The 56,944-nt window shown below is 48.0% G+C and carries 59 protein-coding genes, 2 pseudogenes and 2 other annotated features (2 of these 63 only partly in view); of the genes and pseudogenes, 36 read left to right on the top strand and 25 right to left on the bottom strand.

All coding sequences use genetic code 11. The features are described from left to right. Positions 1-339, bottom strand: partial view of an NAD-dependent succinate-semialdehyde dehydrogenase gene (locus KNO96_RS06570; RefSeq protein ID WP_214703094.1) — the start only. It extends 1,074 nt beyond the left edge of the window; 339 of the gene's 1,413 nt are visible here — the first part of the coding sequence; it begins with the start codon at positions 337-339; its stop codon lies off the left edge, out of view. A gap of 93 nt (positions 340-432) precedes the next feature. On the opposite strand from KNO96_RS06570, the gene KNO96_RS06575 reads away from it, so the two are divergent. After that, the gene (locus KNO96_RS06575) at positions 433-945 is read left to right on the top strand and encodes a glycerol-3-phosphate acyltransferase (RefSeq protein WP_026824966.1); all 513 of its coding nucleotides are present in this window, start codon (positions 433-435) and stop codon (positions 943-945) included. Beyond that, complete coding sequence (locus KNO96_RS06580; RefSeq protein WP_214703095.1) at positions 942-2,525, top strand: GNAT family N-acetyltransferase; 1,584 nt, start codon at positions 942-944, stop codon at positions 2,523-2,525. The genes KNO96_RS06575 and KNO96_RS06580 overlap by 4 nt, the downstream gene beginning before the upstream one ends. Here the strand turns inward: KNO96_RS06580 and KNO96_RS06585 are convergent. Further along, positions 2,464-4,101, bottom strand: a complete 1,638-nt coding sequence (locus KNO96_RS06585; protein ID WP_214703096.1) for an ABC1 kinase family protein — start codon at positions 4,099-4,101, stop codon at positions 2,464-2,466. The two genes, KNO96_RS06580 and KNO96_RS06585, sit on opposite strands and share 62 nt — an antisense overlap. A gap of 94 nt (positions 4,102-4,195) precedes the next feature. Between KNO96_RS06585 and KNO96_RS06590 the strand changes: the two genes are divergently transcribed. The 3 genes from KNO96_RS06590 (at position 4,196) to KNO96_RS06600 (ending at position 7,140) form a co-directional block, all read left to right on the top strand. Beyond that, on the top strand, positions 4,196-4,801 hold the full coding sequence (locus KNO96_RS06590) for a trimeric intracellular cation channel family protein (RefSeq protein ID WP_034770820.1): 606 nt from the start codon (positions 4,196-4,198) through the stop codon (positions 4,799-4,801). A gap of 12 nt (positions 4,802-4,813) precedes the next feature. Beyond that, positions 4,814-5,179, top strand: a complete 366-nt coding sequence (locus tag KNO96_RS06595) for a DUF423 domain-containing protein (RefSeq protein ID WP_026824970.1) — start codon at positions 4,814-4,816, stop codon at positions 5,177-5,179. 419 nt (positions 5,180-5,598) lie between these two features. After that, entirely contained in the window at positions 5,599-7,140 is a 1,542-nt protein-coding gene (locus tag KNO96_RS06600; protein WP_214703097.1) for a murein hydrolase activator EnvC family protein, read from the top strand. A gap of 84 nt (positions 7,141-7,224) precedes the next feature. Here KNO96_RS06600 and KNO96_RS06605 read toward each other — a convergent pair whose 3' ends face one another. Next, the gene (locus tag KNO96_RS06605) at positions 7,225-8,538 is read right to left on the bottom strand and encodes an amino acid permease (RefSeq protein ID WP_251125146.1); all 1,314 of its coding nucleotides are present in this window, start codon (positions 8,536-8,538) and stop codon (positions 7,225-7,227) included. Positions 8,539-8,781: 243 nt separating this feature from the next. Continuing rightward, positions 8,782-9,010 (top strand) — a binding site (T-box leader). A gap of 48 nt (positions 9,011-9,058) precedes the next feature. Continuing rightward, positions 9,059-9,286: a binding site (T-box leader), on the top strand. 55 nt (positions 9,287-9,341) lie between these two features. Here KNO96_RS06605 and trpD point away from each other — a divergent pair. From trpD to trpA, 5 genes are read left to right on the top strand one after another with little or no spacing between them, the layout of a single operon-like run. Further along, positions 9,342-10,331 carry an anthranilate phosphoribosyltransferase gene (gene trpD, locus KNO96_RS06610; protein ID WP_214703099.1) on the top strand — a complete coding sequence of 330 codons (990 nt, stop codon included), beginning with the start codon at positions 9,342-9,344 and terminating at the stop codon, positions 10,329-10,331. After that, positions 10,328-11,089, top strand: a complete 762-nt coding sequence (trpC, locus tag KNO96_RS06615) for an indole-3-glycerol phosphate synthase TrpC (protein ID WP_214703100.1) — start codon at positions 10,328-10,330, stop codon at positions 11,087-11,089. Before trpD ends, trpC begins: the two co-directional genes overlap by 4 nt. Beyond that, the gene (locus KNO96_RS06620; RefSeq protein ID WP_026824975.1) at positions 11,065-11,619 is read left to right on the top strand and encodes a phosphoribosylanthranilate isomerase; all 555 of its coding nucleotides are present in this window, start codon (positions 11,065-11,067) and stop codon (positions 11,617-11,619) included. The genes trpC and KNO96_RS06620 overlap by 25 nt, the downstream gene beginning before the upstream one ends. Further along, positions 11,616-12,803 (top strand): tryptophan synthase subunit beta, encoded by a 1,188-nt coding sequence (gene trpB / locus KNO96_RS06625; RefSeq protein ID WP_026824976.1) that lies wholly within the window; start codon positions 11,616-11,618, stop codon positions 12,801-12,803. The genes KNO96_RS06620 and trpB overlap by 4 nt, the downstream gene beginning before the upstream one ends. Then, the gene (trpA, locus tag KNO96_RS06630) at positions 12,800-13,567 is read left to right on the top strand and encodes a tryptophan synthase subunit alpha (protein ID WP_214703101.1); all 768 of its coding nucleotides are present in this window, start codon (positions 12,800-12,802) and stop codon (positions 13,565-13,567) included. The genes trpB and trpA overlap by 4 nt, the downstream gene beginning before the upstream one ends. Positions 13,568-13,608: 41 nt before the next feature. Here the strand turns inward: trpA and KNO96_RS06635 are convergent, their stop codons facing one another. Continuing rightward, on the bottom strand, positions 13,609-15,099 hold the full coding sequence (locus KNO96_RS06635; protein ID WP_026824978.1) for a potassium/proton antiporter: 1,491 nt from the start codon (positions 15,097-15,099) through the stop codon (positions 13,609-13,611). Positions 15,100-15,253: 154 nt separating this feature from the next. On the opposite strand from KNO96_RS06635, the gene KNO96_RS06640 reads away from it, so the two are divergent. Next, positions 15,254-16,192, top strand: coding sequence for an ATP-grasp domain-containing protein (locus tag KNO96_RS06640; protein WP_214703102.1), 939 nt, complete (start codon positions 15,254-15,256; stop codon positions 16,190-16,192). A 3-nt stretch (positions 16,193-16,195) separates the two neighbouring features. Here the strand turns inward: KNO96_RS06640 and KNO96_RS06645 are convergent, their stop codons facing one another. Beyond that, positions 16,196-16,342: a hypothetical protein gene (locus tag KNO96_RS06645; RefSeq protein ID WP_214703103.1), complete on the bottom strand. Its 147-nt coding sequence runs from the start codon at positions 16,340-16,342 to the stop codon at positions 16,196-16,198. 75 nt (positions 16,343-16,417) lie between these two features. After that, the gene (gene hemQ / locus KNO96_RS06650; RefSeq protein WP_214703104.1) at positions 16,418-17,194 is read right to left on the bottom strand and encodes a hydrogen peroxide-dependent heme synthase; all 777 of its coding nucleotides are present in this window, start codon (positions 17,192-17,194) and stop codon (positions 16,418-16,420) included. Between the two features lie 337 nt (positions 17,195-17,531). On the opposite strand from hemQ, the gene pta reads away from it, so the two are divergent. The 3 genes from pta (at position 17,532) to KNO96_RS06665 (ending at position 19,089) form a co-directional block, all read left to right on the top strand. After that, entirely contained in the window at positions 17,532-18,521 is a 990-nt protein-coding gene (gene pta, locus KNO96_RS06655) for a phosphate acetyltransferase (protein ID WP_026824981.1), read from the top strand. Positions 18,522-18,625: 104 nt separating this feature from the next. Continuing rightward, complete coding sequence (locus tag KNO96_RS06660) at positions 18,626-18,925, top strand: rhodanese-like domain-containing protein (protein WP_214703105.1); 300 nt, start codon at positions 18,626-18,628, stop codon at positions 18,923-18,925. Next, positions 18,901-19,089, top strand: a complete 189-nt coding sequence (locus KNO96_RS06665) for a hypothetical protein (RefSeq protein WP_214703524.1) — start codon at positions 18,901-18,903, stop codon at positions 19,087-19,089. The genes KNO96_RS06660 and KNO96_RS06665 overlap by 25 nt, the downstream gene beginning before the upstream one ends. Before the next feature lie 39 nt (positions 19,090-19,128). Here KNO96_RS06665 and folE2 read toward each other — a convergent pair whose 3' ends face one another. After that, a complete protein-coding gene (gene folE2, locus KNO96_RS06670) occupies positions 19,129-20,040 on the bottom strand; it encodes a GTP cyclohydrolase FolE2 (protein ID WP_214703106.1) in 912 nt (303 codons plus the stop codon). A gap of 253 nt (positions 20,041-20,293) precedes the next feature. Between folE2 and KNO96_RS06675 the strand changes: the two genes are divergently transcribed. Beyond that, a complete protein-coding gene (locus KNO96_RS06675) occupies positions 20,294-21,124 on the top strand; it encodes a TerC family protein (RefSeq protein WP_026824985.1) in 831 nt (276 codons plus the stop codon). A gap of 35 nt (positions 21,125-21,159) precedes the next feature. Here the strand turns inward: KNO96_RS06675 and KNO96_RS06680 are convergent, their stop codons facing one another. Then, positions 21,160-21,642 carry a GNAT family N-acetyltransferase gene (locus KNO96_RS06680; protein ID WP_214703107.1) on the bottom strand — a complete coding sequence of 161 codons (483 nt, stop codon included), beginning with the start codon at positions 21,640-21,642 and terminating at the stop codon, positions 21,160-21,162. A gap of 75 nt (positions 21,643-21,717) precedes the next feature. Between KNO96_RS06680 and KNO96_RS06685 the strand changes: the two genes are divergently transcribed. Then, the gene (locus KNO96_RS06685; RefSeq protein ID WP_214703108.1) at positions 21,718-22,098 is read left to right on the top strand and encodes a VOC family protein; all 381 of its coding nucleotides are present in this window, start codon (positions 21,718-21,720) and stop codon (positions 22,096-22,098) included. 29 nt (positions 22,099-22,127) lie between these two features. Here the strand turns inward: KNO96_RS06685 and KNO96_RS06690 are convergent, their stop codons facing one another. After that, entirely contained in the window at positions 22,128-22,436 is a 309-nt protein-coding gene (locus KNO96_RS06690; RefSeq protein WP_214700310.1) for a winged helix-turn-helix transcriptional regulator, read from the bottom strand. A gap of 118 nt (positions 22,437-22,554) precedes the next feature. Between KNO96_RS06690 and KNO96_RS06695 the strand changes: the two genes are divergently transcribed. Genes KNO96_RS06695 through KNO96_RS06705 form a run of 3 tightly spaced genes read left to right on the top strand, consistent with a single transcriptional unit; the run spans position 22,555 to position 25,149 of the window. After that, positions 22,555-23,046, top strand: a complete 492-nt coding sequence (locus KNO96_RS06695; protein ID WP_026824989.1) for a lactoylglutathione lyase family protein — start codon at positions 22,555-22,557, stop codon at positions 23,044-23,046. A 2-nt stretch (positions 23,047-23,048) separates the two neighbouring features. Beyond that, the gene (locus tag KNO96_RS06700) at positions 23,049-24,029 is read left to right on the top strand and encodes a zinc-binding dehydrogenase (protein WP_214703109.1); all 981 of its coding nucleotides are present in this window, start codon (positions 23,049-23,051) and stop codon (positions 24,027-24,029) included. Positions 24,030-24,084: 55 nt separating this feature from the next. After that, the gene (locus KNO96_RS06705) at positions 24,085-25,149 is read left to right on the top strand and encodes a threonine aldolase family protein (RefSeq protein ID WP_214703110.1); all 1,065 of its coding nucleotides are present in this window, start codon (positions 24,085-24,087) and stop codon (positions 25,147-25,149) included. 42 nt (positions 25,150-25,191) lie between these two features. On the opposite strand, the gene KNO96_RS06710 is transcribed toward KNO96_RS06705, so the two are convergent. Continuing rightward, positions 25,192-26,373: a TsoY family (seleno)protein gene (locus KNO96_RS06710; RefSeq protein ID WP_214703111.1), complete on the bottom strand. Its 1,182-nt coding sequence runs from the start codon at positions 26,371-26,373 to the stop codon at positions 25,192-25,194. Positions 26,374-26,698: 325 nt separating this feature from the next. Between KNO96_RS06710 and KNO96_RS06715 the strand changes: the two genes are divergently transcribed. The 5 genes from KNO96_RS06715 (at position 26,699) to KNO96_RS06735 (ending at position 30,665) form a co-directional block, all read left to right on the top strand. Beyond that, positions 26,699-27,892 carry an FAD/NAD(P)-binding oxidoreductase gene (locus KNO96_RS06715; RefSeq protein ID WP_026824993.1) on the top strand — a complete coding sequence of 398 codons (1,194 nt, stop codon included), beginning with the start codon at positions 26,699-26,701 and terminating at the stop codon, positions 27,890-27,892. 16 nt (positions 27,893-27,908) lie between these two features. Further along, positions 27,909-28,469, top strand: coding sequence for a hypothetical protein (locus tag KNO96_RS06720; RefSeq protein ID WP_214703112.1), 561 nt, complete (start codon positions 27,909-27,911; stop codon positions 28,467-28,469). Between the two features lie 159 nt (positions 28,470-28,628). Further along, a complete protein-coding gene (locus tag KNO96_RS06725) occupies positions 28,629-29,654 on the top strand; it encodes a sensor histidine kinase (RefSeq protein ID WP_251125112.1) in 1,026 nt (341 codons plus the stop codon). Next, a complete protein-coding gene (locus KNO96_RS06730; protein ID WP_034770826.1) occupies positions 29,641-30,285 on the top strand; it encodes a response regulator in 645 nt (214 codons plus the stop codon). Before KNO96_RS06725 ends, KNO96_RS06730 begins: the two co-directional genes overlap by 14 nt. 8 nt (positions 30,286-30,293) lie before the next feature. After that, positions 30,294-30,665 carry a YidH family protein gene (locus tag KNO96_RS06735; RefSeq protein WP_034770829.1) on the top strand — a complete coding sequence of 124 codons (372 nt, stop codon included), beginning with the start codon at positions 30,294-30,296 and terminating at the stop codon, positions 30,663-30,665. 45 nt (positions 30,666-30,710) lie between these two features. On the opposite strand, the pseudogene KNO96_RS06740 reads toward KNO96_RS06735, so the two are convergent. The 5 genes and pseudogenes from KNO96_RS06740 to KNO96_RS06760 all read right to left on the bottom strand — a co-directional run bounded on the left by KNO96_RS06740 (position 30,711) and on the right by KNO96_RS06760 (position 35,746). Then, positions 30,711-31,211: pseudogene (locus KNO96_RS06740) on the bottom strand (SRPBCC family protein). Between the two features lie 119 nt (positions 31,212-31,330). Further along, positions 31,331-33,622: a bifunctional glutamate--cysteine ligase GshA/glutathione synthetase GshB gene (gene gshAB, locus KNO96_RS06745; RefSeq protein ID WP_214703113.1), complete on the bottom strand. Its 2,292-nt coding sequence runs from the start codon at positions 33,620-33,622 to the stop codon at positions 31,331-31,333. Beyond that, a complete protein-coding gene (locus KNO96_RS06750; RefSeq protein WP_214703114.1) occupies positions 33,606-34,934 on the bottom strand; it encodes an MATE family efflux transporter in 1,329 nt (442 codons plus the stop codon). Before KNO96_RS06750 ends, gshAB begins: the two co-directional genes overlap by 17 nt. A 129-nt stretch (positions 34,935-35,063) precedes the next feature. Continuing rightward, positions 35,064-35,540, bottom strand: a complete 477-nt coding sequence (locus KNO96_RS06755) for a hypothetical protein (protein WP_214703115.1) — start codon at positions 35,538-35,540, stop codon at positions 35,064-35,066. Next, positions 35,537-35,746 (bottom strand): helix-turn-helix transcriptional regulator, encoded by a 210-nt coding sequence (locus tag KNO96_RS06760; protein WP_214703116.1) that lies wholly within the window; start codon positions 35,744-35,746, stop codon positions 35,537-35,539. Before KNO96_RS06760 ends, KNO96_RS06755 begins: the two co-directional genes overlap by 4 nt. Positions 35,747-35,865: 119 nt before the next feature. Here KNO96_RS06760 and KNO96_RS06765 point away from each other — a divergent pair, with 119 nt between their 5' ends. Then, on the top strand, positions 35,866-36,798 hold the full coding sequence (locus KNO96_RS06765) for a ring-cleaving dioxygenase (protein WP_214703117.1): 933 nt from the start codon (positions 35,866-35,868) through the stop codon (positions 36,796-36,798). 37 nt (positions 36,799-36,835) lie between these two features. Next, positions 36,836-37,324 carry a hypothetical protein gene (locus KNO96_RS06770; protein WP_214703118.1) on the top strand — a complete coding sequence of 163 codons (489 nt, stop codon included), beginning with the start codon at positions 36,836-36,838 and terminating at the stop codon, positions 37,322-37,324. Positions 37,325-37,364: 40 nt separating this feature from the next. Here KNO96_RS06770 and KNO96_RS06775 read toward each other — a convergent pair whose 3' ends face one another. Next, positions 37,365-37,805: an RrF2 family transcriptional regulator gene (locus KNO96_RS06775; RefSeq protein ID WP_214703119.1), complete on the bottom strand. Its 441-nt coding sequence runs from the start codon at positions 37,803-37,805 to the stop codon at positions 37,365-37,367. A 186-nt stretch (positions 37,806-37,991) separates the two neighbouring features. On the opposite strand from KNO96_RS06775, the gene KNO96_RS06780 reads away from it, so the two are divergent. Further along, positions 37,992-39,092, top strand: a complete 1,101-nt coding sequence (locus tag KNO96_RS06780; protein ID WP_214703120.1) for a globin domain-containing protein — start codon at positions 37,992-37,994, stop codon at positions 39,090-39,092. A gap of 48 nt (positions 39,093-39,140) precedes the next feature. On the opposite strand, the gene KNO96_RS06785 is transcribed toward KNO96_RS06780, so the two are convergent. From KNO96_RS06785 to KNO96_RS06805, 5 genes are all read right to left on the bottom strand, one after another. Further along, positions 39,141-39,698, bottom strand: a complete 558-nt coding sequence (locus KNO96_RS06785) for a hypothetical protein (RefSeq protein WP_214700282.1) — start codon at positions 39,696-39,698, stop codon at positions 39,141-39,143. Between the two features lie 70 nt (positions 39,699-39,768). Next, positions 39,769-40,182, bottom strand: a complete 414-nt coding sequence (locus tag KNO96_RS06790) for a DUF350 domain-containing protein (RefSeq protein WP_214703121.1) — start codon at positions 40,180-40,182, stop codon at positions 39,769-39,771. After that, a complete protein-coding gene (locus KNO96_RS06795) occupies positions 40,179-41,408 on the bottom strand; it encodes a glutathionylspermidine synthase family protein (protein WP_214703122.1) in 1,230 nt (409 codons plus the stop codon). The genes KNO96_RS06790 and KNO96_RS06795 overlap by 4 nt, the downstream gene beginning before the upstream one ends. Then, on the bottom strand, positions 41,405-41,773 hold the full coding sequence (locus tag KNO96_RS06800; RefSeq protein WP_214703123.1) for a hypothetical protein: 369 nt from the start codon (positions 41,771-41,773) through the stop codon (positions 41,405-41,407). The genes KNO96_RS06795 and KNO96_RS06800 overlap by 4 nt, the downstream gene beginning before the upstream one ends. After that, positions 41,770-42,228, bottom strand: a complete 459-nt coding sequence (locus KNO96_RS06805) for a hypothetical protein (protein WP_214703124.1) — start codon at positions 42,226-42,228, stop codon at positions 41,770-41,772. The genes KNO96_RS06800 and KNO96_RS06805 overlap by 4 nt, the downstream gene beginning before the upstream one ends. A gap of 106 nt (positions 42,229-42,334) precedes the next feature. Between KNO96_RS06805 and KNO96_RS06810 the strand changes: the two genes are divergently transcribed. The 6 genes and pseudogenes from KNO96_RS06810 (at position 42,335) to desA (ending at position 48,413) form a co-directional block, all read left to right on the top strand. Next, the gene (locus KNO96_RS06810) at positions 42,335-43,354 is read left to right on the top strand and encodes an ion channel (protein ID WP_214700276.1); all 1,020 of its coding nucleotides are present in this window, start codon (positions 42,335-42,337) and stop codon (positions 43,352-43,354) included. Positions 43,355-43,365: 11 nt separating this feature from the next. Further along, positions 43,366-44,493 (top strand): YfbR-like 5'-deoxynucleotidase, encoded by a 1,128-nt coding sequence (locus KNO96_RS06815; protein ID WP_078147724.1) that lies wholly within the window; start codon positions 43,366-43,368, stop codon positions 44,491-44,493. 128 nt (positions 44,494-44,621) lie between these two features. Continuing rightward, positions 44,622-44,954, top strand: a complete 333-nt coding sequence (locus tag KNO96_RS06820; protein ID WP_214703125.1) for a PadR family transcriptional regulator — start codon at positions 44,622-44,624, stop codon at positions 44,952-44,954. Continuing rightward, positions 44,951-45,478, top strand: a complete 528-nt coding sequence (locus KNO96_RS06825) for a DUF2812 domain-containing protein (protein ID WP_214703126.1) — start codon at positions 44,951-44,953, stop codon at positions 45,476-45,478. Before KNO96_RS06820 ends, KNO96_RS06825 begins: the two co-directional genes overlap by 4 nt. Positions 45,479-45,650: 172 nt before the next feature. Next, positions 45,651-47,195 (top strand): annotated as a pseudogene (gene amyS / locus KNO96_RS06830) (alpha-amylase). A gap of 204 nt (positions 47,196-47,399) precedes the next feature. Continuing rightward, positions 47,400-48,413: a Delta(5) desaturase DesA gene (gene desA / locus KNO96_RS06835; RefSeq protein WP_214703127.1), complete on the top strand. Its 1,014-nt coding sequence runs from the start codon at positions 47,400-47,402 to the stop codon at positions 48,411-48,413. 35 nt (positions 48,414-48,448) lie between these two features. On the opposite strand, the gene KNO96_RS06840 is transcribed toward desA, so the two are convergent. Both KNO96_RS06840 and lipA read right to left on the bottom strand, forming a co-directional pair. Further along, the gene (locus KNO96_RS06840) at positions 48,449-49,279 is read right to left on the bottom strand and encodes a lipoate--protein ligase family protein (protein ID WP_214703128.1); all 831 of its coding nucleotides are present in this window, start codon (positions 49,277-49,279) and stop codon (positions 48,449-48,451) included. 17 nt (positions 49,280-49,296) lie between these two features. After that, positions 49,297-50,193: a lipoyl synthase gene (lipA, locus tag KNO96_RS06845; protein WP_214703129.1), complete on the bottom strand. Its 897-nt coding sequence runs from the start codon at positions 50,191-50,193 to the stop codon at positions 49,297-49,299. A 325-nt stretch (positions 50,194-50,518) separates the two neighbouring features. Between lipA and KNO96_RS06850 the strand changes: the two genes are divergently transcribed. After that, entirely contained in the window at positions 50,519-52,468 is a 1,950-nt protein-coding gene (locus KNO96_RS06850; RefSeq protein WP_214703130.1) for a glycoside hydrolase family 3 protein, read from the top strand. 41 nt (positions 52,469-52,509) lie between these two features. On the opposite strand, the gene KNO96_RS06855 is transcribed toward KNO96_RS06850, so the two are convergent. Both KNO96_RS06855 and KNO96_RS06860 read right to left on the bottom strand, forming a co-directional pair. Beyond that, a complete protein-coding gene (locus KNO96_RS06855; RefSeq protein WP_214703131.1) occupies positions 52,510-53,355 on the bottom strand; it encodes a DegV family protein in 846 nt (281 codons plus the stop codon). A gap of 8 nt (positions 53,356-53,363) precedes the next feature. Then, positions 53,364-54,206 carry a lipoate--protein ligase family protein gene (locus KNO96_RS06860; protein WP_026825021.1) on the bottom strand — a complete coding sequence of 281 codons (843 nt, stop codon included), beginning with the start codon at positions 54,204-54,206 and terminating at the stop codon, positions 53,364-53,366. A gap of 106 nt (positions 54,207-54,312) precedes the next feature. Between KNO96_RS06860 and KNO96_RS06865 the strand changes: the two genes are divergently transcribed. Both KNO96_RS06865 and KNO96_RS06870 read left to right on the top strand, forming a co-directional pair. Continuing rightward, positions 54,313-55,608, top strand: a complete 1,296-nt coding sequence (locus KNO96_RS06865) for an HD domain-containing protein (RefSeq protein ID WP_214703132.1) — start codon at positions 54,313-54,315, stop codon at positions 55,606-55,608. Positions 55,609-55,630: 22 nt separating this feature from the next. After that, positions 55,631-56,944 carry the 5' portion of a Na/Pi cotransporter family protein gene (locus KNO96_RS06870; RefSeq protein WP_214703133.1) on the top strand. Its footprint extends 273 nt past the window's final position, so only the first 1,314 of its 1,587 coding nucleotides appear in the window; it begins with the start codon at positions 55,631-55,633; its stop codon lies off the right edge, out of view.

Genomic DNA, 56,944 nt, shown 5'->3' on the forward strand with positions numbered 1-56,944 from the left:
TTCCGCTGCGTACCAGTCGATGAATCCGTTCGCGTAGTTAATTTCACCAATTGCTTCTTTGAGCGGTTTCCCTTGTTCCTCGACCATTATTCGGGCAAGCTCTTCCGTATGTTCTGCAATTAAACGATGCCACTCATTAAGTAATTCGCCTCGTTCTTCTGCGGTCTTTTGTTGCCATTCCTTGAGTGACTCGTGCGCCGCGTCGACGGCTTGTGTCGCTTCTTTTGTATCGCTTTTCGTCACGACGGCCATGACATTTCCCGTGGCCGGATTGCGTACTTCGATTGTTTGATCGGTTTCAGTCCATTCCCCGTTAATGTAGTTTTTCTCTTCTCGCATCTTGATTTCCCCTTTCCAAAAAGTGCACAGTTAATTAGAGGATACCCGTTTTTCTGAAACGCACACAAACTTCCAAAAAAATGAGGGGATATTATGTGGATTATCATTGTCGGCTATCTAGTGGGAAGTCTGCTCGGAGGCAGGCTATATGGGTTATTAAGTGGACATGATTTAGCAACATCCGGTTCGAAAAATACCGGTGCACGCAACGCGCATCGCATCGGAGGGGTGAAGGCGTTTCTCATCGTGTATGGATTCGACGTGCTCAAGACGATTCTTGTCTTACAGGTGAGCGGACCGTATTTTTGGCAGACGGCGTTCGCGCTCACGCTCGGTCATATTTATCCGTTTTGGCGAATCCGTGCGGGCGGGAAGGGATATGCCGTTTTTTCTGGAATCATATGGGCGTATGACCCGTGGTGGTTTATTGGGGGGCTCCTTTTTCTGTTGTTGTTGATTAAAGGAACAGGTAATTCCCGTGAGACGGGACTGGTGATGCTCGTCTTACTTCCACTCGCTGCGCTTGGAAGTGTTGGAGACATCATATGGGCAGTGCTCATCGCAGCTGTGATTATCTATCATCATGTGAAGGAGGGGAAACCATGATTGTTTACCGAAAAGCTGTAATATCCGATTTTGACGCAATTCATCGGTTGAATTACGAAACGTTCGTTGAAGAGATTCCGCAACATCCACCGAACTCAGAGCGGCGACTCATTGACCGATTTCACGAAGAAAATACATATTGGATTGGGGAAGTGAACGGGGAAGTCGTGGCCATGTGTGCATTACGTGGCAAAAGACCATTTTCATTGGAACAAAAAGGAGTGCGTATTCCTGAAGGGGAGTGGCTCGAGATTCGCCTCCTCGCTGTGACCAAACCTTATCGTCGCAATCGCACGTTCGCAGGTCTGATGCGAGCGGTCATCGAAGATGCAACGGATCGCCACATCGATGGCATCGTCATCAGTGGTACGACACGTGAACAATTGCTCTATCATCGATTCGGGTTTGTGCCGTTTGCTGATCCGATTGGTTCAGAAGAAGCGAGATATGTCCCGATGATGTTAACGAGGGATGCTTTTTACGAATCCAAATCAGCGACGACGCTTCGACCGAAAAGTTTGCTCGCGGGTCCCGTCGAATGTTCAGAACGTGTGAGAGCACGACTCTCGAAGCAACCACGCCCGCATCGTTCGAAAGAGACAGGACGACTACTTGAAGCGGTGCAACAAAAACTGTCGGAACGAGTCAAACTTCCTAACATCTATACACTTCTCGGAAGTGGGACGGTCGCAAATGATGCGGTCGCGCCTCGTTTGGAAGGACACGGCGTGATTTTAAACGCTGGCGAATTTGGAGAACGACTGATCGAGCATGCCCGGCGTGTAGACCGCTCGTTTGATGTCATTCGAGTGGACCAAGATGGAAAGTGGGATGTTTCTCAACTTGATCGAATTGCTCCGGACTGGGTGTGGACCGTTCATTGTGAGACATCCCTAGGAATTCTAATTGACTTGGGACCGCTTCATTCGTGGAACGGTGTCATCGCCATCGATGCGATCAGTACGGTTGGGACATTCGATTATGACTATTCCTTTGCGGACTACGTGACCTTCTCCTCAGGAAAGGCGTTACGGAACGCCCCTGGTCTCGCATTCGTTGCGATGAAAGAGCGAGCGGAAGCGCTACGAGATGTACCACGCTACCTGGACTTGTCACTCTACAAACCGATTGCCTTCACACAATCAGAGCCACTTCTTGCGGCGATGGCGGTCTCGTTAGACGAACTGACGGACGAAGAGGTCGCATCGCATGAAGAGAAGATGGTGGCTCTGATCAACTCGCTCCACGAGAACGGCCTATGTATCGAGGTGAGTCCCGCCCAATCATCTGGTATCATCACGATTCCGGTTCCGTGTGGTCAGTCCTCGATGGAGCTCGGACGACAACTGTCGTATCAGGGCTACCTCGTACAATATGAGAGTGACTACTTAAAACGGGCGAACGTCATTCAAGTGTCGACGATGGGCTGGACGACGCCTCGTATGATGCGTGACGTCGGTTCTTATATCGCGCAGTGGATTCAACAAAAAACCGCCACTTCTAAAAGTGACGGTTCGCTTATACACGAAAATCTTGACGTGCCACGTGACGAACCTTTCGTCCGAGGCGCCTCCAATTGAAATAAGCCAAAACAGAGACGACGCCACCTGACCAAAACAGCCACTCATCTGGTCGGATATAGCCCAGCAGTCCGACTAATAAACCGAGTAACATAACGATGGCATTGAACGTCTGGCGGTGCAAGAGTTCTTTTGATTCCAAGTTTCGTTGGAACATCGCTTGCTCCGACAGGCGTTTTCGCGTTGGTTCTTTTAAGTAGTTGTCGAGAAGCGGGGGAACGTTCAACAATTTCTTCGCATAGTTGATCCCGGTCTTCACATAACGATTTTGTAGCGTCGTCCCGTCTTCCTCGAGCCATTCGATGACAATCGGTTTACCGAGTGTGAACAGGTCGATTTTCGGATCTAAGATTTGCAGAATACCAAGTAAGGTCGAGGCGGCTCGGCCGAAGAAGGCGAATTCTGCCGGGAGTTGAATCGGTTCGTTTTTGACGAGCAGTTGAATGTCTTGTAACACTTTCTCGATCAACCTTGTATCAACGGTGTCGATATCGGTCTCTAAGTAAAAGGTGACGGCTTTCTCTAGCGCTTGGCGAATGTTTTGTTTGTTCGCCGTAGGCAAGAGAAAACGTAAATCTTCTAACCCATCGACGATGCTGTCATAGTCGAGGGAGATGAACGCCTGTAAGATGTTTCGAATCGTCGCCATGTCTTGCGCTGTCGTCTGTCCGACCATACCGAAGTCGAGCAGGATGATTGTCCCGTCTGCCCGAATTTGGACATTTCCGGGGTGGGGGTCGGCATGGAACTGTCCACCGAACAACAATTGTTCGGCCGCGAGCGTGAACAGTCGTTCGGCTAGGGCGGAGCGATCAATCTCGTTCTCTTTTAAGAAGGCGAGATCGGTGATGCGTCTTGCATCGACCCAATCCATCGTCAAGACACGATTCGTACAGAGATGCTCGTGATAATCGGGGATATATACATCCGAATTATCTGCGTATTTGGCTTTGAAATATAAGGCGTTTTTTAATTCGGTTTGAAAATTTAGTTCATCCCCGATGACAAAAATCATTTGGCGATATAAGCTATCTAAGTCGGTCGATTTTGCGAGGGATGTCCGCTTCAACATCGACGTGACAATCCGCATAGCACGGAAGTCGGTACGGATGATTTTTTCGATATTCGGACGTTGAATTTTGATCGCGACCCGTTTACCGTTTTCAAGTAGGGTGGCACCGTATACTTCTCCGATAGAAGCCGAGGCGACGGCGTCGATTCCGACGTCTTTGACGACTTGAGTATAAGGGACGCCCCACTCTGCCTCTAAAATCGCGCGTGACTTGTCCCAACCGGATGTCGGGACCCGATCGACGAGCTCAGACAGCTCGTTTAAAACGGCTGGTGGCAACAAGTCTGCCCGAATGGATAAGAATTGTCCGAGCTTGATTAACAAGCCCTCGAGCCGCAGGGCGTTGCGTTTATACTCGCGAGCAAGCTTGAGCATGAGTGCTTCGTATTCTTCTGTCGTGGCTACACCTTGTTGTTGTTTACGTGAAAAAGCGTATAAGCGAATGATGAATCGGGCGAACATGGTGACGATAATCCATATGCGGAACAAAGCGATACGTTTCATATTAATACCGACATCCTTTACGACAGTCGCTCGACTGACCTGATTTTTTTGTAACTATACTTTACCATACAATGCGTTGAAGAAAGGGCAAGGGATGTTCATGGAGTGGGAATTGCTCAACGTCGTCGGAACGATTGCGTTCGCGGCGAGCGGAGCCATCATTGCGATGGATGAAAAATACGATATTTTCGGGGTGTGGCTGCTCGCTTTCATCACGGCCTTTGGAGGCGGTGCGATTCGAAACGTCCTATTAGGAAACCCCGTCAGTTTGATTTGGCAACAGAATGATTTATTTATTTTATGTTTTCTTGTTGCGCTCCTCATCTTCCTGCTACCGAGTGTCGTCTTGCCACATTGGGAGCGCTGGGGCGTCATTGTCGATGCCATCGGTCTCGTCGCATTCGCCTTTCAGGGAGCACAAGTCGCAATCAAACTCGATTTACCTCTCTCCGCTGCGATTGCGGCGGCTGTCCTCACTGGGGTTGGGGGTGGAGTCGTCCGCGATTTACTGGCCGGGCGTAAGCCGCTCGTTTTACAGTCTGAAGTGTACGCGATTTGGGCAATTCTCATTGCGGTCATTACGTATTACTTTAAACTTGAAGGTGGTCTTGTCGTCTATACGCTTTTAATTGTCGTAGCAACACTTCGAGTGATATCCTACTATCGGAAGTGGAATTTACCAGCACGAAAAGTTAGATAAGGGGGAATAAAAATGAAGATGTTGTTAATGATCGGTGCCGGATTGATGGCACTCGGTGTGGCGCTCGGCGCGTTCGGTGCCCATGCGCTCAAAGAGAGATTGGCGCCGAATATGTTGGCGAACTGGCAGACGGGCGTGCTCTACCACATGGTTCATGCGCTCGGCATCATTGGGATTGCGGCACTACTCATGCGCGTAAGTATCAGCCAGTTTAACATTGCCGGCTGGCTCATGTTTGCAGGGATTGTCTTTTTCTCCGGAAGCTTATATGTCATGGCACTGACTGGCATCACGAAACTAGGAGCCGTGACACCGATTGGCGGAGTCCTATTCATTGCAGCCTGGATTTTTGTCATCATTGGTGCGATGAAGCTTTAAAAGTAACATATGTATTCAAAATCCATGTCTTTGCTCATGTTTTCATGAAGCAAACGCATGGATTTTTTTGAAGGGTCATCCCATCAATTGGAAAACCTATGCATTATCAGTTTAATTATTATTTGAAAATAGGGGAAACCATTTTCTATTTACATAAAACATTACAGAAAGATGTCAAACTGGACGAATAAAAAAGATATTGATAAATAATAAGTTGCATATATTCGTTACCGGCGCTTTTGTTCTTGCGTAATAAAATTGAAATATAACTTTAACAGGAAAATATCTAGCAGTTAGATATAATTAGTCGTGTTGAAACTCAACTGATTGATCGTTTTTGTTACATACTGAAACGGCTTAAAAATATGTAGTTTAACTGGTACCCAGATTTGTCATTTAAGAAAGGATGTACCCCATTCATGAACTGGAAACGCACAGTCTCGACGCTAACGCTTGGTGTGATGCTGATTAGCACACATACAGTCGCGGATGCATCGACCTCGATTAAAGAAAAGCAAGAACAACAACAAAAAGTGCAAGAAAAGCGCGATAGCGTAAAGGAAAATCAGTCGGAAACGTCTTCAAAGATTGAAGTGAACAAAGAAGAGATTTCAAAAGTACAGACAGAAGTCAATAAAATGGACGCGCAATTGCAGGACATCATCAATGATGTTGCGATGAAGCGCCAAGAAATCAAACGTACCGAGATGAAAATCGAGGATCTTGAAGCCGACATTAAAGACTATCAAGAAAAAATGAAGGCGCAAGAAGAAATGATGAAAGAACGTATGGCCACGATGCAAAAGAACGGTGGCGGTTCAATCAATTGGGCTGAGTTCATCTTCGGTTCAAAAAACTTCTCTGACCTCGTCACACGTATGATTACGGCAGGAACGATTCAACGTAGTGACCAAGAGTTGTTCGATGACTATGAAGCGACACAACGGTCGTTGAAAAAAGCACAAGCTGACTTGAAAGCAGAACGTGCTTCACTTCTAGAACAACAAAAAGCACTTGAGGTTCGCCAAGCTGAACTTGAGAAGAAAATGAAACAACGTGAAAAACGTATTAAAGAACTTGAAGAGAAAAACATCAAGTTCGAATCGCAAATCTTCGACCTTCAAGAGATTGAAGCGACGTTAGTGGCACAAGAGCAGGCGATTGCGGCTGAAATCGAGGCACAACGTCGTGAAGAAGAGGAAGCTCGTCGTCGCGCTGAAGAAGCAGCTCGTCAAGAGGCGGCACGTAAAGCAGAAGAAGCACGCCAAGCAGAAGCTGCACGTCAAGCTGAGGCAGCTCGTAAGGCAGAGGCAGAACGAGAAGCAGAAGCGGCACGTCAACAAGCTGCACAACAAAAGCAGGACAATAAATCGAATACCCCGTCTTCGTCGTCTTCAAACAATACGACTTCGTCGACATCGGCATCAAAACCTGCACCGGCGCCGAAACCGGATCCAGCACCAACGCCGGCACCGAAACCGAAACCGGCTCCAGCACCGAAACCAACTCCAAAACCTGCACCGACGACGTCGACACCAGCTCCATCTAGCTCGATGTTCATTCAACCGGCTTCAGGACGCTACTCACAAGGATGGGGTCCAGCGAGCGGTGCGTATGGCTACACGTTCCATAACGGTTTAGATATTGCAGGTCCTACAGGGACACCAATCCGTGCATCGGCAACAGGTACGGTCATTCGTGCAGGTTGGGGTGGCGCATACGGGAACCACGTCATGATCGCGCACGTCATCAACGGTCAAGTTTGGACGACGGTTTATGCGCACATGAACTCGGTATCTGTCAGCTCTGGACAGCGTGTGACGCAAGGGTCGAACATCGGGACGCTTGGAAACACAGGGAACTCGTCAGGTCCGCACTTGCACTTTGAGATTCATAAAGGCGGCTACTCATACTCGGCAACGAGCGCAGGTAGCACGGTCAATCCGCGTCAGTTCTTCTGATGCATCAACCAAAAAGCTCCTTTCGATTGCGGAAGGGGCTTTTGTGCGTAAAAAATCCCTCCGCTATTTGCGAAGGGATGCTCGTTAGTTGGCTTGCTCGATATTGTTTGGACGATCTTGCTTTTTACGCATTTGTTCACGCACGTAATAGATGATCGTCAACCCGATCAACCAAGGTACGCCGAACTTCAACAAAATATTGAAATCGGTGAACCATGTCGTGATCATCAGGCTGAAGAGTAAGACCGCCCCGAGTATTGGGAGGAACGGATATCCCATCATACGGACAGGTAGTTTTCGTCCGGTCCATTTCTTACGAAAGAACAAGTGAGAGACGAAGACCATGAACCAAGTGAAAATGGCTCCGAACATCGAGATCCCCATCAAGAACGGATAAGACGATTCCATGAACACTTGTAATAAAGCGGCGAGAACAATCCCGCCTGTTGAAACGAGTAACGCGAACATCGGGATGCCGTTTTTGCTGATTTTTTTAAACGCTTTCGGTGCATCACCGGCTTCCGCGAGCGAGTACATCATGCGTGTCGATGCATAGAGCTGTGCGTTCATCGCTGACAAGGCAGCAATCAAAATCACAAAGTTAAGGATGCCTGCAGCGAACGGGACGTCAAACTGTTCCATGACGAGCACGAAGGGACTTTGATCGATCCCCGCTTGCTGCCATGGGATGAGCATGAGCATGATCGCGAGTGTGACGACGTAGAAGAATGTCAGACGGAATACGGTCGCACGTAAAGCGCGTGGTACGGCCTGATCCGGGTCTTTCGCTTCACCGGCTGTGACGGCAACGAGTTCGGTTCCGAGGAAGCTGAAGAGGGAGATGAAAATCGTCACCCACATTCCGTAAAATCCGAAAGCGAAGAATCCTTCGTTTCCTGTCGTGATCGATTCAATCGGTGATCCTGGTTCGCCGAACAATGTAGCGGCACCGAGGACGATGAATAGGATAATGGCAGTTACTTTGATGAAGGATAACCAGTATTCAGTCGTCCCGAACGTGTGAACGTGACGGGCATTGACGTAAATGAGTAGTCCACCGAAGAGGGCGACCCAGACGAATCCGTTCACATCTGGGAACCAGTAGCGCATATAGATGGCGATGGCACTGACTTCAACTCCTACAGCCAGTACGTTTGCGACCCAGTAAGAGTAACGGACGAGAAAGCCTGCGAGTGGATGAACATAGCGCTCGGCAATTGTTCCGAATGATCCGGATGTTGGATGGGCGACCGTCATTTCGGCGAGTGCACCCATCAGTAAGAGGACGATGAACGCCCCGATGGCATAGCTGACGAGTACGCTCGGGCCAGCTGTTTGAATCGCAAGCCCGCTTCCGAGGAAGAGCCCGGTTCCGATGGCGCTCCCGAGGGAAATCATCGTAAGTTGCCGGGTGGACAGCTCGCGTTTTAGTTTGTTTGTTTCCAAAATCGATTCTCCTTTAGCTGAGTGAAATGTTGTTGTGGACGACTATAGCAGACAGAAAAAAACAATGTCAATTCGAAAAACCGGTGAAGGTTCCTTGTTTTCGGGGTGCACATATAGAGGCGAAGTTTTATAATTTTTTTTATTTGACACGGAAACATCTGCCCTGTATAGTACGAGTTAACTTAACTGAAACGAATAAAGGCGTCGACGAAGAGAAGTAACGACGAATCCTGTATGACAGAGAGCTGATGGTTGGTGCGAATCAGTATATAGGACGTCGCGAATGGACTTCTGAGCTCTAAACCGAACTTTGAGTAGGCTTTAGCGGGTTACCCACCGTTATCACGGGGAAGCGGATGATTGTCCGTGAAGTGGGTTTTTCGGAACCAACGAAGGTGGCACCACGGGGTTACTCGTCCTTCTTGTAGCGTAGGCTATGAGGAGACGGGTAACCCCTTTTTCGTTTCAATAACACAAATCGAGGATTGAGAAGAGTAGCGCGAGAAGACGTTTCGTCCAGAGAGTCAGGGATGGTGAGATCCTGACCGAGGCGTCCGCGTGAATGGGCTCATGAGAGCACGACTGAAGAAAGTAGGTCGTGACGGCTTCCCCCGTTATCAGGATACGATGTGATTGCATCGGAGAGTGGATTCTTTGGAATCAACGAGAGGTGGCACCGCGGTCTAGAACCGTCCTCCATACGACGATTGTCGTATGGAGTTTTTTTATACACATTTTTAGAGGGGGAAGAGAAGATGATTCAACAATTGGAGACAAACTCGTTATCAACAGCAGATATGAAAGTGGCAGCAAGTGAAATGTTCCAAGCGGATGAAGCGCAAATCGAACGAGTGCTACTGGCGATGAAAGAACGCGGGGAAACAGCTGAAGAGATGGCGGGACTCGCGGCATACATTCGAGAAGCAGCTCAGTTCCCCCAAAGCGATTTATCCGTTCTTGATGTTTGTGGCACCGGCGGCGACGGGGCGCATACGTTCAATATCAGCTCGACCGTTGCGTTCGTCTTGGCCGGCATCGGAGTACCAGTCGCGAAACATGGCAACCGAAGTGTATCGAGCCGGTCGGGAAGTGCGGACGTCCTCGAGGCATTGAACGTTCCGATTGTGAAAACGGCGGCGGAAGTACATGAAGACTTGGAACGGACGAACCTCAGTTTCCTATTCGCCCAGCATGTCCACCCGATTATGAAACATGTCATGCCGGTCCGTAAACGCCTCGCAACTGCGACCATCTTCAACCAAATCGGGCCGTTGACGAATCCACTTCGTCCGAAGCGACAACTTGTCGGTGTCTACCATCCATCACTACTGGAGAAGATGGCGACCGCGATGCGACATCTAGGCGTGGAGCGCGGTATGGTCGTCCACGGTGCAGGCGGACTCGATGAAGCGAGTCTTGCCGGTGTGAACGACGTGTACTTCTTTGATGGGGAACAGACAGCGCGCTATGCGGTCGACCCACGAGATGTCGGCTTGATGCGGGCACCGCTTGAAGCGCTACGCGGGGGGAAGCCGGAAGAGAACGCCGCGACACTGCTCGCTGTGTTGAACGGAAAGTCGGGACCGGCGCGAGACGTCGTCTTATTGAATGCGGCGCTTGCCCTTTGCACGTACGGCACGACCGCAACGCTACGTGCAGGAGTGAAAGAGGCGAAACGCAGTATCGATGAAGGACACGCCTTGCGGGTATTACAACACTTACAACGTACGGAGGTAGAGGCATGAGCTATTTAACGAAAATCATCGGAACAAAAATCGAGGAGGTCAGTCGCATGGAGCCGATTGATGTCACCGTGACAGAGCCGATTACTCTTTTGAATGTGACGAAGGAGGGATTCCATATCATTTCTGAAATCAAACGGTCGTCTCCTTCGAAAGGAATGATTCGGGAGACGGTCGATGTCGCCGAACGGGCCCGCCAATATGAACAAGCCGGTGCGACGATGATTTCGGTATTGACAGACACGACGTATTTCAATGGGTCCTTTGACGATTTGCGACAAGTCGCCGATGTTGTCACCATTCCGGTGCTCTGTAAGGACTTTATCATCGATGAACGGCAACTCGACTATGCGAAGCATTACGGGGCGAGTGTTGCACTTCTTATCGTGGCGGCCCTACATCCGACACGTCTCCATGAACTGACGCGATACGCTCGCTCCATCGGTCTCGACGTATTGGTTGAAGTACATGACGAAGCGGAGTTACACATCGCACTCGAACTCGATGACGTGTTGATCGGCATCAATAACAGAGACTTAAAAACGTTCGAGGTCGCTCTTGAGACATCAATCGACTTGATGAATCGCTATCCCGACGTCACATTCGTCAGTGAGAGCGGGGTCAGCACCGTCGAAGCGGCAGCGCGTCTGAAAGAAGCCGGCGCCAGTGCCATCCTCGTCGGAGAAGCACTCATGCGTGAAGAAGACCCGACCCGGCTACTCGAGGAGTTGAAAACATGTTCGTTAAAATCTGTGGATTAAAGACAGAGGAAGCGGTCCAGGCGGCGGTCGAAGCGGGAGCAGATGCCATCGGGTTCGTATTCGCACCGAGTTCCCGCCAAATCGACGTGAGCAGAGCGAAGGAGCTAGCAGCTTATATTCCCGAATCGGTTCGAATCGTTGGTGTGTTTTTAAATCCTTCAATGGAAGACATCGAGCAAGCGATGGACGTGGGACTGACGGATTTACAAATTCACCATCGGACGCAGTCAATGGAACAACTCCGCACTTTCGGATTACCAATTATCGATGCATCGACCGAGGAGGCGGCGGATGTGCGATTGATGGATCATCCGACTCCGGGAAGTGGACAGGTATTAGACTGGGGCGCGAGCGACCGGCCGAAACATCCATTTTGGCTAGCAGGCGGTCTATCTCCTGACAATGTGAGACAAGCGATTCAAACGATCCAACCAGACGGCGTCGATATCTCGAGCGGTGTCGAGACGGACGGTGTAAAAGATATCAAAAAAATTCGTGCGTTCATTCAACGCGCCAAGGAGGAACTATGATGTATGCACAACCAGTGAACGGAAAGTTTGGACAATACGGTGGAAAGTACATTCCGGAGACACTCATGCAGGCGGTCGAAGAATTGGAGGCTGCTTACGAAGAGGCGAAGCAAGACCCTGAGTTTCAAGAACGCTTCTCTTCCTTATTACGTGAATACGTAGGACGTGAGACGCCACTCTATTATGCGTCGAATCTAAGTCGTCGTCTTGGAACGAACGTCTATTTGAAACGAGAGGATCTGAACCATACCGGTGCCCATAAAATCAACAACACGGTTGGGCAAGCGCTCCTTGCGAAACGGATGGGGAAACAAAAAGTCGTCGCCGAGACGGGGGCCGGTCAGCACGGTGTCGCGACCGCGACGGTATGTGCATTACTCGACCTGGAATGTACCATCTTTATGGGGGAGGTCGACGTCGAGCGCCAAGCGTTGAACGTGTTTCGGATGGAATTGCTCGGAGCGAAGGTCGTTCCCGTCAAATCTGGAAGTCGCACGTTAAAAGATGCTGTCAATGAAGCGCTTCGTTACTGGGTCAAACACGTAGACGATACGCACTATGTGATGGGTTCCGTTCTCGGCCCGCATCCGTTCCCGCAGATGGTTCGTGATTTTCAAAGCGTGATTGGGACAGAGACACGCCGTCAAATCCTCGAACAGACGGGACGGCTACCAGATGCCGTCGTCGCCTGTGTCGGTGGAGGGAGCAATGCGATGGGCATGTTCTATCCGTTTTTGAATGATGAGTCGGTCGCACTCTACGGTGTCGAGGCGGCAGGGAGCGGCATCGATACGGACAAACACGCGGCGACACTCACAAAAGGAGAAGTCGGTGTATTGCATGGGTCACTCATGTATGTGTTGCAAGACGCAGCGGGTCAAATCGAGGAGGCACATTCCATCTCAGCCGGACTCGATTATCCAGGGGTAGGACCAGAGCACAGCTTCTTGAAAGATATTGAACGGGTCCGTTACGCAGCCGTCACGGACGATGAGGCACTCGATGCATGTCTCGCACTCAGTCGACAAGAAGGAATCATACCTGCCTTAGAGTCTTCGCATGCTCTCGCTTACGCAGAAACGCTCGCGAAGACGATGGGAGAAGACGATACACTGGTGATTTGTTTATCTGGACGCGGAGACAAAGACGTCCACACAATCCGAGAGAAGGTGGCAACACGATGAAACTAGAGACAGCGATTCGAGAGCGAGAAGGGGCGGCATTCGTTCCTTATATTATGGCTGGTGACGGAGGGATAGAACGACTCATCCCGACTATTGTTGAGCTAGAACAGATGGGGGCGACGGCGATCGAACTCGGAATCCCATTCTCTGATCCGGTGGCCGATGGACCGATCATTGAGGCGGCAGGAATGCGCGCTCTTGAAGCGGGTGTGACGCTTGAAATGGTGTTGAACCATTTAATAGAAGGAAATAATCGATTTACTGTGCCGATTGTCTTGATGACATACTTGAACCCGGTGTTTCGGTTCGGGGTCCAACCGTTCTTTGACCGGGCGAATGAGTGTGGGGTGAGCGGAGTCATCATTCCAGACCTTCCATTTGAAGAAAGTCTTCAATTGTTTTCGAACGTCGATCGCCAGGAAGTCGCAGTCATCCCACTCGTTACGTTGACGAGCAGCGAGGCACGGACGGCATCCATCTTAGAGAAGGCTGAAGGATTCGTCTATGCGGTCACACTCAAAGGCACAACAGGGAAGACTGATGTGTTCCCGGATGAACTACTCACCCATTTGACTCGATTGACAGAGCAGTCACGTGTTCCCGTCTTAGCAGGATTCGGGGTACATCGTCCGGAACAAGTGCAGACGCTTGGGAATGCATGTGACGGTGTCGTCGTCGGAAGCTTTATCGTCGAGGCACTTCATGAAGGGAGAACAGGCGACGTCGAGACGTTGATTCGTTCGGCAAAACAAATACACGCATAAGAAAACCGGCGCTTCGCATGAAGCACCGGTTATTCGTTTACTCATAATTCCACTCGATCGAGACCGTCTTCCCCAAACTTTTGGTCGAGTTGGTCATGACGGTACATCGAGGCGAGAACGTATAAGAGATCGCCTTCTTCGATAGCTGTCTGTCCGTTCGGCGGAATCAAATATTCGTTTCGGACGATGGCGTTTACGACGGTGTTCGGCGGGAGCGTGATGTCCGCTAGCGTCTTGCCGATCATCGAGGAGCTCTCCGTGACGACATAAGGAACGAGTTTATGTTGGGACTGTTTGCTGGAAACGAGGGCGATTGTATAGGGGGAACGGATTTTATCCGGACCGAGTAGCCCTAACTTCTCGGCAAGTGGAGTCAACGTCGTTCCTTGAATCAAGGCACTGGTCACGACAACGAAGAAGACGGCATTGAATAGAAGTTGACTGTCATCAATTCCTGCTATTAACGGGAAAGTTGCGAGCACGATTGGTACGGCTCCTTTTAGACCGGCCCAAGAAATGAAGAACTTCTCTTTTTTTGTGAACGCCATCCCGAGTGTCGATAAATAAACGGCGATGGGGCGAGCAACGAACATAAGGACAAAGGAAATAAGTATACCTTTCCAAATTAAGTCGGGCTCGATGAGTTGACGAGGGAAGACGAGCAATCCGAGGATGACGAACATGATGATCTGCATGATCCATGCGAGTGCCTCTGAGAACTGGACGATGGTCACTTCGTGCGCCGTATCCGCGTTGCCAACAATCATCGCAGCGATATAGACCGCGAGTAGTCCGCTCCCCAACAAGTAAGCCGTGACACCGTATGTGAGGAATGCCATCGAAATCATCAGAACTGCATGTAGCCCGCTCGATTCTAGTTTCAAATGATTCAACATGAGACGAGACAATTGTCCGAGTAAAAAGCCGATGAATGCTCCGACAACGATTTGAAGGACGAACATCCAAATGCCATCCCATATGGTCGTCTCGGGCTTCAACATAAAGTCGAGGGCGAGAATCGTTAAAAACATCGCCATCGGGTCGTTCGTGCCGGACTCGGCTTCGAGTGTCGCACCGACTTTCGGTGAGATATTCTTTCCTTTGAATGCGGCGAAGACGGCCGCTGCATCGGTCGAACCAATAATCGCGCCGAATAGGAAAGATTCAATCCAATCGAAACCAAATACGAAACGAACGGCCACGGCGACGACAGTCGTCGTAATCAAGACACCAAACGTGGCAAGTGAGGCGGCTGGAACGAGAACGTTCCGCATCGACGTCCATTTCGTCTGGAGACCCCCTTCAAACAAAATGACAATTAATGCGGCGACTCCGATTAACTGTGCCAAATTTGAATCATCGAAGAAGATGAGACCGGTAATGTCACTTCCCATGATCATGCCGATCCCCATAAACAAGATCAAGGCCGGTAAGCCGAATCGAGTCGAGATTCGCGTCGCCATGACACCGGCTACAAGGAGTAGACCGAAAAGTAGAATGAGTACATCAGTACTTATAACAGGTACGGGCAAACACAACACATCCTTTCAAAAAACAATACTATTAAGTTCATTGTACCATGAAATCGTCTGATATTTCAGAATTGAGGATTAGACAAACCATGCACATTGGAATTGTCGGTTATGAATGTGGTAAAGTAAACACATCATATAAGGAGGGATGATGATGTCTAAAATTCACGTCATTCATGAGAACGAAGAATGGACGAATCACCTGGTTCACCGCTTAGAAGAACTACAGTTACCTTATGAACTATGGCACTTGGACCAAGGGACGATTGATCTCGAAGCAACGCCCCCGGAAGGTGTCTTTTATAATCGTATGAGCGCCTCTTCGCACACACGTGGGCATCGGTACGCCCCTGAATTGACGGAAGGCGTCCTCGCTTGGTTAGAGGCGAACGACCGGACCGTGTTCAACGGCACACGTGCCATCCGTCTTGAAGTGAGCAAGGTCAATCAATATACGGCGCTTCGACGCGAAGGAATCCGTGTACCGAAGACGATTGCGGCAGTTGGTAAGAAGCAAATCATCGAGGCGGCTGAGAAGCTGGGCATGACACCGTTCATCACGAAACATAATCGTGCCGGGAAAGGACTTGGGGTCCAATTGTTCCATACGATCGAAGGACTCAAAGAATATGTATATGGTCCCTCGTTCGAGGACTCGGTTGACGGCATCACGCTCATTCAACAGTATATCGAAGCACCAGAACCGTATATTACCCGCTGTGAATTCATCGGCGGGAAGTTCCTATATGCGGTCCGTGTCGATACGTCGGAAGGCTTCGAGCTCTGCCCGGCAGACGCTTGCTCGATTGAAGACCAGTTCTGTCCGGTCGGGGAGACGCCGCCGGCGAAGTTCGAAATCGTCGAAGGATTCGATGACCCGATCATTCCGCAACTTGAGCAGTTCCTTAAAGTGAATGCGATTGACATCGCCGGGATCGAAATCATCCGAGATGAAGACAGCAACGTCTACGCCTATGACGTCAATACGAATACGAACTATAATTCCGAAGCCGAAGCGAAAGCAGGGCGTTACGGTATGCTTGAATTAGCTACTTTCTTAGGCGACGCACTTCACGTCACCACGACAAAATAAGGGTCAGGCGCTCGCCTGACCCTTTTGCTGTGTATGTTTGAGTTGCTCTTCAAATCGATGTTGGACTAATTCTGCTGTCGGTGCCATTCGTTCGATGAACGAATCTAAATGTTCCGCAGTGTCTCGATCGGTTTCTTTGAACACGCGCATCGTTGTTCACCTCGTTGATCAGGATGACTTGCTTACATCATCTTTAATTCCCGAGGTGCTATACGCGTAAACCTTTTACACGCTAAAGAATGTGCTCAAATTTTCTTTCGGTAAGATGTTCCCGACGTAAAAGTCACCGAACTCACCGTATTTCGCACTCACTTCATCAAAGCGCATCTCGTAGACGATTTTCTTAAATTGAAGTGAATCTTCAGCGAAGAGCGTGACGCCCCATTCCCATGCATCGAATCCTGTTGACCCACCGATGAATTGCTGAATCTTACCGGCATAGCTACGACCGATCATGCTGTGACGATACATGAGGTCTTTCCGTTCATCCATCGATAACATGTACCAGTTGTCTCCGTCACGACGAGCCTTGCTCATCGGGTAGAAACAAATGTGTGCGGCCTTTGGAAGTGTCGGATAGAGGCGTGAGCGGATGTGTGGGTTTTGGTACGGGTCCCCATCTCCAGATCCACGATACATACCGAGCTCGATGACAGACACGTATGAATATGAGGGAATCATATAGTCGTATAATGCTGTTTTGCGGAACGCACGCTCAACATCTTCAAGTTCGTTGAATGTCGGGCGAAGCACCATCAAGACGAGGTCTGCCTTTTGACCGAGAATCGAGTAGAAGGCGTGACTTCCTTCACCTTTGGCTTCGATTTCTTCGAGAGAAGCGAGGAATGTTGTGAACTCGTCAATCATGTGTTGACGCTTTTCGGCATCGACGAGCTTCAAACGAGCCCAATCGATCTTGCGGAAATCATGGAGTGAATACCATCCGTCTAATGTGGCGGCGGCATGTTGTGTATCTGTTGTAGGTACTGGACGTTCTGACATAAAAAATCTCCTTTCGGGACTTGGCTTCGCCGTCTATTTTACCATACACGCTTCACTGACTGGCAACTTTGAGGCACTGTGAGGGTTATCACGATTCATGACGGGTAAAGAACAGAGGACAGAAACATGGAAACGGCTACAAAAATGGCTGTATCAGTCACTTTGGAGAAACTGTTCTATTCATATAATGATTGATTCTAAGCGATTTATGACGAAATGGGCAGAATAGTTTATTTTGAAAAGGGTACTGTGTATAATTGAAATCGCGTAAAGACACAAGTCAATGGCAAAACCATTAGCAGTCATGCTGTAAATTGAGAAAAGGGGTTCATTCGTTATGAAATTATTTGAAACGTTGAAGCAAAAAGTCAGCCCGGTTCGTCCCACGATCGTCTTTCCAGAAGGCGTCGATGAGCGTGTTCTTGGAGCTGCGGTTCGATTGAAAACGGACGGTATGGTAGAACCAATCGTCGTTGGTGCGAAAGCAGACGTCGAAGCGGTTGCGGCAAAACATGGTTTCGACATCTCAGGTTTAACACAATACGACCCAGCGACGTACGAAGACATCGATGTTCTCGTCGAATCATTCGTCGAGCGTCGCAAAGGGAAAGCGACGGCTGAACAAGCGCGCGAACTCCTCACATCGGACGTGAACTACTTCGGAACGATGCTCGTTCATACAGGAAAAGCAGAAGGTCTTGTCTCAGGCGCGATGCACGCGACGGCTGATACGGTACGTCCGGCACTTCAAATCATCAAAATGCAAACAGGCATCAAAAAGACGTCAGGTGTGTTCATCATGGTGCGTGACGACGAGCAATACGTCTTCTCGGACTGTGCGATCAACATCGCACCAGACGCAGCGGACTTAGCAGAAAATGCATTCTTATCAGCAGCGACAGCGAAGACGTTCGGGATCGACCCACAAGTCGCCCTTCTTAGCTTCTCGACAAAAGGTTCTGCGAAGTCACCTGAAACAGAGAAAGTTGTGGAAGCGACACGCCTTGCGAAAGAAAAATCACCGAACCTTCCAATCGATGGAGAACTTCAATTCGATGCAGCATTCGTCCCTAGCGTAGCGGCGAAGAAAGCACCAGGTTCTGATGTGGCGGGTAAAGCGAACGTATTCGTCTTCCCAAGTCTTGAAGCAGGAAACATTGGCTACAAGATGGTTCAACGTTTCGGTGGATTCGAAGCGATCGGTCCAATCCTTCAAGGTCTCAATAAACCAGTAAATGACTTATCACGTGGCTGTAACGAAGAAGATGTCTACAAATTGACACTCATCACAGCAGCACAAGCAATCGACGAGCGCAACGAAGCGTAAGTCCGAAGCATCCTTCTAGGTAGAAGGGTGCTTTTTTCATGTTTTTTTGAGTGGTAGCTGAGGTAAACTAAAAGAGGAATCCAATATTGAAAGGGGAAATACGTATGCAAAATATTCATGCAACTGAATTACGAGAAAAGCTAGAAAACGGGGAGTCGCTCCATATCATCGATGTGCGCGAACAAGACGAATATGACGCAGGGCATATCCCGAACGTACCACTCTATCCACTATCTGAATTCCCGCAAGTGACAGAAAAGTTAGCACAGGACAACGTCTACCACGTCATTTGTCGCTCGGGCGGCCGCAGTGTGACGGCGTGTGACCACTTAGAGTCAAAAGGCTACAAAGTCATCAATGTTGAGGGTGGTATGCTCGCTTGGGATGGCGACATCGAGGCGTGATGTTAGAAAATCCATGGGTCGTCGTTCCTCTTCTCATCGCACTGTATCTCACTGTCTATGCAATGGTGAAGCGGTTTGATTGGGAGAAGTGGCGACTCGTTTGGGCGGTGTGGGTGATGTTCATCATCATCTTGCTGACGATTGAACTCGTAGTGAGTCTATAGAAAATGCGGAACCTTCTTTAAAAGAGGTTCCGCATTTTTTTATGTGTCGTTGCGCTTGTCAAATGTGATTGACGCGATGGCATCATGTTGGTGAATCGATTCTTCGTTACGGCATTCAACGAAGAAGTTCACAACTTGTTTCATCTCGTACAAATCAGCCGCAATCAAGCGGACCATGTCCTCGACGAAACGTGGGTTTTCGTATGCGATTTCTGTCGCACGTTTTTCATCCGGACGTTTGAGGACCGGATGGAGTGGTGCTGAGGCGTTCGATTCCGCCGCATCGAGAAGTGCTGCACGCCAGTCGAACCCATCCATCGACGTCTCATCAAGACCTGCTTCGATCGTGATGTACCCACGTTGGTTATGGGCGCTGTACTCACTGATTTCTTTTGAACATGGGCAAAGCGTCGTGACATTGATGACGAGACCGACTGTCACATTTGCGACGCCCGTTTCGAGGTTATATGTCACGCGGTGCATGACATCTGCGTTCATCAAACCACTGAGGCCTGTCGCGGGTGCTTTACGCGTGAAGAACCACGGGTAACGAATTGTCAATTGTCCTTCCGTTTGCTCCATACGCTCCGCGAGCTCTTGTGCAAACTCGATTAACGAACGGTTCGATACCGTCCATCCTTGTTGATGATACGCATCGAGCTGTTCCGTCAAACGGGACATGTTGATTCCTTTACGATCTTGAACGAGCGATGTCGTCAATTCGAAGGTAGCAACTGTTGACTGGACCCCTTCTGACGTCTCGACGTTCACAGGGTGCTTCACGTTTGAAATTCCAACACTATCAAGAGCGAATAAGAAGTTTTTCGGTGTATTTTGTAAATCGACCATCTGTTCTTTCTCGGTCGGTTTTGTTCCTTTAATCGGTGGGACCGACCCGAACAATTTATGTCGTTCTGCTTTAGTAGGTAAAGCGACATGGCTTGTAGACATAATCGGATTCTCCTTTTTTAGAGCGGTTCAAGCGACCACTCGTTCTTGTTAGGATTTTATCACGAAATGATGGCTGAACGGGTATGATTTTGCTCTCAAAACGTGTTTTGAATATGCAATCCTAAAAAAACCTTCAGATATTGAAGAAAGAGGATTGATTTACTTTGTGAACGGGAATAAAATGGTCCTGTGAACTTAAAAAATAGATCACTATTAAATATGAAGGAATTGAAAGAAAAAAGGAGATGTTGTTATGGATTGGCAGTTAGTCCTGCAGTATGCCTGGATTGTCGTCGTTCTCGTCGGTTTAGAAGGCTTGTTATCTGCAGACAACGCGCTCGTCTTGGCTGTCATGGTCAAGCATTTGCCACGTACAGAGCAGAAGAAGGCATTGTTCTACGGACTCCTCGGGGCGTTCGTCTTCCGCTTTATCGCATTGTTCTTAATCTCGTTCTTAATTAACGTATGGCAAGTTCAAGCGCTCGGTGCGCTATACTTGATTGGAATGAGTGCGCGTCATCTGTATATGACGTATAAGGCGAGAAAAATGGAGCCACAGCAAGATTTGGCAGCAGAAGCGAAAGAAGAGACGGCCGTCACAGAACGACCTGTTTCGAAGAAAGAGTTTTGGCTCACTGTCGCGAAAGTTGAGTTTGCGGATATCGCCTTTGCGGTCGACTCAATCTTGGCAGCGGTTGCGCTCGCGGTCAGCTTGCCACCGCTCGGTCTCGGGGAAATCGGTGGGATTGACTCAGGTCAGTTCTTCGTCGTCTTGACGGGTGGACTCATCGGGGTCGTCTTGATGCGATTCGCGGCTCGGATTTTTGTCAAGTTGCTTCATCAACGTCCTACACTTGAAACAGCCGCTTTTATCATCGTCGGTTGGGTCGGGGTCAAGTTGACGGTCCTCGTACTTGAACATCCAGGTTTCAAAGAATTGATTGCCGGGACACCATTCGAATTCATGGGGCTCCCGGATGGATTCGTCCACTCGGCAGCTTGGACGATTTTCTTCTGGTCAGTCATGGTCGGGATTGCGTTATGGGGCTGGTTCTCATCGAAACCGACAGCGGTCAAACACTGAGTTTAGATAGATCGTATATAAATCCCCTCCGAACCTCAGATGTTCGGAGGGGATGTTTGTAGGCGTTTCATCGAGAGAAAGGAATACACGCCGCCGTTCGTCTCCTGCATGATCGTTTCTTCTGGGATGAAATCGAGTGATCCGTATAAACGGATGGCTCGCTTGTTGAACGTGGCGACAGCGAGACGTACTGTACGAGTCCCATATGTCGCCTCGATCCAAGTTAGAATCGAAGTGAGGAATCGATGTCCGTTGCCGCTCCCCGTCAAATCAGGGCGCATGCCAAGACCAATGGAAACGGTGTCCGTTGATTCGAATTGTAACGTGACAAAGCCGATAAGCTCGCCAGATTCAAGGATGGCGAACGTCGTTTCTCCCCGTTCCTTCGCATCTAAAAATGAGGCGAGATCTTCCTCGTCGGCGTCCATATTGTAAAACGCATATTCACCTCCATAGCGCCACTCGAAGGCAATTTGTTCGGCTTGGTCTTGTGTGAGTGGATGAAACGTATGATTCATGATATTTCCTCGTCTCTGGTTGAAATGGACGTGCTACACTCAAATCGTATCATGAAACGAAGAGGAGGGAATGGGATGACAATCAAGTTGGACATGGTCGGAATCGTCGTGACGGATATGAAGCGGTCGCTCGATTTTTATCGGGCACTCGGGTTTGAGATTCCGGAAGCGATGAATGGGGAAGCGCATGTGGAGATTGATGAAGGCGGCGTGCGTCTCGCGTTCGATACGGTGGAAGTGGCCGAATCGGTATATGGGGAATGGAAACAAGCAGAAGGACATCGGATCGAACTTGCCTTCTTATGTGAAAGCCGTGAGTCGCTTAATGCATTGTATGACTCGGTCCTTGAACAAGGCTATGTGTCACACAAAGCCCCATGGGACGCGTTTTGGGGACAGCGTTACGCGATTCTGTACGATGCGGATGGGAATTTGATCAGTCTGTTCGCTTCATAATAAATAATCCCGGGCCAAATGGCCCGGGATTATTTATTATCGTGGCACTCTCCCCATGAACAAAGGGCATTCATGGCGGGTTGCAGTCCGAGGGCGTCTTCGGTCAATGAATATTCGACGTGAAGGTGCTTCTCCGTCGAATAATCGACACGACGAACCATGCCGAGCTGTTCAAGCTCACGCAATTGGTCGGTCAACACTTTTCGGCTGACCTCAGGAATCGCCCGTTGAATATCAGAGAAACGGAGCGGTCCATCTTGAAGCGTGCAATACACTTGAGGGCGCCATTTGCCGCCGATAATCTCGAGTGCGCGGTTGACGGGGAACGATGTGGTCATGTTCAATGAGCCTCACTTTCGGGTAGTTACTTCAATGTGCGTACTTTTTTTCTTGCTTCAATGACAGTATCTTATCGTTATCCGCCAAATTGAGCAAACAAAAAGGAGTAGATGAAACATGACGTATCCAAGAACATTTTCACACATCGGTCTTTCTGTACCGAGCGTAGCCGAGGCCGTTACATTTTATGAGGACGTGATGGGATGGTATACCATCATGACACCTTCAGACGTCGTCGAGGACGATTCACCAATCGGAGTGATGTGTACTGACGTCTTCGGACCAGGCTGGGGCAAATTCCGTATTGCCCACATGTCAACGGGAGATGGGATTGGGATCGAGTTATTTGAGTTCCCGAATAACGAGACACCAGAAGACAACTTCGAATTTTGGAAGACAGGGATCTTCCACTATTGTGTACAAGACCCTGATATCGAAGGACTCGTCGAGAAGATTGTCGCTCATGGCGGCAAACAACGGATGCCGATTCGTGAGTACTACCCAGGAGAAAAACCGTATCGCATGGTGTACTGCGAAGATCCATTCGGTAACCTCGTTGAAATTTATTCACACTCATACGAACTTACGTATTCGGAAGGAGCTTATTAAACATGAAAGCATGGCTACTCGACCAACCTGGTCTGGATCATCTGCATATTGGAGAAATCGACCGACCGACACCTGGAGCCGGAGAATTATTGATTCGTGTCGAGGCGGTCGCCTTGAACCCGGTCGATTATAAAGTCGGATCGAATGGCAATCCGAATTGGTCATATCCACACATTCTCGGTGTCGATCTCGTTGGAGAAGTCGTCGAGGTCGGTTCGAGTATCGCCAACATCATTACCGGTTCGCGTGTGGCCGTTCATACGGATCTTTCGAAATATGGAGGGTTCGCTGAGTATACGGTCGTCGATGCCCGGGCATGTGCGGTCGTTCCGGAAGGTGTGAGCGACGAAGCGGCTGCCTCGATTTTATGTGCTGGAATGACAGCGTATGAAGCGGTCATGCAGAAACTGAATACACGGAATAAAGAAACGATTCTCGTGCACGCTGGTGCAGGTGGTGTTGGTGGCTTTGCCATTCAGCTCGCAAAACGCCTCGGGCTAAAGGTCTTCACGACGGCATCTCCCGAGAACGTTGAATGGGTAGAGTCGCTTGGGGCGGACGTGTCAATCGACTACAACGTCGAGGACGTGACGGCACGAATCATGGAAGAGACGGATGGACGTGGTGTCGACTTGATTTTGAACACGGTCGGTCGCGACGTCGCGACAGCCGACTTAGATCGTCTCGCGTTTAGCGGACACCTCGCCTATATCGCCGGTCCACCAGACATGACGAACATGAAAGGGTTCACATTATCCCCTTCGATTCACGAGGTGGCGCTCGGGGCAGCGCATGCGAGCGAGGACGAACATGCGATTCGCAACTTGGCGTATATGGCCGAAGAGTTGATGCACTTGCTTGATGAGGGTGAACTGAACGACCTCGTCACAGAAGTGTTATCTTTCGACCAATTGAAAGAAGGTCTCGAAAAACTACAAACGCGGAAAGTGCGCGGTAAACTCATCGTCCGGATTCGCGACTGAGTAGATGACTCCCTGTTATACTGACAGGGAGTTTATTTGTTGAGGAGGGGAACAAATGGAGCGATTGATCGACACGTATCGTCAGACGAACGTTCAATTGAGCGGTCACGGGAAGCGAGAAGTCGGGGTATTGAAACGCGCATTTGAACAGGTGCGTGAAGATGAGCCGAGTGACCAGTATGGACAGGGCAAAACGATTCGACAGTTCGAAGAGAAGATGGCGCAGGTTCTCGGGAAAGAATCAGCGGTATTCTTTCCGAGCGGCACGATGGCGCAACAGATTGCGTTACGCATTTGGTGTGATGAGACAGGGAAGAACAAGGTCGCATACCATCCGCTCTGTCACCTTGAAATCCATGAGCAGGACGGCTTGAAAGAGTTGCATCACATCGAACCGATTTTAGTTGGAAACGAAAACCGTCTTATGACACTCGAAGAGATTCAAGCGTTACCGGACATCGCCTGTCTGTTGCTTGAACTGCCACAACGGGAAATCGGAGGGGAATTGCCGACGTTCGAGGAACTCGAAGCGATTAGCGAACATTGTCGTGACAAACGGATTTATCTACATCTAGACGGAGCACGACTGTTCGAATCGCTCCCGTATTATGAGAAAGAAGCGTCTGAGATTTGTGCGCTCTTCGATAGTGTGTACGTCTCGTTCTATAAAGGAATTGGTGGCATTGCCGGGGCCATCCTTGCTGGACCGAAGGCGTTTTGTGAGACGTCGAAAGTATGGAAGCGTCGCTATGGCGGTGACTTGATCAGCCTGTATCCGTATATTCTTTCTTCAGATTATTATTATGAGTTGCGAAAAGACAAAATGACCCGGTATCGGGACGATGCAGTGCGGTTGGCAGCACGCTTTAATGAAATCGATGGAGTGTGGACGACACCACGCATCCCCGTCACGAATATGTTCCACTTACATTTCCAAGGGGATGAAGAGGAAGTGGGCGAGCGGATGGTACGCATCCAACAAGAAACCGGGGTTGGCATTACAGGGCATCTCGTAGAAAAAGATGGATACTGTTCAACGGAAATCAGCATCGGGGATGTCTACAGTCATATAACCTCTAATCAACTCGATGATGTATTTAGGCAATTCAACTCTAAATAAATATAAAGAACGCTGAAGAGATGTTTCTCTTCAGCGTTCTTGTCATGCGACTTTGAGTGTGGATTTGTCGGCGGCAGATGATAGATGCGTAGAAGACAACTTCACGACCCATTGAATTGTTTTAAATTGTATGAATACAAGAGGTGATAAAGCGATATAATGCATCCACGTGTGTACAGTCAAGAAGCCGTTTTGAACGAGTCCCCAATGAACAAAGAACATTCCGAGTACCACATATGCGACACCTGGACAAATGAGACCAAAACTTGCTCCGCCCTCTGGCTGATTTCTGAAGTAATCAAGTCGACGTAATACACTATATCCGATTAGTCCAACCGCGGTGCTCCCCATAAATAATATCCCGAGTACAATCAGCATAAAGGCTGCATTGACCTCAGTCTCTAGCAAGCGATGTGACACCATTGAGTTCAATCGAACGAATGTAATACCAGTAAGGGTGAGAATCGGGATAGGTAACCAAATAGTCGGTGCGCTCGCTTTTGCAAAGCCTTTACTGAAGATGGCTCGTAGACTCATTCCGGCGAAAAATAAAATAATCCCCCATACAAGTGTCATAAAAAATATAGAGGCGATTGTCGCACTGACAGAAACCCATTGGATTTTTGACATAGCGGCAGGACTAGCTAATCCCACTGCGACCATGACGAACGAAAAAGCACCTAAGAATTGTCCGAATTGGTTCATATTTTCAACGTCAACTTGACCACTCACCATAACCGATGCAATGTACTGAACATAACGAGTAAATGCATATCCACCAATGATTAAGAAGGCAATGAGGGCAAAAGGTAGTAAGGATTGAACATTAGACCAAAGTCCTGGAACAAACAAAGCACCTAGAATAAACAGTACATTGACACTCATCGCATAGGTGAGTGGTTCTGCCATGACAGCTACTTCTCCAGGAGTTCCTTTCACTTTGGAATATCGATCGCTTTTCTTGAATTTACGAAATGAACGGATATTCCATGCAAGCAGACGGAAGTGATTTGCCGAAAAGCCAATAATGACCAATGAAACGAGAACGACAAGAATAGCAGGGATTCCTCCGCCCTCAAACGTCTCACGTAAATGATTGAAGTGAGGTAGTGGAGAATCAGGGTGTGGTATGAGGAACATAAAGTACATAAAAAATGACACAGCGAGCCCACCGTTGCCAAGAGCAGATAAAAAATATAATGGGTGATAGGTTTGTTTTGACATGATAAAAAACTCCTCCTTTAAATTACATAATCACTTTATACCCACTAGGGTATAGAGAGGTCAAGAGGGTTGGATATAATTGAGGGCAATCCCTCAATAATAGACATGGCTGTCTGTGTGATTTTCATCACCTCTGATAACGTTTAATATTGATATTTTGTTTGAAGATAATATGTGCTATGTTACGTCAAGTGTTGATTCATAAGGAAATTGAGGGACTTCCCCTATATAAAATGTATACGCTTTCAAATATGCTTAAGTTGTATAGAAGTTCACTGTTTTGTCAAAAAAAGAAAACATAGCAAGAAGGAAGGAGAGGCATACGATGCGTACACATTATCGTGTTGTGATTGTAGGAGCAGGAACTGGGGGAATCAGTGTCGCGGCCAGATTGCTTCGAGAGAAACATCATTTAAGAGATGAGGTTTTATTGATTGATCCCGCAACCACTCACTATTATCAACCATTATGGACACTCGTCGGAGCAGGTATTGTCAAAAAAGAGGAGTCAGCCCGCACGATGGATTCACTCATTCCTGATGGGGCGACGTGGTTACAAGACCATGTGACGACATTTGATCCTGAAAACAATCAAGTCGAAACGTCAAGTCACGGAAAGATTCAATACGATTTTCTTGTCGTGTCACCAGGTATTGAAATTGACTGGGGGCGCGTCAAAGGGTTAAAAGAATCGCTTGGGTCGAAAGGAGTCTGCAGTAACTACTCATACGAACACGTTGATTATACATGGGATACCCTCGAAAAGCTCACAGGTGGAACTGCATTGTTCACGCACCCGGCTTCTCCAGTGAAATGTGGGGGCGCCCCTCAAAAAATCATGTATCTGGCTGAAGAGTATTTAACGAAGACGGGAGTTCGTGATTCGAGTCGAGTGGTCTTCGGTTCGGCTAATCCCGCCATTTTCGATGTTACGAAGTATCGGGATGCGTTGGAGAAAGTACTCGAACGAAAACAGATTGAAACGCATTTCCGGGTTAATTTAACGGAAATAAAAGCAGATGAAAAAATTGCGGTTTTTGAAAACTTAGATTCTGGTGAATCGTTTGAGATGAGTTATGACATGATTCATGTCACACCACCGATGCAAGCTCCGGCGTTTATTCGGAACAGTTCATTGGCGGAATCCGGTGGTTGGGTCGATGTCGACAAACATACACTTCAACATAAACAATTTAAAAATGTGTTCGGGTTAGGTGATTGTACGAACCTACCCACATCGAAGACGGGTGCAGCGATTCGAAAGCAAGCGCCCGTCGTCGTGCGAAACGTACTGGATGTGATGTACGGTCATTTACCGACTGCTTCTTATGATGGTTATTCTTCTTGTCCGATTGTCACGGGCTATGGTTCATTAATTCTCGCAGAGTTTGATTATGATAAAGTTCCACAAGAATCTATGCCGTTCAATCAAGCAAAAGAAAGACGGAGCATGTATATTTTGAAAAAAGACTTTTTACCGATTATGTACTGGAATGGCATGTTGAAAGGGACGATGTAGGAAGGGAGGGATCGTGATGGAACGTTCTGCACTTGAAGAGCAAACAGTTGAAACAGTACTGACAAGACCCGACGTTGAGCAAGCACTGATTGCACTCATTGATCGTCTACCTAAAATCGAACAGTCTCTCCGTCGTTTGGAAGATGCTGTTGATTTTGGTATGGCGACGATGAAAGATGAAACGGTGAAAGAAAAAGTTGACGCGGCCATCGACAATTCCAACATACAAATCGAAACGCTTGAATCGGCTATAGAGCTGATTGAAAAATTACCGATATTGTTACAGGTGACCAATCAACTTGAGTCCATGTTCACGTTTGTTCAAGATGTATACCACGATGAACAAACGAAAGAAATGATTGGCCAACGGATTGAGGGGTATGCCGTGCCAGCGAAAGAGAAGGTTGAATGGACACGAGATATGTGGGCGGAAGTACAAAGTCGTGTGGAACAGGATGACCGCCACATCACGCTATTCTCACTCATGCGATGGATTAAAGAACCGTCTGTTCAACACGGGCTCAAATATGTGCAAGCGACTGTTGATGTCTTAAATGAACGGACGATCAAGCGTTAAATATGAGTGGATTGTGATGAATAGGGTTTTCAAAAGAAATCGGACGTGCCTCGGTGCACGTCTTTTTTTCATGGGAAAGAGAAGTACATCATTTGGGTTTATTTACCCATAGGGGTATTATGGGTGTAAGAACTTAAAGGGTACGGAGGGGGGATGAGGTTGACACTACGTGATTTTGAACACCAAATATTAGACGTACTCAAAGACGGTGTGATTGTGATGGATCATGACAGGAAAATCATATCGATGAATCAATCAGCCGAGCAATTGACGGGATGGCAAGTCGGTGAACCGGTTCCTTATTGTTCTTTTTGTCAGAAACGGAGAATGAGCTTAGGTGAAGAACGGTGTTACTTAATTGAACATGAACGTTCTCCATACTTCTCTTCAGAAATGCCGACTTACTCCGGAAAACTAGTAGATGTTGAGATGAATACAGCTCGAATTCTAAATGATGCCAAAACAGGAGCCACATATTATTTGCTCGTTTTACGAGATTTCACAGAACGAAAGCGCCGAGAAGCGCACGCTTTAAGAGAAAAGATGGTTCGGGAATTGATTCATGCACGAGAGGAAGAACATGAACGGTTGGCTCAGGAACTACATGACGGTGTCGGACAATCGCTCTTTAGTATCACCCTTGCGTTGAGTGCTCTTCAATCAGACGTCGCAGACCCGGATAAAAAAGAATATTTGACGTCCGTTCTATCTGAAGTAAGTCTCCTGATGGATCATGTAAGAAATTACTCGAAGCAATTAAGACCGATTGAGCTTGATCAATTTGGACTTGAATCCGCATTACAAGTGTTGCTTGATAGTTTTGCGACCCGTTACCCAAACGTAGCGTTTCATACAGACATTCGTCTGACGACACGATGCGATTCTCTTGTGGAGATTAATTTGTATCGGATTGTCCAAGAGGCACTCGTAAATACAATGAAATACGCAAATCCGACAATTGTGGATTGTCAGGTAATCGAGCGTGACGGGCGAGTTGAATTGTTATTCCGGGATGACGGGGCAGGTTTTGATGCGCTGAACGTCTCGAAAGGATTAGGGTTACGTCATATGGAAGAGAGAGCGAAAACGATTGAGGGTTTGTTTCAAATCGTTACAGCAGTAGGGGAAGGGACCCAAATTTCCGTGTCGGTTCCGAGAGAGCGAGGTTATTATGCAACCGATTAATGTATTAATTGTCGATGATCATGAACTTGTACGTCGTGGGTTAAAACTGATGTTTCGTACGAATGAGCGCATTCGGGTAGTCGGGGAAGCGACAGAAGGGTCAGCAGCTATCCAAGAAGCGCTTCGGACACGTCCTGATGTCATTTTACTTGATATTACGATGCCGAATGGACTAGATGGTTTTGTGACAGTCAAAGCACTCGCAGAGGAAGTGCCCACCGTAAAAGTGATCTTACTGACGATGCACGATGAAGAGATTTACATCAAACGTGCTCTCGAGCTGGGCGTCCCTGGTTATATGTCCAAAAATAGTGATCCTTCTCAACTAGAAGAAGGAATCAAACACGTATTTGACGGGAAACGATATTATGCTACTTCGTTGAACGAGGATTATATTGAAAAGATTGTCTTTCAAAAGAATAATCATCCGTTATTGACGCGTCGTGAACTAGAAATCGTCCGATTGTCGACTCTCGGCTATAGCCATAATGAGATTGGAGAGAAATTAGGGATTAGTCCCAAAACAGTTGAAAATCATAAAGCACGTGTCATGAATAAATTGCAAATCAAGCATCGTCATGAACTTGTGCAATATGCTCTGAAGAATCATTTGATTGAAATGGAAGGATGATTGAAAGAATGAAGTTAGAAGTAGAAAAAACGATAGATTCTCAATATATCCAGCAACACTTAGCGAACGAGCGGACATTTTTGGCATGGATTCGTACTGCGATTACCGTGATCGGGATTGGGTTTTTAGTGACGAACTTTCACTATTATCGAAGCGAGAATTTAAGTGGGGCAGAACATCAATTGATTTCAGCAATCGGGATGTTATCCATTTTGTTCGGCATCAGCACGATTCTTGTAGGTACCCGTTCATATTTGAAAAAAGTGCATACGATTAACACGCAACAATTCAAATCTGCGAAGATGAGTCTCATTGCTTTGGCGATTGGGATGGTCTTTATCTTTTCACTGATCCTCGTAGTGAGCTACTTTTTATTTTAAACGAAAACAGGCACCGTCTCTATTACGAGGTCGGTGCCTTGCTCGTTACTGTGTCACGATCGCTTCAAGACGATCGAGTTGGGATGTGTACCCTTCGACGGCCCCCATATCAACCACTTGTTGGAGAGCCTCTTCATTCGGGAATTCGGAGCGGCTAATGAATAGCGTGCCTTTCGGTGTATCGAGAAATTCATTCGTGATGGTCATGACAGGGAAATCTGGATTGACATGACCGTCCGCATCAGAGAACGCATCTGTATAAACGATTCGCGAGTAGGGGTCGATGTCGATGAAGGTGGATTTCCCTCAGGACTCCATACCGTAGAAGTCACCTTGATTTTGATCAACACATGTCATACAGTAATGCCAAATCCCGCTTGGTTTGAAGTCGAAACTGTATACTTTCGTGTCCCATCCGGTTGGTCCCCACCATTTCTCTAGATGAGCTGGTGTCGAGAATGCTTCAAACACGAGTTGTCGTGGTGCCTTGAACAGACGTTCTGTAATCAGTGTCGTACCCTCTACATGTGATTTAACCGTACTCATGATTCATTCTCCTCTCAGGGTGAATCTGCTATACATCTAATAGTTCGGAAAAGAAGCGAGTTTCGTCACGGAGCTCCTATTTGGATATGCCCAATCCATATATTCCAAAACAAACGTAATCAATCCTGAAACAACAAATCAAGCAACATCTCGCCAATTGGTCGTTCTTTTCCCTCATAGGGGAACGCATGGATATGGATGGCAGGATTAAAATTCAACTCGATGATGCCGTATTCAATGTGCTCATCATTAAGAGATGGGAGCATCATATCGACACCGCAAATCGTAGCGCCAACCGACTTAGCGGCATCGACAGCAATGTGTTTATAGACGTCAGGAATTTGGTCTGTATAGTCGATACTGTCGCCACCTGTACTAATGTTAGAGTTTTCACGCAAGAAGACACGCTCACCGAGAGCTGGAATACTGTCCGGTGTCTTGCCTTGAGCATATAAAAACGAGATGACGATATCGTCAATTTCAATTTTCTCGAGTGGCGTCTTATATCCTCTTCCACGTAAGGGGTCTTCGTTTTTTGTAGAAACGAGTTGGCGAATGGTAGAGGCGCCGTCCCCTGTGACGTTTGCTGGGACGCGATGGAGGATACCGGCGACTTCGTTTCCGATGACGAGGAAGCGATATTCTTTTCCAGGTAAAAACGTCTCCAGTAAAACGACATCGTCAAATGTTCTCGCATACTGAAATGCAGATAGAGCTTCCTCATAAGTCGTTCCGTCTTTAAAAATATGAATGCCTATGCCGAAGTTCGTGGACTTCGGTTTCAAGACGATTGGTTTATGTGAAAAGAGGTGCCATGCATGCGATAAATCAGATTCGTTATGAAGTTCTACACCTTCAGGGACACGAATTCCGTGTTCAGCGAGTACATACTTCGTTACCGTTTTGTTTTCCATCATCAGGACTGATACATAATTGTCTTTTGATGTCTTTGTTGCCTGTTTGACGTACTCCTCATATTTGCCGTTGTGAATGCGGATAAATTGATCGGACCAATCGATGACGTCGACACGATACCCCCGTTTGATGGCAGATTTCATTAATACTTGAGTAGACAACTCAAGGTCGGAATAACCATGTACACGAAAACGATTTGCATACGCGTCCTCATAAAAGTGTTCGGCTTGGGACAGAGACCACGCGTTATAACCCGTCTCGGTCATAATCGTCTTCAATCGAGAAGCGTACGTCATGTCCACGTGATCAATTTTTTCTCGTAGAGAGGGGAAGACATCTTTGAAGCCGAGGTCATATTTCGTGTCGAACGCATCGATCGCGTCGAGAAGCTCTGTCGCGTACGTGTGTAGTTGTACGTCGTCACCATCTCGAGTCAATGTGTTCGTGGGAGACATGCCTTCTTTGGCGACACGTTGTTGGTTATTATACGCTTCAGCCTGCCAATCGAAATAAGTTGTCTCCTCAGTAAATGTCAAGTAGAGCAAAAATAGATGAAGAAACCGTAAATCTGAACGAGCGATCCCGGTCTTTTCAAACGGATTCAAATCAATATTGCGAATTTCGATGTAGTCGATACCGTTCGCCTCGAGCTTGTCCAAGTCGTTGCCACCTCTCGATGTTTTCAATCGAATCGGGGAGTAGAGTTCGTTTGGATGTGTAATCTCCCCTTTGGCAATGAATCGACGTACATCATTTGTATATGCTGAGAGTGTCCTATAGTTTGGATAAAGTGGTTCGACATTCGTATAGCCACAGTCGCTATTTCGATAGGACAACGCTTGTTTATTTGAAAAGGTATCTTCATGGAGCGCTTGCATCTGGCTGACACATCGTTCTTCATAACTCGCATGAACAGCCGGGGTAGCGCCGAGCAAATAGACGATGAGCCAACGCATCCGTAAATATTGGCGAACCAGCTTCAAGTAAAGGTGATCTTTAAAGTGTCGATATTGCTCAGGAGACCCTTCGTATAGTGTGGACAACATCTCATCGGAAAACGAAAAATTGAAATGAATCCCGGAAATGAGTTGTTTTTTCGCACCATATTTTTGGAGCAAATGCTCCCGGTAACGACTAGCCTCGAGTCCGGACACACCAAAGTCAGCTAGTGGGATCATACCGCCTTCCGGTAAGGCGCATGGCATCGATTGTGGCCAAAGGCGTTCGTCGCCTATGTTTAGCGCAGTGATATCATAAAGCGTTTCTAAAAAGTGATGTGCCCCCTCAATCGTCGGAAACGTCGGGGTGACGAGCTCGATTTGACTTTCAGAGAAGTCGGTCGTGATATATGGATGCGTTGCCTTATGACCGAGTGACTTTGGGTGCTTCGTAATAGCGAGTGTGCCGTCTGACTTGACCCGCAACATTTCCCGCTCGATGGCAAACTTTCCGCTCGTGATGAGACGATGGGGTAGTTGATTAAACTGCTTCTGCAAGTGAAGTCACTTCCTTTTTCGTTAGTCGGACAAAGAGGGCGGAGACAAGCCCTTTGATGATACTTGAGATGGCAATACTCCACCAGATGGCATCGATTCCGAGATAAGGCTCAAGTAACAATGCGAGTGGGATACGGGCCACTGTGAAAATGATCGAGATCGTCGCAGGGATTTTCGGTAATCCGAGTCCTGAGAAGTAGCCGTTTCCGATCATTTCAATCGAAGAGAAGACGAGAGAAATACCGATAATTCGCAAGTAGCTCGCCCCAATGTCGATGGTTCGAACATCATCGACGAATAAACCGATGAGGAAATCCGGGACGATTATAAATAACAACATGATGAGCCCCGTATAGATTATCCCGAGTCGGGTCGTCACGCGGTAACCTTCATAAACACGATCCACTTTTTGAGCCCCGATATTTTGACCGGTATAGCTAGCCATTGCTCCATTCAGTCCACCGATCATCATATAAGCGATCGATTCGATTTGAAGCCCAATCCGTTGTGCTGCAATCGCTTCAGTCCCATACGAACCAATCATGCGAGCAAGGAAAATGCTGATGACGGTGAACAAAATCCGTTGGGTCGCCATCGGAAATCCGAGACGAAAGATTTCTTTATAGTCGGTTCGAGTCGGCTGAATGACTTCATCCCAATTGAACAATGAACGGGCGCGACGCCAGAAGAACCCGAACATGACGACGTTGGCGACAAGTGTCGCAAGAGCTGCTCCAAGGACGCCGAGTTGAAGTGGATAAATGAAGATCGGTGAGAGAACCATGTTGAGTATGACGCCTGTCGCATTGATTCGCATCGCTGTTGTCGTATTGCCATAGGCACTGAATAGACGGGCGAACAGCAAGTTGAAGAAAGAAAAAATAAGCATCGGCGCACTGACGAGCAAATATCCATACGCGAGACGCTCGACAGTTGGTGCGTTCATATTCAAAAAGCCGATCAACGAATGACCAAAAAAAATCAGTAATGAGGCATACGAGAGACCGAGTGCTAGATTTAGACGCCTTCCGGCCCGAACATAGCGCTGGATGAATTTCAGGTCACGTTTCCCGACAGCTTGTGACACTTTAATGCCGGCGCCAACGACAATCAACGATTGAATCGCCTGTCCGAGCATGATATAAAAACTGGCCGCACCGACACTTGCGACGGCATCACTTCCTAGTGCGCCTACCCAAAACATATCGACGAGACTATACGTAAACTGTAACAATGAACTGCCGACGAGCGGAAGGGCAAGCGTGAGGATGACACGCTGTACGTTTCCGGTCGTCAAATCGACGGTTTTCACAAAGCAAGACTCCTTTAATTATTTATATAACCATTTAGTTATATATAAACACAGGGTGAAATGATTAGCAATTAGGAGATAGGATTCGATGAAAAATAGACATAAAAAAAGGAACTCTTGTCGAATTCCTTAACGTGTATAAGCGCGGATCCAAGTTACCATATAGACGAATGTCGCGATGATGAGCGTTGAAGCGAGTGCGTAGATTGGATAAGTAGGGAGTGCGTCTTCAAATAGTGGATAGAACATGAACGATCCCATAAGAATGGGGACCGAAATACTAAACGAGACATAGGCAGCTTTTGTCGCTTTCGCAGTGATGATTTGTTCACGTTCATCGACTTCACTGAACTCGGTCATTTGAACTGACCATTTCCAAAACGACAGATTTTTATTAGGTCGTGTCTTATAACTATAAATTGACCAAGAAATACCGAATAAAATAAGACCGATCCAAGGTAAAGCATTCATTTGAAATATGAAAACTTCGTCACGGTGGTAATGGTTCAAAGTTTGGTATACACCAGTGGTAAGCGATCCGAAAGACAAGGCTGTCAATACATACAAGATGATGCTTGAAATAGATTGAACGACGACATGTTTCATTTTGTTTCCTCCTCGATTGTGAATATAGATTCGACCGGTTCCTTGAACACTCTTGCGATGTGCATCGCCAGCATGAGAGACGGCGTGTAACTGCCTTTCTCGAGCGAGATAATCGTCTGTCTCGTCACGCCGGCCTTTTCAGCAAGATCGCCTTGAGTTAACTGGTGCCGGGCACGCAGTTCTTTCACGCGGTTGACCAATGGCATGGCGCCACCTCTTTTCTGATTTATACCAAAAGTGTAAAACAAACTTAACATAATGTAAAGAAGACTTTACTTATCCAAAGGTGCTACAATAGCGATATAGTCGAAAGGGGAGATGGTTGGTGAAGGTTATTAGTGGACAACATCACGTGTCAGCGATGACCGGGGATGCCAAAAAAAACTTACGATTTTATACGGAAGTACTAGGGATGCGACTCGTCAAAAAGACGGTTAACCAGGATGATCCATCGATGTATCACTTATTCTATGCGGACGAAACGGGGACGCCTGGAACAGATTTGACGTTCTTTGAGCTCCCGTTTCTCGGGCAGACGTATCGGGGGTCAAACAGTATTTCTCGAACCGCGCTACGGGTACCAGAAGGGGCTCTTACATATTGGCAGGAGCGTTTCGACACGTTCGATGTGACATACGGGGACGTCGAATCGGTTCAAGGGAGACCGACGCTCGCGTTTGAAGATCATGAGGGTCAACGTCTCTGTCTTGTGGAAGGAGGGAACGGAACACCTTGGGAAAAGGGCCCTGTACCAACAGATGTCGGCATCTTTGGTCTCGGATTTAGTGAGTGGACGGTACGGCGGATTGAAAAGACGGCACGGGTGCTGACAGAAGTGCTTGACTATCGATACGTGACGACATTTGATCGGGATGATCACGACGTGCGCGTCTTTGAGACGGGAGCGGGTGGCGTGGCGACAGAGATTCATCTCGTCGATCGACCGGATTTGGCATCGGAACGACCAGGGCGGGGGAGTGTGCATCACGTGGCGATTCGAGTGGAAGAAACAGGCGATATGGTGAAATGGATTGAGAAGCTTGACGCACATGGCATCAGTCACTCTGGTCTTATTGACCGCTATTATTTCCAGTCGATTTATTTCCGCGAACCGAGTGGAATCTTAGTGGAACTGGCGACAGATGAACCCGGATTCGCGACGGATGAATCAATCGAAGCACTTGGAGAGCGACTGGCCTTACCACCGTTTCTAGAGTCGAGACGAGCGGAAATCGAATCGAGACTAGAGAAGTTGTAATCGAATGGAAATTCATAACTGTAATGAGGTGAATGAATTGGATACGCAAGCAGTCAATCTTGTGATTGCCAGATTGCTAGGTAAAATTATCGAGCAATATCCTCCTCATCAATGGACAAAAACAGAAGAGGCGTTTCCGCATCCTTATCAGTTCAATAAAGTGAGTTATGACTATTCTGGTGAGGTTGAACCGATGACGCTGGAAACATTTCAAGACTTAGTTAAAAAGCTCGGAAATGACCATTGGTACTCATCCGAATTCGAAGAGTTGCTACACAACATTTATATCAATCGATGGGTGCCAACATTCACATCAAATTTCGGTAAGCATTGGCAATGCTACCACGACTTATTGTTTGATGCGTATAACGATTGGAAATATACACATTTTGAATTGTATGACGAAGATGGAAACGAACTCGATGAAGAGTTAGAAAATAACCTGAATGAATGTTTTGAAGATTTCATTCATCAAACGTCCCCAGAACTATATGTGAAAAAAATGATGAAATTTTGGTGGCGATGAGTCCTGAAAGCAGAGACAAATAAAAAACCGACGGACTTTTTCAGTCCATCGGTTTTTGTATGCCCAATAGCAGGGCGAGTTCGTTCGTTCGATTAGCGACGAGATCCGCAATCGTGTAACGGTCGAGCACATGAAAGAACGCCAGCATTGCCTCGTTCAACACACTTCTTAAGTCACAGGCCGGTGCGATCACGCATCGGCCTTCCCCGAAGCACTCCACGAGTTCGAGCGGTTCCATCGACCGAACCACCTCGCCCACGTTGATTTCTTCCATCGGGCGAGCGAGACGGAATCCACCGCCGCGGCCACGCACCGACTCCAAATAGCCATGCTTGCCGAGCTCGTAAACGACCTTCATGACATGGTTTTTGGAGATGTTATATTGGTCCGCCACTTCTTGAATCGTGACGAGTCGATGTGAAAATGTGGCGCTATACATCAATGTTCGCAGTGCGTAGTCACACGTTTGCGTGAGTCTCATCCATCATCACCTCTCGTTTCATTGTACAAGACAATTCCTAAAAGTGCGATTCGGACAAATGTGAAAGGGTGATGGCGAAAATAAGTCAAAAGCGTGAAATCTACTTTAAACAAGTATTTAATATATTGCTTTAAAGTGACTTGACTCACATAATGAACGTGTACGAAACAAAAGGGGGAAATTCACATGTTAGATCAACAAACGATTGAGATTGTAAAGGCGACGGCACCAGTTTTGAAAGAACATGGTGTGACGATTACGAAGCATTTTTATCAACGAATGTTTGAACAAAATCCAGAAGTGCGTCACTTCTTCAACCATACGAACCAAAAACGAGGACGCCAGCCGGAAGCGCTCGCGAACGCGGTCTATGCGGCAGCGCTTCATATCGATCGACTCGAAGCGATTCTTCCTGCCATCCAACCAGCACTTCATAAACATAAAAGTTTGAACATCCGCCCGGAACACTATCCGATTGTCGGTGAAAACTTGATTGCGGCGATTCAAGACGTGCTCGGTGAAGCTGCAACACCTGATATCATCGATGCATGGGCAAAAGCGTATGGTGTGATTGCCGATGTCTTTATCTCACTTGAGAAACAGATGTATGATGACGCGCCATGGGTCGGATTCAAACCGTTCGTCATTGAAGAAATCATAGAAGACACAACGGAAGTGAAGCGATTCCGTCTCGTCGCAAAAGATGGAATTATTGGCACAGCCATTCCAGGACAATACATCTCGGTTCAAGCGCGAATCGCTGGTGAAGACATCTTGCACCACCGCCAATATAGCGTCATCGACACGACAGAAAACGGATATTGGATTGCGCCGAAAGCGGAGGGACTCGTCTCAAACTGGCTTCATGAACAGATGGTCGGAACAGAAGTCCCGATGAGCGCACCGGCAGGAGAATTCATCCTTGAAGCATCAGACCGTCCGCTCACACTCATCGCAGGAGGTATCGGAATTACGCCCCTCTTCAATATGGCGAAGACGGCACTTCGTCAAGGACGTTCTGTCACGTTATTGCACGCAGTTCGGAGTATGGACCTTCGTCCACTCGGAGACGAACTCGATGAACTTGTGAAAGAAGGGCTTCATCTCATGACACATGTGGATGACGTATCGGGTTGTATGAGTACGACGCAGCTCGAGGCACTTGATGTCGAAGGGCATGATGTCTACACGTGTGGGCCGAATGCGATGATGGAGACGGTCGTCCGTGTCATTCCTCAGGCGCGATATGAATTTTTCGGGCCGTCTGGAGTTCTTGCGACCAACTAAAAAAGACGACTGGAAAAGTCGTCTTGATTCATAATATGGCGAGAAGGATTATTCCGTGAGTTCACTTAAATGTATGACTTGTTTGTTGTCATCCAACGTTTCAAGTGACCACGAACCATCTAACGGTTTTGTTGTTTCAATGACATATGTCATGGTGTAGCTTTCGTTTTCGGGATCGTTGACGAGAAAATCTTTTGAGACATCGTCACCGTTTAACCGTAAATAGACGACATCTTCCGGGCGTTCTTTTAGATGGACACCGATGTACTCCTTGTTTTCAACTTGAAGGGTGACGAAATCAAAAGACTGATTCGGTTCTATTTCTTTAGTGACAGACCCTAAGTTTCCTGTCGTGATATCAATCTCGGCTAGACCGATGACGGAGCGATCTTCGTTTGTGTAAAAAGAGAGAATGGACTGTTCTCTGTTATGAACTTCAAAACTATACCAGTCGTTTATCGTCATATAACGATTCATTTCTTTTTCGGCATTTTCGTATGAGTTGCCGGCCTGAATGTTAGTGTACGTGTAAAGTCCGACACCGACTGCGATTGCCACGACGATGAGACCGGAGACGATTGTGAGTAAGGTGATTCCCTTGGACATGATTTTTCCTCCTGTCTTTTATAAACATAAACACCCCATGCCTCGCGAATGCGTGCATGGGGTGTTTGAATTAGTACGTCAAGCTCGCGGCGACGATGATGCCGACGACGAGTGATGCGGCGAACAAACTGAAACCGATGGCCATGTTGCCGTTCTCGACTTCTTTTTCTAAGTTCACGCCTGGTGTAAGGACGTATTCAAACGTCCAAAACGCCAATACTTGGGCAGCGATGCCGACGAGTCCCCAGATGAACGCATCGAGCAAGTTGACGCTGTTCGCCCAAACCGTGTAGATGACGATGGCGAGTCCGAGCGCTTTCCCCCAAAGCTTTAAAGCGACGGCCATGTTGCCTTCTTTGATTAACTTACGTTCCGAATATTTGGTCGTCAATGCGAAGATGACTAGTCCGGCGAGAATGAGACCGAATCCTGTCCCGAGGTGGGCGAGGAAGCTTAAAATTGAATCGAGTGTGATGAATGTCATGAGTTTGTCTCCTTTTGTGTAGGTGTGCCAACGGCTAAATAGTACGAATGGTTGTTCGTGATCATGCTACCGGCGCGAACGCCGAGTGCGGAAGGGTGTCCATTCAAACAGAAACATCCGACCATGTAATGTGTCTCGACAAGGCCCTTGACGGTCGTCGTCATCCGAGTCGGAAGTTCGATGAACTGTTGGTACACGGCCGTCTCTTCCGCATACGTTTGTAGTAATTCTCGGTGAAACGGTTTGCCTTCTTTCGTGTACAAGATGACGGAGTCCCCTTCACGTCCGAATGCCGGTTTTTTGACGTAGTTCGATTCGCCGAGAAACGGTGCGTCTTCTAAGTAAGTCGGTAAAAAATATGTGTCGATGATGTCGCGCTCGGCTTCATCGAACAGTGTCTCGGTCTCATATAACTCCCAAATCAGGGCCTGTACGCCTTTCGATTGCATGAGGAAAGCTGAGAGCGGGTTGAGAAGCGATACGTGTTTTTGTTGATTGAGTTCGAGCAACCGAATGCCAATCAAGTCTCCGTCCGGTGCTTGATCGTCTACGAGATGTTCAATCGGATATGTTTGACGGTACAAGATATCGATTCGTTCACCCGATGGTGTATAGATACCGTTTTCGTCGACGAGCAAAGCATGAAGTGACACAAATTCAGACGGTAAATCGAGCGTTTCTTGCAGGAAGCGAGCCGTCCATTTGTCTTCGATGTTGTCATCATGAGCCGTGAAGACGATTTTTGGTGTGCCTTCTCGTCCGAGTCGTTTCCATGCGGCAACGATGGCCTTCCGCAACTCGGTTTTTAACTGAGCGGTGGCTTCCTTGTTCGGATCGAGGAGATCGAATTCAGAAGCGACCACGCCGTTCACGTCAAACAGTTCTTTAATGAACGTCGGTGTATCTGAGTTGAACTCCATCAATTTGAGTTGGCCGTCCTTCATGATCCAGTCGTAGCGACCGATGATTGTCTCCTGCGGAATTGTCTTCTCCCGTAAGAACGGCAGGCTCGATTCGGGATAGCCGAGCAGTCGGAGCGTCTCGTCAGGTAGCGAGCGCAACAGTTGATTCGTCTTCCGAAAAATCGAATCAACCGCCCCGGTCGCCTCCCGGACGGACTCTACCTGCGAGGCGGTCATTTCGAAACAGTCGTATAGGGCATATTCTTCATCGTTTAAATCGGGCCAAAAATAAGGGATTTGACTGTAAAGTTCGTCACGCGTCATCCGCCGAATCCACCTTTAGAGCCGCTCCCGAGTCCAGATTTTGACGACCCTGAATTTGAGCCGTTCGACACGGCGCCGGTCGCACCACCATTTGACTTATATGATTTATAGGTCGAAGAGTTTTTCAGTGCACTTTTTGAACGGAACAAGCTACCGAGTAAAAAGTAACTCCCGTAATGGGGGGAACGATCGTCGTCACAATAATATGATTCTGTCACATCATCCCAGTCCCAATCTTCACATTCGTAGCCGGTCGGCTCTTCCGGGAGCGCGGCTTCGTTATAGTTATCATCTCTACATGCGGCGAGAGAGGTCGTTAATACCGCAGCAGAAAGTCCACTTAAAATTTTCTTACTTGTTTTCATGTTGATTCCTCCAATGTATAACCGGTCGGTGTGACATATATGACATACACACCACGATCTTCGTCTGTTTCTGCTGAATCGCGTTCGTACTCTTTATTGGCGACGTACAAGTATTGACTCCCGAGCATGGCGAGTGCATCGAGGTGACGATCGACGTAATAGGCTTCGAGCAACGGGTTGTCAAAGCGGTCGTCGAGTGTACGGATTTCGACTTTAATCTCGCTCGTTTCTTGTTTGTCCATCGGTCCTTCAGTGTAGCGATCGACGTAAATCAAAAAGTATTGATCGCCTTCTAGGGCGGACGAGCGTTGTTTGTATGTCATGCCGTCTTTGACGAAAAACTCACATTCGCGACGGGCGAGCACTTCGTCTAATTCGAGAGACGTGTAATGGTATAGTGGTTCGAACGATAATTCATTTTTATAGAGACGATACTCTAATACGATTGAATTCATAATTCAGTCCTTCCTTTTTTCTTTTTATACGGGGTGAATGTCAAAATGGTTTCGTGAATCTTTCCTTGGATACGTTTAGTATATAAGAGAGAAGGAGGGGGAAACAGTGCATATCTTATTTCGTGTATGGAAAGGATTAGCGAAATTATCATTTTTGAACGTGATTCTGGCCTCGGTTGGTATCATCGTCGTCGGGACTGTGCTCGGTTATTTATTTGAACCGGAGACGTTCGGGTCATTGTTCGACTCGTTCTGGTGGACGATGACGACATTGACGACCGTTGGATATGGAGATTTTTATCCGTCTTCCGTGGCGGGGCGGTGGCTCGGGATTTTCTTGTTCCTATTCGGGATTGGGATTATCGGGGCATTGATTGGAAAACTAGTTGAAGTCGGAGCGACGTTTCAACGATTAAAACGGGAGGGAAGACTAGTGTATCGTGGAGAAGGACATTATGTATATATCGGATGGTCCCCGAAGACGAAAAAAGCAATCGATGAAGTGCTCAACTATGAACCGAAAGCGGAGATTGTCTTAATCGATCAATTGATTGAGGAGCCGTATGTGCACGATCAAGTACATTTCGTATCAGGAGACGCCTCGGATGAAGCGGTGTTGATGCAGGCAAACGTCTTGAAAGCTCGACGAATCGCCATTTTTGCGGATGCACGAATCACGGAGACATTACTCGCTGATGGGAAGTCGTTATTGATTGCATCAGCGGTAGAAGCGTTATCACACGATTACAAAGTCGATTTGCACACGGTCGTGGAGGTGTGCGAGGAACGGAATATCTCGAAATTTAAACACGTCCGTGTCGACGACTTTATTTTAGCGAACGACTCGGTCTCGCTCTTGATGGCGAAAGCGACATTACAACCAGGGACAACGACCATTTTCCGTCAATTATTAAGTAAGCAGTCGGGTGGGAACATTCAAGCGTTGAAACCGAAAGCCGAGTGGCAAAACATACGCGAGGCGAACAAGGCGCTACTTGAATCCGGAGTGACGCTCATCGCGGTCAATGACCGATTGGATGTGGCGACGATGCTCGACTTACCGCTCCAAGATACAGACATGCTCTACGTCGTCTGTCACGACGAAGTATTTGAACGATTATCGTAAGGAGTGAAATCATGCATAACGGAACGTTTATCCGAAAGATGACACGCATGCAAAACGTGCAAAGATGGGACGAATATGCCCCGCATTATCATGACAATGCTGCAAGTCACAGTTTTCGTGTCGCGGTCTTTAGTTTAATCGCGGCGTATGTGGAGAAAGAGAACGGACGTGAAGTCGATTTGCTCGATTTACTTGGGAAAGCCATCTTCCATGACATGAATGAAGTCCAGACGGGCCCGATTATGCACCGGACGAAAAAAGAACCGACGTTGATTGGTCACATCGAGCGGATGGAGCGGACAGCGAGCCTCGGTCTTGTCGAGTTGCTCTCGCAGTCGCTACGTCCTCACTTTCATCGCTTTGTTGTCGAGGCGGAGGATGACTCATTTGAAGGACGAATTGTGGACGGAATTGATTCATTCGATGCGATGCTGTTCGTGCGACGGGAAGTCGCGCATGGTTCTCCACATTTCGATGACAAATTAGAAGAGATGAAAGCTGCACTCCGTCATCATCCGATTGATTCGGTTCGCTGGCTGTTCGACCAGGTCGAGGCAGAGACGGATGTGTTACGGTTCATCGAGAACGTCATGCGGATGGATAGTGTGCGTCGTTGGAAAGGTCGCTTCAACACGATTGACGACAACGATGCGATTCACGGTTTCCGCGCGGCTGCACTCGGTATGTTCAGTGGGCTCTTAGAGCGTGAGAAGTACGACGTCGATGTCGATGTCGCCGAACTCGTGGCCCGTCTTCTCTGTCACGACTTAGTGGAAGGGGTGACAGGCGACGTGCTCGGTCCAGTCAAACATTCGACGCAAGAGACAGGAGCTGCGTTTGAGGCGTACGAACGGGCGGAAAGTGAACGTCTGCTTGGACTGTTGCCTGAGTATATGCAACCGGCATTCCGGAGATATATGGCCGACTCGAAAGATGATACGTATGAAGGAATGCTTGTCGATATGATGGACAAACTCGATGCACTCATCAAGATGAACATGGAGCGGAAGATGAACGGGGCCGAGTATGAGGTCACGTATCGCGAGCAGCTCCGCAAAGTGCAGATGCGATATGAGAATCCAAGCATGATCTTCTTCCTGGCGTATATCTTGCATGATTTGGATTACGTCACAAGCTAAATCAATCCACACAGAAGTCGCATACCTAAATGGGTGCGACTTTTTTATATCATTTATTGACATATATCATTTAACGATATATATTGAATGTAAGAGATGTATCATTTAATGATATAGGAGGTGGGGAGATGCCGCGAACGGACTCCTTGGAGTTAGGGGAACTGACGGATAGTATGTTTTACATCTTATTGGCGCTCACGACGCCGCGTCATGGCTATTTGGTCATGCAATTTGTCGAAGAGACTACGCGAGGGCGAATGCAAATTGGTCCGGCTTCGATGTATACAATCATCAAAAAGTTGTTGAACGCCGAATTGATTGAACCGATGGACGGAGACGGAAAGAAAAAGAACTACCAGATTACGCGTAAAGGGCGTTCGATTCTGACGGATGATGTGAAAAGACGACAGGCGATGGTCGAAGATGCCTGTGCCATTTTAGATATGGAGGGATCACGATGAGACAAAAGTATATGTCGAGCTGGGGACTAGCGTTTGCCGAAGAGCGTGAGATGCGGAAATTGGAGCGAATGGCGGCGAAGGGTTGGCATTTGAAAAAGTTCGCCCCTTTAGGATATACACTTGTCGAAGGGGAACCGGAAGACGTTCAGTATAGTTTGGACTATCGAACTCGTCCAGATGAAGACTACTTTGACCTGTTTGCGTCGAGCGGGTGGCAACATGTCACATCGACCGGGGATGAGATTCATATTTTCAAAGGGGATCGAGATGCTAAGCCGATTTACTCGGATGTCGAAACAACAGAGGAAAAATATCATGACATGGAACGTCAGATGGGACGGGCTGCGCTCATCTTAGCTATTTTATGGATTGCCCTCTTTTCATTGTTTCAGTTTGATTGGCCGACCGTAGTCGAGACGATATTGATTGGTGTTCAACTACTCGTGACAATCGGTCTCATATTTACAGGACTACCGTACATCGGCTACCGATTCAAGCGAAAACGAATAAGCCGTCAAGGATGAATAGGCGGATGGCACAAGCCATCCGTCTTTGTTTCGTTCAACTGAACTATTCGAATGAAAAATAGTTAGGGAGAGAGAACTGTTTTTGGACATCGGTCTATGCAACAAAATCAAAATCCTTCACAACGATTAATGCAAGCGCTTTCATTAATCATTTGAGGAGGAATGAATGATGTTGAAGAAACGACAAGGGGTTGCCGTGCTGGCTGGGGTGACATCGATTGCCCTTCTTTTGGGGCAACCGGTCGCACAAGCGGCAACTCCGCAGAACGGTACGATGATGCAATACTTTGAATGATATGTCCCGAACGACGGACTGCATTGGAACCGTCTCTCGAACGATTCGCAGCACTTGAAAGACATTGGGGTCTCGACCGTTTGGATCCCGCCAGCGTATAAAGGGACGTCACAAAATGATGTCGGATACGGGGCGTACGATTTGTATGACCTTGGGGAATTCAATCAAAAAGGGACGACTCGGACGAAGTATGGAACGAAAGCGCAGCTACAGTCGGCGATCTCGAACTTACGCGGAAAAGGAATCGGCGTGTACGGAGATGTCGTCATGAACCATAAAGGAGGGGCCGATTATACAGAATCAGTTCAAGCCGTTGAGGTGAACCCTTCCAATCGGAATCAGGAGACGTCGGGAGCATATTCAATTTCCGCCTGGACCGGATTCAATTTCGCGGGACGGAACAATACATACTCGCCGTTCAAGTGGCGTTGGTATCATTTTGACGGGACCGACTGGGATCAGTCACGAAGCTTGAGCCGGATTTATAAATTTAAGAGTACCGGTAAAGCATGGGACAGTGAAGTATCCGGTGAGAACGGGAACTATGACTACTTGATGTACGCCGATGTCGATTTTGAACATCCAGAAGTACGACAGGAAATGAAAAACTGGGGGAAATGGTACGCCGATTCGCTCGGTCTCGATGGATTCCGTCTCGATGCGGTCAAACATATCAACCATTCGTATTTAAAGGAATGGGTGACAAGTGTCCGTCAGGCAACCGGAAAAGAGATGTTCACGGTTGCGGAGTATTGGAAGAATGACCTGGGAGCCATCAATGATTACTTGGCGAAGACGGGCTATACCCACTCGGTATTCGATGTACCGCTCCACTACAACTTCCAAGCAGCGGGGAACGGTGGCGGTTACTATGATATGCGCAACATTCTAAAAGGAACGGTCGTCGAGCAGCATCCAACTCTCGCCGTGACGATTGTCGACAACCATGACTCACAACCAGGGCAATCACTCGAGTCGACGGTTGCCAATTGGTTCAAACCGCTCGCCTATGCGACCATCATGACGCGTGATCAAGGATATCCGACGCTCTTCTATGGTGATTATTATGGAACGAAAGGGACGACGAATCGTGAAATCCCGAATATGTCAGCGTCGCTTCAACCGATTTTGAAAGCGCGTAAAGACTTTGCCTATGGCACACAACATGACTATATCAATCATCAAGACGTCATCGGGTGGACGCGCGAAGGTGTGACGGACCGTGCGAAGTCGGGACTTGCGACGATTTTGTCGGACGGACCGGGCGGGTCGAAATGGATGTATGTCGGAAAGCAGAACGCGGGAGAAGTATGGAAAGACATGACCGGCAATAACGGGCGCCTCGTGACAATCAATGCGGACGGTTGGGGCGAGTTCTTCGTCAATGGTGGGTCCGTCTCGATTTATACGCAACAATAAATTAGGTAGACTTGCCTCTAGAGATAGGGGACAAGTCTTTTTTTTCTGAATGTTCACCATACGTTATTTATACGTGATATAATGACCTAGTGTTAATTCTTGATAGGGAATGCTTCCAATCCATGAATTCACATTGAACAACGTTGGTTGTTGGTTTCATTTATATTTTTGCGTTGTGACGCTGTTGAATTCAAGGAGGTTGTGATGAGTAAAGAAAAGATTGCCCAATTAAGAAAGCACGTCTCGCCGTTTGAAAAGTCCGATATTAGGATCAGTGTGCGGCAGATGATCAATACGATTTTACCGTTTCTCGTTTCATGGTTTTTGGCGTATCAACTACTGAGTGTCTCCATTTTCCTGACATTACCGTTCACGTTGATTGCAGCAGGATTTGTCGTGCGGATGTTCATCATCTTCCATGACTGTACACACGGTTCGTTCTTTAAGAATAAGAAGGCAAACGCCATCGTCGGAACGATTACCGGTGTTTTGACGTTGTTTCCTTACGAGAAGTGGAAACGCGAGCATGCGATTCATCATGCGTCGAGCGGAAACTTGGACAAGCGAGGCGTTGGGGACATTTGGGTCATGACGATTGAGGAGTACATCGAAGCCTCGAAATGGATGCGATTGAAGTATCGCCTATATCGTCATCCGCTCGTCATGTTCGGTCTTGGACCACTTTGGCTCATTCTCGTGACGAGTCGTTTCAATCGAAAAGACGCCCGTAAAAAAGAACGCCAAAATACGTATATCATCAATATTTCTCTCGTCGTCTTATATAGCGCGCTCATTTATCTGATTGGTTGGCAAGCGTTCCTTATCGTACAAGGGACGACAATGTTCATCGCCGGCGTGCTCGGAATTTGGTTATTCTATGTTCAGCACACGTTCGAAGATTCCTACTTTGAAGATGAACAGGAATGGGATTACGTAAAGGCGGCAATTGAAGGAAGCTCGTATTACGAATTGCCGAAAGTGCTTCAATGGGTGACGGGGAACATCGGCTTCCATCACGTTCACCATTTGAGTCCACGAGTGCCGAACTATCATTTAGAGAAGGCACATACATCGACACCACCATTACAGCGAGCAACGACAATCGGGCTATTTTCAAGCCTGAAGTCGTTACGTTACAAGTTATATGATGAAAACAATAAAACATTCGTCACGTTCCGGGATGTGCGCCATCTCTTGCGCCGAACGAACGTGGCATGAAAAAAGATTGTCCCCGTAAAAAAGGGACAATCTTTTTAGCGTTTCCAGACCCATTCGTCACTCTCATACTTCTTCACGAGCAAATCGATCTCAGCTCGCTGTTCTGTCGTAAAGACGAGCGGTTCGAACGTCAAGGAGAACGCGTCTTTGAAGCCGGTCTCAAATGCGGCTGCTACTTCGTCAAAGGAGACGAAGCGCTGTAACGTGTCATTCAAGGCGACGGCTTTTTCGCTGAAGCGGTTTTTGGCTTCAAGTTTTTCGTGCTCCTCCATCGTGAAGCAGTCGAACAACACCTCATCGTCGACAGAAAGCGGGATCGATCCATGTTGAAGCACGGCCCCTTGATGACGTACCTGTGCGCTACCCGCAATCTTCTTCCCGTCGACGGCAAGCTCGTAATACGAGGCAGCGTCGAAGCAAACGGCTGATTTTGGTTTGCGGAGCGCCTCACGATCCTCTTCCGTCAACGGCACCGAAAACTCGGCCGGTACACCGAGCTCATGATAACCGCGACGGACACCTTCCGTGAGTAATCGATAGCTCTCGATGATATTTGTCGGAAGAGCCGGTGTCGACTCGGGCAAGATGACACTATATGTTAGTTCATCCGCGTGTAACACGGCCCGTCCCCCGGTTAGTCGCCGAACGACCGGGATATTTTTCTTCGTAAGCGCCTCGCGGTCCAAGTCACGTGTCGCCCGCTGGAAACGTCCGACGCTGATCGCATGAGGTGCCCATGAATAAAAACGGAGCGTCGGTTTGAGTTCTCCCTTCGCGACCCAATTGGCGATGGCTTCGTCAATCGCCATGTTCTCAGCCGGTGAAGTGGATTCGGTTCTAAGTAAGTGCCACGTCGTACCAGTCATAATCTCTCTTCTTTCTGTTAATCGATTGGCAACATCGTGTGGCGACGTGCCTTGTGTACTTGTTCGTCCGCATGGTAAGAAGAACGGACGAGCGGACCTGCCTCACAATGTGAGAATCCTTTTGCTAATGCGATTTCTTTCAACTCGGCGAACTCGTCTGGATGATAGTAACGTTCGACCTCGAGATGTTTCTTCGTCGGCTGTAAATATTGACCGAGCGTCAAAATATCAACGTTGTGCGCGCGAAGGTCGTCCATCGCTTCAATCAACTCTTCTTTCGTTTCTCCGAGTCCGACCATGATTGATGATTTCGTCGGGATCTCCGGATTCAGTTCTTTCGAACGCTTCAAGAACTCGAGGGTCCGGTCATACGTTGCTTTCGCACGGACTCTCGGTGTGAGGCGACGAACGGTCTCTAAGTTATGGTTCATGATGTCAGGACCCGCATCAATCAACGTCTGCAAGGCAGAGAAGTCCCCCATCATGTCTGACGGGAGCACCTCAACCGATGTTTCTGGGTTCATGGCGCGGACGGCACGAACCGTTTCCGCGAAGACGGTAGCCCCGTAATCATTCAAATCGTCACGTGCGACGGCCGTGATGACGACATGCTTCAAGTTCATGAGGCGTACCGATTCGGCGACACGCTTCGGTTCTTCCCAATCAAGCTCGTTCGGTTTACCTGTCGTGACGGCGCAAAAGCGGCAGGCGCGTGTACAAATACTTCCTAAAATCATGAAAGTCGCGGTCCGACGTACCGCCCAACATTCATGGATGTTCGGACATTTCGCCTCCTCACATACCGTATGTAGATTTTTCTCACGCATCATGTTTTTTAAGCCGGTATATGTTTCATTCGTGTTCAATTTAATCTTTAACCATTCCGGCTTGCGTTTCAGTTCCCCTCTTGCCACAAAAAACTCCCCCTTTTTAAGTTAACCTGTAACGAATTGAGTTTACCAAAAAAAGAATCAAAAACGAACCAGAGAAATTATTGGTTTTACCAATACAGTTTTCTGTGTATCAAAACAGAAACATTGTTTCAAAATGGTTACGCTTTCACTAGGGCGATTGTTTCTGAAAAGTGGAGTTGCTATACTGTTGTTGACCACCTGAATAAGAACCAAATGTAACTGATGCGATCAGGCATGGGGTGAACGAGCGTTGATGAGGCAACGCTTCTTCCTCCATGCCTTTTCGTTTGGGGGTCAGCCAAATTTGACTAAGGGGAGTGGGAACATGAACAAGGCATTAAATTGGACGGCAACACTCGGATTGACGACGGCGTTGCTCGTCTCATCGGTTCCGGCAGCGGACGCGGTCGTGGCGGAAGGGACACCGACCATGTCGATTGATCAGCGTGTCAGCACGAAATTGGAATCGATGACACTCGTTCAAAAAATCGGACAGATGATCATGCCGGACTTCCGACTATGGAACGGGGCGAACCATACGGCACTTGCACCGGAAGTTGCGCGAGTCATCGATCGATTTGACCTTGGGGGCGTCATTTTATTCGCGGAAAACGTGAAAGAGACGGAACAGACGACGAAACTCGTTCATGACCTGCAAGAAGTCGTGAAACAAGATGCCAGCAATGATATTCCGTTATTCGTCACAATCGACCAAGAAGGTGGGATTGTGACACGCCTTGGGACGGGAACGAATTTACCGGGGAATATGGCGCTTGGAGCGACTCGAAACAGTCAATATGCCTATGATGCAGGGGAAATCATCGGTTCTGAATTACACGCACTCGGGGTAAACGTGAACTTCGGACCAGTGTTAGACGTCAACAATAACCCAGGGAATCCAGTCATCGGGGTCCGTTCCTTCTCGAGCGATCCTGACCTGGTCGGCGAACTTGGATCAGCGATGACGAAAGGCATTCAAGACCAAGGCGTAGCGGCAACGGCGAAGCATTTCCCAGGTCATGGAGATACAGCCGTCGACTCCCATTACGGATTACCGATTGTCGACAAAACGCTCGACGAGTTGCGCGGACTGGAACTGCTACCGTTCAAACGTGCCATCACGGAAGGCATCGATATGATTATGACAGCACATATCGGGATGCCGCAGATTGAAGACGAGGTCGTCGAGTCAGATCGTGGCACGTTCCCGCTTCCGGCGACGCTCTCGGACGATGTCATTACGGGAGTGCTCCGTGAGGAACTCGAATATGAAGGAATCGTTGTGACCGATGCGCTCAACATGCAGGCTATCGCAGACAACTTCACGGAAGCGGAAGCGGTCATCAAGACGTTTGAAGCGGGGGTCGACATCGCGCTCATGCCGACGATTTTACGTTCGGAGGCGGACGTGATCAAACTCGAGGCGATCTTTGAGGAAGTCATCGCGGCAGTGAACGATGGACGTTTGTCGGAGGCGACCATCGATGAATCGGTTGAACGGATTTTAAAACTGAAGGCAGAACGGGGCATCTGGGGAGAAACGATGAACTCGACTACGCTCGAGGCGAAGCTTGCGGAAGCAAATACTGTCGTAGGAAGCGCAGAACATAAAGTGAAAGAGCGTGAAATCGCGGAAGCGGCTGTGACTCTTGTGAAGAATGAGAATAAGACGCTCCCGTTCAAACCGAAAAAAGGGGACACGGTGCTCGTCTTGTCGCCAGCGAAAGACCAGACGGATAGCATGGTGAAAACGATTAAGTCACTAGAAAAGAATGCGGGGAATATGAAAGACGTGAACGTCATCATGGCCAACTATTCAGCATCGACGCCACATCTAGATCGAAATCCGGCACTAAGGCAACAAGTTGAGGCGGCTGACTATATCATCGTCGGTTCAAACGTGAACAACAGTGCCAAACTGAAGCCGACGTCAGCTGATCATTATGTACCGGCCGAAGTGTTCCGTTACGCCAACGAGACAGGGAAGAAGTCGGTCTTACTCAGTTTGCGTAATCCATATGATATTGCCGTTCAGCTAGAAGCACCGGCGCAGCTATTGATCTATGGATTCAAAGGCGATCCGAACGGACCAGACTCGGAAGCGGGTAACTTGAAATCAGCTGGACCGAACTTACCGGCAGGCATTCGTGCCATCTTCGGTGAAGTGAAGCCGCAAGGGAAGTTGCCGGTAGATGTACCAAAATTTGTGGACGGTGTATTCCAAGACGAGAACTATGCGCAGTTTGGGGATGGATTTAAAAACTGGAATCGCTAAACGAAAATGAGCTCGCCCGAAAATCGGGAGAGCTCATTTTTTCATGCTTCGAAATAGGCGATGACGAGTAGACCTGGACCGGTGTGGGCACCGATGGCAGACCCGACAAGTGTCTTCGTGATGTGTTTCGGTTCGAGATGTTCGCGGACCATCTTCTCAAATTGTTCAGCTTTTTCTAGGTCGTCCCCGTGACCGATGAAGAGGTCCCCGTTCTCGACGAGCGACTTCGATTCCATCGTCCATTCGACCATACGGCGCATGACCTTTTTATGACCACGTACCTTTTCAATCGGGACGAGCTTGCCGTCCTCGACCGTCAATAACGGTAAAATCGTCAACAAGTCTCCGATGAAAGCACTCGCTTTCGACACACGTCCACCTCGCATCAAATATTCGAGCGATTCGACCGTGAACAAGTGACGAATCTTTCCGACGAGCGAAGCAGCATACGCAACTGTTTCTTCGTACGTGTGCTCTTGACTGTACTCTGCGACTGTCTTGACGAATAACGCCTGTCCGACTGAAGCGGTTCGAGTATCGAGGATCTTGAATGTGCTGTCTGGATACTCCTCCTTCAGCATCTCACCGACCATGACGGCGGTTTGATAGGTACCAGAAAGTTCACCTGAGAAGGCGAGATATAAGAACGGCAGTCCCGCCTCGAGATGCTGACGGAAGCAATGTTCAATACGTGACGCCTCGATTTGGAACGTCTTCGGCGTTTTGCCTTGACGCATCGCATCGTACACGTCTTTCGGTTGAATTGTTTCCCCGTCTAAAAACTCTTCGTTGTCGATGATGACACCGAGCGGTAAAATCTCAAGACCGTATTCGATGATTTGATTGTGTGTCAAATCGGCTCCGGTGTCTGTGATCAGTTTAAACATTGGATGAATCACTCCTCTGTTAATTGTTGTTCAATCTCGCGTAGCGGTTCATTCCGTTTCCACATCCGTTCGAGCTGGCTCACGAGTGTCGTTTGTTCTTCAGCTGTCAGTGACGCGTTTTGGAGCGTGCTGACAGTGGAAAGGACGCGGTAGGCCCGTGTAAGAACATCTTGAACCGTGAGGGGAATGCCGAGCAAATCTTCTAGCGAAGCCATCGTTTCCGGTACAATGGTAGGGTACGTGAACTTGGTGGCTTCCTCTTGGATCGCCAAATCATAAAAGTCTCGAATGATTTCGGCACGTTTGCTCCCGCTCTGTCTGACGCTCAAGTAAATTTGAACGGCGACACCGCCACGGACGCGTCGTTGCGAAATACCGGCGAATTTTTTCCCGTCAATCGACAAGTCGAAACTTCCCGGACAGTACGAGCCGACGACCTCACCTGGGACGATGTCGCTCGTGACATCTTGGAACATCTGTTGGATAAGGGAGGTCATGGCCTCATAGCCGCTGTCGATTTGAATCCCGTCATTCTCGGGTAAGATTAAAGATAAGTTCAGGACATCATCGTCTAACACGACGGCAAGTCCGCCCGAGTTACGGACGACCGGTCGAAAGCCACGCTCGTGCAAATACCGAACCCCATCTTTTAAATGAGGCAACCTTGCATCTTGGATTCCGAGTACAATCGTATTCGTGTGCACCCATACGCGCAAGACAGCGCCTGATTGTTGGGTTGAAGCACATAACGTATCGTCAGTTGCGAACGATTGTTCCGCTTGAAACATCGTGCCAAGGCTCGATTGGTCGATCACACGATAACTCGGTTGTTTTAATAATGGATGGATCATATACTTAATTCCTTTTCACAAATAATTTTCCTTCTCATTATAGCACGGAGGGAACGATTCGTTCGAAGTCGAATCTAGAACATAACGAAACGTAGGAGGGCATGTCATGTACTCGTCACGAGGACAACTATCTGGATCAAAAGTGTTTAAAGACCCGGTACACCGTTATATTTACGTCTACGATCATCTTATTTGGGAGCTGATCAACACGAAAGAGTTTCAGCGCTTGCGTCGCATCAAGCAACTCGGGACGTCCTTTTTGACGTTCCACGGCGCAGAGCACACACGATTTCATCACTCGCTCGGTGTATACGAAATCGCACGCCAGTTAATCGATCAGTTCCAACAGTACCCAGAATGGAACGACCGAGACCGTGAGTTGTTGTTAGCAGCGGCACTCTTACATGACGTCGGGCATGGGCCGTTCTCGCACGCATTCGAACACGTCTTTTCCGTTCGCCATGAAGTATGGACCGAACGAATCATTTTAGGGGATACCGAAGTTAACAAAGTGTTATCCGAGATGGGTGTCGGGTTTGCGGAAGAAGTGGCATCGATCATCAACAAGACGCACCCGAATCGTCTAATTGTCAACATACTCAGTTCGCAACTCGATGTCGACCGGATGGACTACTTGCTAAGAGATGCGCACTTTGCAGGTGTCAGCTACGGGAAATTTGATTTAGAGCGCATGTTGCGCGTCTTGCGTCCAGATGAAGATCAAGTCGTCGTCAAGCAGTCGGGGATGCACACGATTGAAGATTACATCATGCGTCGCTATCAGATGTATTGGCAAGTGTACCTTCATCCGGCGACACGTTCGAGCGACCTTCTCTTGAAAGCGATTCTTGAGCGAGCACAGGAACTGTATGAGAGTGGCTATGCCTTCAACCTGACCCCGAAGCACTTCTTGCCAATTTTTGAACAAAAAGTGATGTCGCTCGAACAATATTTGAAGTTGGATGAAACGGTCGTCTACTTCTATTTCCAAGAGTGGATGGATGAGGAAGACTCGATTTTGGCCGATCTGTCCAGTCGGTTCGTGAATCGTCGTTTATTGAAATATAAAAACTTCCCGGAAGCGAACCGTGACCGTCATATGGAACGTCTCCGTCAGACGATGGAAACAATCGGGTTACCGTCGAAATATTATTTGCTTGAAGATCAGTTAAGTCAATTGCCATATGACTTGTATAAAGGCCAAGGAAAGTATGAAGGGATTTATCTTCAGATGAATGATGGGGAGCGGAAAGAGATTTCGGAAGTGTCGATGCTCGTCCAGTCGATTTTGAACTCGAGACAGTCGGATGAAAAGATTTATTATCCGGAAGATGTGTTGTTGAACTTGAAGGATTATGCCAACGAGAAATCGTGGATTTTGTCGACATTAAAAGACGAATAAGCACGCAAAGGAGCGTGACACGATGGAGATTGCGACACTGATTGGCGGAATCGGGATATTTTTACTCGGCATGACACTACTCACAGACACGCTCAAAAAATGGGCGGGTACACGACTACGTCATCACTTGAATCAATTCACCGATGGCTCTTTGTCAGGTGCGACACTTGGTGCCATGTTAACAGCCTTATTTCAATCTTCTTCGGTTACTACGTTGATGACGATTGGATTTGTGAGTGCAGGGCTCCTCACGTTCACACAATCGTTACCGCTCGTCATTGGAGCCAATGTAGGGAGTGCGACGACAGGGTGGATTATTGCCGTCCTTGGCTACAATTTAGACGTGCGCCAGTTGTTTCTACCGCTCATTGGAATCGGGATGGTGTTTCGTCTCTCCAGTCCGCGCCTTCGCCGTATTGGATTGTTTCTCGTCAGCATCGGGTTGATTTTTGTTGGAATTGGAACACTTCAAGAAGCAATGGGGGATGTCGTCACGTTCTCGTTTGGCTCGGTCGGTGAAATGACTATTCTGCATCAGGTAGTTCTGATTGGAATCGGGTTCATGATGACCGCCATCCTTCAGTCGTCGACGATTGGACTCGTGTTAACGATGACGGCCCTTGCGACAGTGGCGATTTCACTCCCACAGGCTGCTTATTTGGTGCTTGGTCAGAGTGCTGGAACGAGCCTTGTCGTGGCACTCGGTTCGATTGGTGGATGGAAATCGGCGCGGCGCATCGTGTTGGCTCATGCCATCTACCATGTGTCGATTGTCCTCATGGGGTGGTTGACATTTCCCGTTCTCTTCGAGGTCGTCAATCGAGTGGCCGATTGGTTCAACTGGAACGATTTGTTGCGCCTCGCTTTATTCCATACGACATTCCATCTACTGGGTGTGATCTTGTTCCTGCCTTTTTATCAAACGTTCGCACGTCGATTACTGAAGTGGATTCCGAGTCGGTCAGAAAAATTGACGCATCTGCTCGATAAAAACATGTCACAACTTCCGACAGTCGCTTTGGAAGCGGCACGACGTTCCTTACTTGAAATCGAGCGTTATTTAGGGAACGAGACCGAGTTGCTCGTCCGTGAAGGGCGACTACGTGAAGATGAATTGATCCTCGTCGACAAGACGTTGAGCGACGTTCGTTTCTTTTTGAGCACGATACGTCTTGAGGATGATGGAAAGCGAAATGATTATGGTCAACATTTATCTCTCTTGCACACGATTGACCACCTGGAACGCTGGTTATACGTCTTGCGGGAAGTCGAACCGGTCCACGTACTTCGGGACACCGACTTTTTAGTAGCACGAGAACTTGTGTTACATGAGCTT

The organism is Exiguobacterium sp. s89, from assembly GCF_018617735.1.
Lineage (GTDB): Bacteria > Bacillota > Bacilli > Exiguobacteriales > Exiguobacteriaceae > Exiguobacterium > Exiguobacterium marinum.

Excerpts from the sequence above, each read along its gene's own strand:
- KNO96_RS06825 (WP_214703126.1), top strand. The coding sequence starts at position 44,951 with ATGAGACAAAAGTATATGTCGAGCTGGGGACTAGCGTTTGCCGAAGAG.
- KNO96_RS06735 (WP_034770829.1), top strand. The coding sequence starts at position 30,294 with ATGAAGTTAGAAGTAGAAAAAACGATAGATTCTCAATATATCCAGCAA.
- KNO96_RS06705 (WP_214703110.1), top strand. The coding sequence starts at position 24,085 with ATGGAGCGATTGATCGACACGTATCGTCAGACGAACGTTCAATTGAGC.
- desA (WP_214703127.1), top strand. The coding sequence starts at position 47,400 with ATGAGTAAAGAAAAGATTGCCCAATTAAGAAAGCACGTCTCGCCGTTT.
- hemQ (WP_214703104.1), bottom strand. The coding sequence starts at position 17,194 with ATGTCAGAACGTCCAGTACCTACAACAGATACACAACATGCCGCCGCC.
- KNO96_RS06585 (WP_214703096.1), bottom strand. The coding sequence starts at position 4,101 with ATGAAACGTATCGCTTTGTTCCGCATATGGATTATCGTCACCATGTTC.
- KNO96_RS06790 (WP_214703121.1), bottom strand. The coding sequence starts at position 40,182 with ATGACATTCATCACACTCGATTCAATTTTAAGCTTCCTCGCCCACCTC.
- KNO96_RS06690 (WP_214700310.1), bottom strand. The coding sequence starts at position 22,436 with ATGACCACATCGTTCCCCGTCAACCGCGCACTCGAGATTATCGGCGGC.
- trpA (WP_214703101.1), top strand. The coding sequence starts at position 12,800 with ATGAAACTAGAGACAGCGATTCGAGAGCGAGAAGGGGCGGCATTCGTT.
- KNO96_RS06815 (WP_078147724.1), top strand. The coding sequence starts at position 43,366 with ATGCATAACGGAACGTTTATCCGAAAGATGACACGCATGCAAAACGTG.
- KNO96_RS06865 (WP_214703132.1), top strand. The coding sequence starts at position 54,313 with ATGTACTCGTCACGAGGACAACTATCTGGATCAAAAGTGTTTAAAGAC.
- KNO96_RS06695 (WP_026824989.1), top strand. The coding sequence starts at position 22,555 with ATGACGTATCCAAGAACATTTTCACACATCGGTCTTTCTGTACCGAGC.
- KNO96_RS06710 (WP_214703111.1), bottom strand. The coding sequence starts at position 26,373 with ATGTCAAAACAAACCTATCACCCATTATATTTTTTATCTGCTCTTGGC.
- trpB (WP_026824976.1), top strand. The coding sequence starts at position 11,616 with ATGATGTATGCACAACCAGTGAACGGAAAGTTTGGACAATACGGTGGA.
- KNO96_RS06860 (WP_026825021.1), bottom strand. The coding sequence starts at position 54,206 with ATGATCCATCCATTATTAAAACAACCGAGTTATCGTGTGATCGACCAA.
- KNO96_RS06820 (WP_214703125.1), top strand. The coding sequence starts at position 44,622 with ATGCCGCGAACGGACTCCTTGGAGTTAGGGGAACTGACGGATAGTATG.
- KNO96_RS06775 (WP_214703119.1), bottom strand. The coding sequence starts at position 37,805 with ATGAGACTCACGCAAACGTGTGACTACGCACTGCGAACATTGATGTAT.
- trpD (WP_214703099.1), top strand. The coding sequence starts at position 9,342 with ATGATTCAACAATTGGAGACAAACTCGTTATCAACAGCAGATATGAAA.
- KNO96_RS06805 (WP_214703124.1), bottom strand. The coding sequence starts at position 42,228 with ATGAATTCAATCGTATTAGAGTATCGTCTCTATAAAAATGAATTATCG.
- folE2 (WP_214703106.1), bottom strand. The coding sequence starts at position 20,040 with ATGTCTACAAGCCATGTCGCTTTACCTACTAAAGCAGAACGACATAAA.
- KNO96_RS06640 (WP_214703102.1), top strand. The coding sequence starts at position 15,254 with ATGTCTAAAATTCACGTCATTCATGAGAACGAAGAATGGACGAATCAC.
- KNO96_RS06660 (WP_214703105.1), top strand. The coding sequence starts at position 18,626 with ATGCAAAATATTCATGCAACTGAATTACGAGAAAAGCTAGAAAACGGG.
- KNO96_RS06580 (WP_214703095.1), top strand. The coding sequence starts at position 942 with ATGATTGTTTACCGAAAAGCTGTAATATCCGATTTTGACGCAATTCAT.
- KNO96_RS06780 (WP_214703120.1), top strand. The coding sequence starts at position 37,992 with ATGTTAGATCAACAAACGATTGAGATTGTAAAGGCGACGGCACCAGTT.
- KNO96_RS06785 (WP_214700282.1), bottom strand. The coding sequence starts at position 39,698 with ATGTCCAAGGGAATCACCTTACTCACAATCGTCTCCGGTCTCATCGTC.
- pta (WP_026824981.1), top strand. The coding sequence starts at position 17,532 with ATGAAATTATTTGAAACGTTGAAGCAAAAAGTCAGCCCGGTTCGTCCC.
- KNO96_RS06675 (WP_026824985.1), top strand. The coding sequence starts at position 20,294 with ATGGATTGGCAGTTAGTCCTGCAGTATGCCTGGATTGTCGTCGTTCTC.
- KNO96_RS06605 (WP_251125146.1), bottom strand. The coding sequence starts at position 8,538 with ATGATTTCCCTCGGGAGCGCCATCGGAACCGGGCTCTTCCTCGGAAGC.
- KNO96_RS06855 (WP_214703131.1), bottom strand. The coding sequence starts at position 53,355 with ATGTTTAAACTGATCACAGACACCGGAGCCGATTTGACACACAATCAA.
- KNO96_RS06680 (WP_214703107.1), bottom strand. The coding sequence starts at position 21,642 with ATGAATCATACGTTTCATCCACTCACACAAGACCAAGCCGAACAAATT.
- KNO96_RS06600 (WP_214703097.1), top strand. The coding sequence starts at position 5,599 with ATGAACTGGAAACGCACAGTCTCGACGCTAACGCTTGGTGTGATGCTG.
- KNO96_RS06795 (WP_214703122.1), bottom strand. The coding sequence starts at position 41,408 with ATGACGCGTGACGAACTTTACAGTCAAATCCCTTATTTTTGGCCCGAT.
- trpC (WP_214703100.1), top strand. The coding sequence starts at position 10,328 with ATGAGCTATTTAACGAAAATCATCGGAACAAAAATCGAGGAGGTCAGT.
- KNO96_RS06715 (WP_026824993.1), top strand. The coding sequence starts at position 26,699 with ATGCGTACACATTATCGTGTTGTGATTGTAGGAGCAGGAACTGGGGGA.
- KNO96_RS06760 (WP_214703116.1), bottom strand. The coding sequence starts at position 35,746 with ATGCCATTGGTCAACCGCGTGAAAGAACTGCGTGCCCGGCACCAGTTA.
- KNO96_RS06700 (WP_214703109.1), top strand. The coding sequence starts at position 23,049 with ATGAAAGCATGGCTACTCGACCAACCTGGTCTGGATCATCTGCATATT.
- KNO96_RS06800 (WP_214703123.1), bottom strand. The coding sequence starts at position 41,773 with ATGAAAACAAGTAAGAAAATTTTAAGTGGACTTTCTGCTGCGGTATTA.
- KNO96_RS06620 (WP_026824975.1), top strand. The coding sequence starts at position 11,065 with ATGTTCGTTAAAATCTGTGGATTAAAGACAGAGGAAGCGGTCCAGGCG.
- KNO96_RS06720 (WP_214703112.1), top strand. The coding sequence starts at position 27,909 with ATGGAACGTTCTGCACTTGAAGAGCAAACAGTTGAAACAGTACTGACA.
- KNO96_RS06595 (WP_026824970.1), top strand. The coding sequence starts at position 4,814 with ATGAAGATGTTGTTAATGATCGGTGCCGGATTGATGGCACTCGGTGTG.
- KNO96_RS06730 (WP_034770826.1), top strand. The coding sequence starts at position 29,641 with ATGCAACCGATTAATGTATTAATTGTCGATGATCATGAACTTGTACGT.
- KNO96_RS06590 (WP_034770820.1), top strand. The coding sequence starts at position 4,196 with ATGTTCATGGAGTGGGAATTGCTCAACGTCGTCGGAACGATTGCGTTC.
- KNO96_RS06755 (WP_214703115.1), bottom strand. The coding sequence starts at position 35,540 with ATGAAACATGTCGTCGTTCAATCTATTTCAAGCATCATCTTGTATGTA.
- KNO96_RS06645 (WP_214703103.1), bottom strand. The coding sequence starts at position 16,342 with ATGCGCGTGTTCAAAGAAACCGATCGAGACACTGCGGAACATTTAGAT.
- KNO96_RS06575 (WP_026824966.1), top strand. The coding sequence starts at position 433 with ATGTGGATTATCATTGTCGGCTATCTAGTGGGAAGTCTGCTCGGAGGC.
- KNO96_RS06685 (WP_214703108.1), top strand. The coding sequence starts at position 21,718 with ATGACAATCAAGTTGGACATGGTCGGAATCGTCGTGACGGATATGAAG.
- KNO96_RS06850 (WP_214703130.1), top strand. The coding sequence starts at position 50,519 with ATGAACAAGGCATTAAATTGGACGGCAACACTCGGATTGACGACGGCG.
- KNO96_RS06840 (WP_214703128.1), bottom strand. The coding sequence starts at position 49,279 with ATGACTGGTACGACGTGGCACTTACTTAGAACCGAATCCACTTCACCG.